The organism is Variovorax boronicumulans NBRC 103145, assembly GCF_001591345.1.
Lineage (GTDB): Bacteria > Pseudomonadota > Gammaproteobacteria > Burkholderiales > Burkholderiaceae_C > Variovorax > Variovorax boronicumulans.
The window spans coordinates 111166-167302 of the sequence record NZ_BCUS01000001.1; the positions used below are offsets into that span (position 1 = coordinate 111166).

The 56137-nt window shown below is 68.9% G+C and carries 53 protein-coding genes and 2 tRNA genes (2 of these 55 running past the window's edge); 31 read left to right on the plus strand and 24 right to left on the minus strand.

What is annotated here, in order from left to right; all coding sequences use genetic code 11:
- The 12 genes from VBO01S_RS00535 to VBO01S_RS00590 all read left to right on the plus strand — a co-directional run.
- Positions 1-788, plus strand: the 3' portion of a protein-coding gene (locus tag VBO01S_RS00535; protein ID WP_062468879.1) for an ABC transporter substrate-binding protein. Its footprint begins 790 nt before the window's first position; 788 of the gene's 1578 nt are visible here — the last part of the coding sequence; the start codon falls outside the window, past its left edge; its stop codon occupies positions 786-788.
- Positions 789-803: 15 nt separating this feature from the next.
- Positions 804-1739: an ABC transporter permease gene (locus VBO01S_RS00540; RefSeq protein WP_056574393.1), complete on the plus strand. Its 936-nt coding sequence runs from the start codon at positions 804-806 to the stop codon at positions 1737-1739.
- Between the two features lie 25 nt (positions 1740-1764).
- Positions 1765-2679: an ABC transporter permease gene (locus tag VBO01S_RS00545; protein WP_062468882.1), complete on the plus strand. Its 915-nt coding sequence runs from the start codon at positions 1765-1767 to the stop codon at positions 2677-2679.
- 13 nt (positions 2680-2692) lie between these two features.
- Positions 2693-3727, plus strand: a complete 1035-nt coding sequence (locus VBO01S_RS00550) for an ABC transporter ATP-binding protein (RefSeq protein WP_062469042.1) — start codon at positions 2693-2695, stop codon at positions 3725-3727.
- Positions 3724-4725: an ABC transporter ATP-binding protein gene (locus VBO01S_RS00555; RefSeq protein ID WP_062468885.1), complete on the plus strand. Its 1002-nt coding sequence runs from the start codon at positions 3724-3726 to the stop codon at positions 4723-4725. The genes VBO01S_RS00550 and VBO01S_RS00555 overlap by 4 nt, the downstream gene beginning before the upstream one ends.
- Before the next feature lie 13 nt (positions 4726-4738).
- Positions 4739-6196 carry an N-acyl-D-amino-acid deacylase family protein gene (locus VBO01S_RS00560; RefSeq protein WP_062468888.1) on the plus strand — a complete coding sequence of 486 codons (1458 nt, stop codon included), beginning with the start codon at positions 4739-4741 and terminating at the stop codon, positions 6194-6196.
- A gap of 234 nt (positions 6197-6430) precedes the next feature.
- A complete protein-coding gene (locus tag VBO01S_RS00565) occupies positions 6431-6967 on the plus strand; it encodes a MarR family winged helix-turn-helix transcriptional regulator (protein WP_062468891.1) in 537 nt (178 codons plus the stop codon).
- 6 nt (positions 6968-6973) lie between these two features.
- The gene (locus VBO01S_RS00570) at positions 6974-8572 is read left to right on the plus strand and encodes an ABC transporter substrate-binding protein (protein ID WP_082817904.1); all 1599 of its coding nucleotides are present in this window, start codon (positions 6974-6976) and stop codon (positions 8570-8572) included.
- Positions 8573-8714: 142 nt separating this feature from the next.
- Positions 8715-9656, plus strand: coding sequence for an ABC transporter permease (locus VBO01S_RS00575; RefSeq protein WP_062468895.1), 942 nt, complete (start codon positions 8715-8717; stop codon positions 9654-9656).
- A gap of 21 nt (positions 9657-9677) precedes the next feature.
- Positions 9678-10628 carry an ABC transporter permease gene (locus VBO01S_RS00580; protein ID WP_062468899.1) on the plus strand — a complete coding sequence of 317 codons (951 nt, stop codon included), beginning with the start codon at positions 9678-9680 and terminating at the stop codon, positions 10626-10628.
- A gap of 2 nt (positions 10629-10630) precedes the next feature.
- On the plus strand, positions 10631-12262 hold the full coding sequence (locus VBO01S_RS00585; RefSeq protein ID WP_062468902.1) for a dipeptide ABC transporter ATP-binding protein: 1632 nt from the start codon (positions 10631-10633) through the stop codon (positions 12260-12262).
- A 63-nt stretch (positions 12263-12325) separates the two neighbouring features.
- The gene (locus VBO01S_RS00590) at positions 12326-13711 is read left to right on the plus strand and encodes an amidase (protein WP_062468904.1); all 1386 of its coding nucleotides are present in this window, start codon (positions 12326-12328) and stop codon (positions 13709-13711) included.
- A gap of 19 nt (positions 13712-13730) precedes the next feature.
- On the opposite strand, the gene VBO01S_RS00595 is transcribed toward VBO01S_RS00590, so the two are convergent.
- The 5 genes from VBO01S_RS00595 to VBO01S_RS00615 form a co-directional block, all read right to left on the minus strand.
- A complete protein-coding gene (locus VBO01S_RS00595) occupies positions 13731-13949 on the minus strand; it encodes a hypothetical protein (protein WP_062468907.1) in 219 nt (72 codons plus the stop codon).
- A gap of 131 nt (positions 13950-14080) precedes the next feature.
- Entirely contained in the window at positions 14081-14986 is a 906-nt protein-coding gene (locus VBO01S_RS00600; protein WP_062468910.1) for a ZIP family metal transporter, read from the minus strand.
- Between the two features lie 112 nt (positions 14987-15098).
- The gene (locus VBO01S_RS00605) at positions 15099-15998 is read right to left on the minus strand and encodes a dienelactone hydrolase family protein (RefSeq protein ID WP_062468912.1); all 900 of its coding nucleotides are present in this window, start codon (positions 15996-15998) and stop codon (positions 15099-15101) included.
- 127 nt (positions 15999-16125) lie between these two features.
- Positions 16126-16866 (minus strand): aspartate/glutamate racemase family protein, encoded by a 741-nt coding sequence (locus tag VBO01S_RS00610; protein WP_062468915.1) that lies wholly within the window; start codon positions 16864-16866, stop codon positions 16126-16128.
- Between the two features lie 20 nt (positions 16867-16886).
- The gene (locus VBO01S_RS00615; protein WP_062468917.1) at positions 16887-17777 is read right to left on the minus strand and encodes a transporter substrate-binding domain-containing protein; all 891 of its coding nucleotides are present in this window, start codon (positions 17775-17777) and stop codon (positions 16887-16889) included.
- 201 nt (positions 17778-17978) lie between these two features.
- On the opposite strand from VBO01S_RS00615, the gene VBO01S_RS00620 reads away from it, so the two are divergent.
- Positions 17979-19205, plus strand: a complete 1227-nt coding sequence (locus VBO01S_RS00620; RefSeq protein ID WP_062468919.1) for a D-amino acid dehydrogenase — start codon at positions 17979-17981, stop codon at positions 19203-19205.
- Here VBO01S_RS00620 and VBO01S_RS00625 read toward each other — a convergent pair.
- The 6 genes from VBO01S_RS00625 to polA form a co-directional block, all read right to left on the minus strand.
- A complete protein-coding gene (locus VBO01S_RS00625; protein ID WP_062468922.1) occupies positions 19138-20712 on the minus strand; it encodes a PepSY domain-containing protein in 1575 nt (524 codons plus the stop codon). The genes VBO01S_RS00620 and VBO01S_RS00625 overlap by 68 nt on opposite strands.
- 17 nt (positions 20713-20729) lie before the next feature.
- Positions 20730-22895, minus strand: coding sequence for a TonB-dependent receptor (locus VBO01S_RS00630; protein WP_062468925.1), 2166 nt, complete (start codon positions 22893-22895; stop codon positions 20730-20732).
- A 117-nt stretch (positions 22896-23012) separates the two neighbouring features.
- Positions 23013-23372: a hypothetical protein gene (locus VBO01S_RS00635; RefSeq protein WP_062468927.1), complete on the minus strand. Its 360-nt coding sequence runs from the start codon at positions 23370-23372 to the stop codon at positions 23013-23015.
- 41 nt (positions 23373-23413) lie between these two features.
- Positions 23414-24316, minus strand: a complete 903-nt coding sequence (locus tag VBO01S_RS00640; protein ID WP_062468929.1) for a LysR family transcriptional regulator — start codon at positions 24314-24316, stop codon at positions 23414-23416.
- 22 nt (positions 24317-24338) lie between these two features.
- Positions 24339-25625: a M20/M25/M40 family metallo-hydrolase gene (locus VBO01S_RS00645; protein WP_062468932.1), complete on the minus strand. Its 1287-nt coding sequence runs from the start codon at positions 25623-25625 to the stop codon at positions 24339-24341.
- Positions 25626-25678: 53 nt separating this feature from the next.
- Positions 25679-28495 (minus strand): DNA polymerase I, encoded by a 2817-nt coding sequence (polA, locus tag VBO01S_RS00650; protein WP_062468936.1) that lies wholly within the window; start codon positions 28493-28495, stop codon positions 25679-25681.
- A gap of 97 nt (positions 28496-28592) precedes the next feature.
- On the opposite strand from polA, the gene VBO01S_RS00655 reads away from it, so the two are divergent.
- The 3 genes from VBO01S_RS00655 to VBO01S_RS00665 all read left to right on the plus strand — a co-directional run bounded on the left by VBO01S_RS00655 (position 28593) and on the right by VBO01S_RS00665 (position 31092).
- Positions 28593-28967 carry a hypothetical protein gene (locus VBO01S_RS00655; protein WP_062468938.1) on the plus strand — a complete coding sequence of 125 codons (375 nt, stop codon included), beginning with the start codon at positions 28593-28595 and terminating at the stop codon, positions 28965-28967.
- Positions 28968-29040: 73 nt separating this feature from the next.
- Entirely contained in the window at positions 29041-30090 is a 1050-nt protein-coding gene (locus VBO01S_RS00660) for a homoserine kinase (RefSeq protein WP_062468941.1), read from the plus strand.
- 171 nt (positions 30091-30261) lie between these two features.
- On the plus strand, positions 30262-31092 hold the full coding sequence (locus VBO01S_RS00665; protein ID WP_062468943.1) for a BPSS1780 family membrane protein: 831 nt from the start codon (positions 30262-30264) through the stop codon (positions 31090-31092).
- Between the two features lie 46 nt (positions 31093-31138).
- On the opposite strand, the gene VBO01S_RS00670 is transcribed toward VBO01S_RS00665, so the two are convergent.
- Positions 31139-33592, minus strand: coding sequence for a UvrD-helicase domain-containing protein (locus VBO01S_RS00670; RefSeq protein WP_062468945.1), 2454 nt, complete (start codon positions 33590-33592; stop codon positions 31139-31141).
- Positions 33593-33792: 200 nt separating this feature from the next.
- Here VBO01S_RS00670 and VBO01S_RS00675 point away from each other — a divergent pair, with 200 nt between their 5' ends.
- Positions 33793-34446, plus strand: coding sequence for an OmpW/AlkL family protein (locus tag VBO01S_RS00675; protein WP_062468946.1), 654 nt, complete (start codon positions 33793-33795; stop codon positions 34444-34446).
- A gap of 220 nt (positions 34447-34666) precedes the next feature.
- Positions 34667-35644: a GMP reductase gene (locus VBO01S_RS00680; protein ID WP_062468948.1), complete on the plus strand. Its 978-nt coding sequence runs from the start codon at positions 34667-34669 to the stop codon at positions 35642-35644.
- Positions 35645-35681: 37 nt separating this feature from the next.
- Here the strand turns inward: VBO01S_RS00680 and VBO01S_RS00685 are convergent, their stop codons facing one another.
- Positions 35682-36548, minus strand: coding sequence for an alpha/beta hydrolase (locus VBO01S_RS00685; RefSeq protein WP_062468950.1), 867 nt, complete (start codon positions 36546-36548; stop codon positions 35682-35684).
- 91 nt (positions 36549-36639) lie between these two features.
- Between VBO01S_RS00685 and VBO01S_RS00690 the strand changes: the two genes are divergently transcribed.
- Positions 36640-36715, plus strand: a tRNA-Ala gene (locus VBO01S_RS00690).
- A 75-nt stretch (positions 36716-36790) separates the two neighbouring features.
- On the opposite strand, the gene VBO01S_RS00695 is transcribed toward VBO01S_RS00690, so the two are convergent.
- A complete protein-coding gene (locus VBO01S_RS00695; RefSeq protein ID WP_062468952.1) occupies positions 36791-37498 on the minus strand; it encodes an SDR family NAD(P)-dependent oxidoreductase in 708 nt (235 codons plus the stop codon).
- Positions 37499-37648: 150 nt separating this feature from the next.
- Between VBO01S_RS00695 and VBO01S_RS00700 the strand changes: the two genes are divergently transcribed.
- Both VBO01S_RS00700 and VBO01S_RS00705 read left to right on the plus strand, forming a co-directional pair.
- Positions 37649-37724, plus strand: a tRNA-Lys gene (locus VBO01S_RS00700).
- Between the two features lie 124 nt (positions 37725-37848).
- Positions 37849-38133 (plus strand): hypothetical protein, encoded by a 285-nt coding sequence (locus tag VBO01S_RS00705; RefSeq protein ID WP_062468955.1) that lies wholly within the window; start codon positions 37849-37851, stop codon positions 38131-38133.
- 5 nt (positions 38134-38138) lie between these two features.
- On the opposite strand, the gene VBO01S_RS00710 is transcribed toward VBO01S_RS00705, so the two are convergent.
- Positions 38139-39140, minus strand: a complete 1002-nt coding sequence (locus tag VBO01S_RS00710; RefSeq protein ID WP_062468959.1) for an alpha/beta hydrolase — start codon at positions 39138-39140, stop codon at positions 38139-38141.
- An 89-nt stretch (positions 39141-39229) separates the two neighbouring features.
- Between VBO01S_RS00710 and VBO01S_RS00715 the strand changes: the two genes are divergently transcribed.
- Complete coding sequence (locus VBO01S_RS00715; protein WP_062468961.1) at positions 39230-40282, plus strand: DUF2272 domain-containing protein; 1053 nt, start codon at positions 39230-39232, stop codon at positions 40280-40282.
- A gap of 37 nt (positions 40283-40319) precedes the next feature.
- Here the strand turns inward: VBO01S_RS00715 and VBO01S_RS00720 are convergent, their stop codons facing one another.
- The 4 genes from VBO01S_RS00720 to VBO01S_RS00735 all read right to left on the minus strand — a co-directional run bounded on the left by VBO01S_RS00720 (position 40320) and on the right by VBO01S_RS00735 (position 42687).
- Positions 40320-40574 (minus strand): DUF3297 family protein, encoded by a 255-nt coding sequence (locus VBO01S_RS00720; protein WP_062468964.1) that lies wholly within the window; start codon positions 40572-40574, stop codon positions 40320-40322.
- Between the two features lie 65 nt (positions 40575-40639).
- Positions 40640-41104 (minus strand): ribonuclease HI family protein, encoded by a 465-nt coding sequence (locus tag VBO01S_RS00725; protein WP_062468967.1) that lies wholly within the window; start codon positions 41102-41104, stop codon positions 40640-40642.
- A gap of 37 nt (positions 41105-41141) precedes the next feature.
- Entirely contained in the window at positions 41142-41612 is a 471-nt protein-coding gene (locus tag VBO01S_RS00730; RefSeq protein WP_062468970.1) for a DUF4124 domain-containing protein, read from the minus strand.
- A 106-nt stretch (positions 41613-41718) separates the two neighbouring features.
- Positions 41719-42687 (minus strand): LysR family transcriptional regulator, encoded by a 969-nt coding sequence (locus VBO01S_RS00735; protein ID WP_082817908.1) that lies wholly within the window; start codon positions 42685-42687, stop codon positions 41719-41721.
- A gap of 108 nt (positions 42688-42795) precedes the next feature.
- On the opposite strand from VBO01S_RS00735, the gene VBO01S_RS00740 reads away from it, so the two are divergent.
- From VBO01S_RS00740 to VBO01S_RS00765, 6 genes are all read left to right on the plus strand, one after another.
- Positions 42796-43872, plus strand: coding sequence for an aromatic ring-hydroxylating dioxygenase subunit alpha (locus tag VBO01S_RS00740; protein WP_062468976.1), 1077 nt, complete (start codon positions 42796-42798; stop codon positions 43870-43872).
- A gap of 3 nt (positions 43873-43875) precedes the next feature.
- Positions 43876-44826: a PDR/VanB family oxidoreductase gene (locus VBO01S_RS00745; RefSeq protein WP_062468979.1), complete on the plus strand. Its 951-nt coding sequence runs from the start codon at positions 43876-43878 to the stop codon at positions 44824-44826.
- A 47-nt stretch (positions 44827-44873) separates the two neighbouring features.
- Positions 44874-45842 carry a Bug family tripartite tricarboxylate transporter substrate binding protein gene (locus VBO01S_RS00750; RefSeq protein ID WP_062468982.1) on the plus strand — a complete coding sequence of 323 codons (969 nt, stop codon included), beginning with the start codon at positions 44874-44876 and terminating at the stop codon, positions 45840-45842.
- A gap of 180 nt (positions 45843-46022) precedes the next feature.
- Complete coding sequence (locus VBO01S_RS00755; RefSeq protein WP_062468984.1) at positions 46023-46973, plus strand: hypothetical protein; 951 nt, start codon at positions 46023-46025, stop codon at positions 46971-46973.
- Between the two features lie 73 nt (positions 46974-47046).
- Entirely contained in the window at positions 47047-47541 is a 495-nt protein-coding gene (locus VBO01S_RS00760) for a GFA family protein (protein ID WP_062468987.1), read from the plus strand.
- The gene (locus VBO01S_RS00765; RefSeq protein WP_157627229.1) at positions 47538-48572 is read left to right on the plus strand and encodes an NAD(P)/FAD-dependent oxidoreductase; all 1035 of its coding nucleotides are present in this window, start codon (positions 47538-47540) and stop codon (positions 48570-48572) included. The genes VBO01S_RS00760 and VBO01S_RS00765 overlap by 4 nt, the downstream gene beginning before the upstream one ends.
- Before the next feature lie 10 nt (positions 48573-48582).
- Here VBO01S_RS00765 and VBO01S_RS00770 read toward each other — a convergent pair whose 3' ends face one another.
- Positions 48583-49002, minus strand: a complete 420-nt coding sequence (locus VBO01S_RS00770; protein ID WP_062468993.1) for a hypothetical protein — start codon at positions 49000-49002, stop codon at positions 48583-48585.
- A 52-nt stretch (positions 49003-49054) separates the two neighbouring features.
- Positions 49055-49948, minus strand: a complete 894-nt coding sequence (locus VBO01S_RS00775; protein ID WP_062468995.1) for a DMT family transporter — start codon at positions 49946-49948, stop codon at positions 49055-49057.
- Positions 49949-50162: 214 nt separating this feature from the next.
- Between VBO01S_RS00775 and VBO01S_RS00780 the strand changes: the two genes are divergently transcribed.
- The 3 genes from VBO01S_RS00780 (at position 50163) to VBO01S_RS00790 (ending at position 54136) form a co-directional block, all read left to right on the plus strand.
- Complete coding sequence (locus tag VBO01S_RS00780) at positions 50163-50849, plus strand: response regulator transcription factor (protein ID WP_062468996.1); 687 nt, start codon at positions 50163-50165, stop codon at positions 50847-50849.
- A 40-nt stretch (positions 50850-50889) separates the two neighbouring features.
- Positions 50890-52671, plus strand: a complete 1782-nt coding sequence (locus tag VBO01S_RS00785; protein WP_062468998.1) for a hybrid sensor histidine kinase/response regulator — start codon at positions 50890-50892, stop codon at positions 52669-52671.
- A 109-nt stretch (positions 52672-52780) separates the two neighbouring features.
- On the plus strand, positions 52781-54136 hold the full coding sequence (locus VBO01S_RS00790) for a DUF8696 domain-containing protein (RefSeq protein WP_157627230.1): 1356 nt from the start codon (positions 52781-52783) through the stop codon (positions 54134-54136).
- An 81-nt stretch (positions 54137-54217) separates the two neighbouring features.
- Here the strand turns inward: VBO01S_RS00790 and VBO01S_RS00795 are convergent, their stop codons facing one another.
- The 3 genes in view from VBO01S_RS00795 to VBO01S_RS00805 are tightly spaced (at most 41 nt apart) and all read right to left on the minus strand, a layout consistent with a single transcriptional unit that may run on beyond the window.
- Positions 54218-55378: an ABC transporter substrate-binding protein gene (locus tag VBO01S_RS00795; protein ID WP_062469003.1), complete on the minus strand. Its 1161-nt coding sequence runs from the start codon at positions 55376-55378 to the stop codon at positions 54218-54220.
- Positions 55379-55419: 41 nt separating this feature from the next.
- Positions 55420-55998, minus strand: coding sequence for a dihydrofolate reductase family protein (locus VBO01S_RS00800; RefSeq protein WP_062469006.1), 579 nt, complete (start codon positions 55996-55998; stop codon positions 55420-55422).
- 31 nt (positions 55999-56029) lie between these two features.
- On the minus strand, positions 56030-56137 hold the 3' end of the coding sequence (locus tag VBO01S_RS00805) for a tetratricopeptide repeat protein (RefSeq protein WP_062469009.1). 267 nt of this gene lie beyond the right edge of the window; 108 of the gene's 375 nt are visible here — the last part of the coding sequence; the start codon falls outside the window, past its right edge; the stop codon is at positions 56030-56032.

The window sequence follows — 56137 nt, forward strand, 5'->3', positions numbered from 1 at the left end:
CGCTGCGCACCGACAGCAACATCAAGATCGGCTCCGGAGGCGCCTATCAGGGCTTCCTGGTGATGAACCAGCTGCACCCGCCCTTCGACAACCCGAAGGTGCGCCAGGCGCTGCTGCAGGCCGTGAACCAGGAACGCTTCGTCGCGGCCATGGGCTTCCCGCTGGACATGCGCATGGCCTACTGCGCCACCTGGTTCATCTGCGGCAGCCCCAACGACACCTCGGCCGGCGCGGAGCCCTTCCGCAAGGCCGACGTCGCCAAGGCGAAGAAGATGCTCGCCGACGCCGGCTACAAGGGCGAGAAGGTGGTGCTGATGGTGCCCAGCGACGTGCCCTACCTCAACGCCGAGGCGCTGATGGCCGCGCAGACCATGAAGAGCATCGGCCTGAACGTCGATGCACAGACCATGGACTGGGCCTCCATCGGTGCGCGCCGCGCCAAGCGCGATGCGTCCGATGCCGGCGGCTGGAACATGTACGTCACGGTGGCCGGCGAGTTCGACGTGAACTCGCCCATCAGCAACGCCTACCTGGGCGCGGCCTGCGGCAACACGCTGCCCGGCTGGCCCTGCGACAAGAAACTCGACGAGCTGCGCACCGCCTGGCTGAAGGAAACCGTGCCGGCCAAGCGCAAGGAACTGCTCGACGCCTTCCAGTCGCGTGCCTACGAAGCCGTGCCGTACATCAACGCGGGCCAGTACTCGGCCGCGTTCGCGGCGCGCGCCAGCATCAAGGGGCTGGACAAGATGTGGGCCGGCCTGCCCACCGTCTGGATGCTCGACAAGTAAGCCACGCGCACCGCCATGGGCTACATCGTTCGACGCTTTCTTTCCACGCTGCCGGTGATGGCGGTGGTGGCCGTGGTGGTGTTCCTGCTGATCCACCTCTCGCCGGGCGATCCGGCCGCGCTCATCGCGGGCGACCTCGCCACCACCGAGGACATCGACAAGCTGCGCGCCGCGCTCGGCCTGAACCTGCCGCTGTGGCAGCAGTTCGGGCTGTGGATCGGCAAGATCTTCACCGGCGACCTGGGCACCTCGATCTTCACGCAGGTGCCGGTGACGCAGCTGCTCGGCCAGCGGCTGGAGCCGACGGTGTCGATCGCGGCGCTGACCATGCTCATCACGCTGGTGACGGCCGTGCCGCTGGGCACGCTCGCGGCCTACTGCGCGGGCACCTGGATCGACCGCCTCGTGATGCTGTTCGCGGTACTGGCCTTCTCGGTGCCGGTGTTCCTCGTGGGCTACCTGCTGGTCTACACCTTCGCGGTGCAGCTGCCGTGGTTTCCGGTGCAGGGCTACGTGAACTTCTCCGAAGGCCCCGGCGCCTGGCTGCGCGCGCTGGTGCTGCCCTGCGTGAACCTGGCGCTGGTGTACATCGCGCTGGTGACGCGCATGACGCGCGCCACCGTGCTCGAGGTGCTGCACGAGGACTACATCCGCACCGCGCGCGCCAAGGGCCTGGGCGTGCTGCCGGTGCTGGGCCATGCGCTGCGCAACGCGGCCATTCCCATCGCCACCACCATCGGCGCAGGCATTGCGCTCTTGATCGGCGGCGTGGTGGTCACCGAGACGGTGTTCGCCATTCCAGGCGTGGGCCGGCTCGTGATCGATTCGGTGCAGCGCCACGACTACCCGGTGATCCAGAGCGTGCTGCTGCTGTCGGCGGGCGTGTACGTGCTGATCAACCTCCTGATCGACCTGAGCTACCGCCTGTTCGATCCGCGCATCCAGTACTAGAACAAAGAACGAGCCTCACGACGCCATGTCCACTGCCCTGCCCTTGCGCGAGGTCGATGCGCCGGTTCCCGCCGCCGTTGCCGACGCCGCCGAAGACCCTCCTTTCGTACCGCCGCGCTGGCGCTGGGTGCGCAAGCACCCGACGCTGATCGTCGGCGCGCTGCTGCTCATCGCGGTGGCCGCGCTGTCCATCGCCGCGCCCTGGATCGCCACCCACGACCCGCAGGACATCGACCCGCTGGCGCGCATGCAGCCGGCCTCGGCCGAGCACTGGTTCGGCACCGACGCGCTGGGCCGCGACGTGTTCAGCCGCGCCGTGTGGGGCGGTCGCGTGTCGATGATCGTCGGCGCCTCGGTGGCCGTGCTCGCCACCTTCTTCGGCATCGCGCTGGGCCTGGTGTCGGGCTTCGTGCGCTGGGCCGACGGCCCGATCATGCGGGTGATGGACGGCCTCATGGCCATCCCCGGCATCCTGCTGGCCATTGCGCTCATGGCCGTGACGCGCGCCAGCCTCACCACCGTGATCATCGCCATCACCGTGCCCGAGATTCCGCGCGTGGTGCGGCTGGTGCGCTCGCTGGCGCTCACGCTGCGCGAGCAGCTGTTCGTGGAGGCCGCGCATGCGGTCGGCACGCGGCTGCCGGTGATCCTCGTGCGGCACGTGCTGCCGAACATCGTGGCGCCGCTGGTGGTGCAGGCCACCTTCGTGGCCGCCGCCGCCGTGCTCACCGAGGCCGCGCTGTCCTTCCTCGGCGTGGGCGTGCCTTCGCAGACGCCGAGCTGGGGCAACATGATGGCCGAGGGCCGCAACTTCGTGACCGTGGCGTTCCACATCATCCTGTACCCGGGCCTGCTGCTGGCAGCCACGGTGCTGGCCATCAACCTGCTCGGCGACGGCCTGCGCGATGCGCTCGACCCGCGCCTGGCGCGGCAGCTGTGAAGAGGAACGCGCCATGACCACTCCCATGTCCCAGGCCACCCTCGCCCCCGGCGAGCCATTGCTCGAGGTCGACAACCTGCGCACCTACTTCAGCACGCTCGCGGGCACGGTGCGCTCGGTCGACGGCGTGTCGTACACCGTGCGCGCGGGCCGCACGCTCGGCGTGGTCGGCGAATCGGGCTGCGGCAAGAGCGTGACGGCGCTGTCGATCTTGCGGCTGGTGCCCACGCCGCCCGGCCGCCACATGGGCGCGGTGCGCCTGCGCGGCACCGACCTGATGCAGCTCAGCGAACGCGAGATGCGCCAGATCCGCGGCAACCGCATCTCGATGATCTTCCAGGAGCCGATGACCTCGCTGAACCCGGTGCTCACCGTGGGCCGGCAGATCGCCGAGACGGTGCAGCTGCACCAGAAGGCCAGCCGCGCCGAGGCGCTGCAGCGCGCAGTCGAGATGCTGCGGCTGGTGCAGATCCCCGAGCCCGAGCGGCGCGTGAACGAGTACCCGCACCAGCTCTCGGGCGGCATGCGCCAGCGCGTGATGATCGCGCTGGCCCTGGCCTGCAACCCCGAGGTGCTGATCGCCGACGAGCCCACCACCGCGCTCGACGTGACCATCCAGGCGCAGATCCTCGACCTCATCAAGCGGCTGCAGAAGGAGCTGGGCATGGGCGTGGTGATGATCACGCACGACCTGGGCGTGGTGGCCGAGAGCTGCGACCGCGTGGTCGTCATGTACGCCGGCAAGAAGGTGGAAGAGGCCGACGTGGTCGACCTCTTCGACCGCCCGCTGCACCCCTACACCCGCGCGCTGATGGCCTCGATGCCCGCCATGAGCACGTCGAGCGCGCGGCTGCACGAGATTCCGGGCATGGTGCCCGCCGCGCACGAGCTCGGGCGCGGCTGCGCCTTTGCCGCGCGCTGCGCGCAGGCACGCGAACGCTGCCGCCGCGAGACGCCGCCGCTGTCCACGCAGGGCGACGGGCACGTGGTCGCCTGCTTCGCGGTGCAGGAACAATGGACCGACGAGGCTGCCGAGGTGAGCGCATGACGACAACGACGACCCCATCCACCAAGGCGCCGCTGCTGCAGGTGCGCGAGCTGCGCAAGCACTACACCTCGCCGCGGCGCTGGCTGCGCCCGGCCAAGCCGGCCATTCAGGCGGTCGACGGCGTGTCGTTCACCGTGGGGCACGGCGAGACGCTGTCGCTGGTCGGCGAGTCGGGCTGCGGCAAGACCACCACGGCCAAGTCGGTGATGCGGCTGGTCGAGCCCACCTCGGGCTCGGTGCGCCTGAACGGCGAAGAGCTGCTGACCCTGCCCGCGAACGCGATGCGCCAGCGCCGGCGCGACCTGCAGATCATCTTCCAGGACCCCTACGCCTCGCTGAACCCGCGCCTCACGGCCGGCGACATCGTGGCCGAGCCGCTGCGCAACTTCGGCGACGTGTCGGTGGCCGAGCGGCGCGAGCGCGTGCAGTGGCTGTTCTCGCGCGTGGGCCTGCGGCCCGAGGCGGCGAAGAAGTTTCCGCACGAGTTCTCGGGCGGCCAGCGCCAGCGCCTGGGCATTGCGCGCGCGCTGGCGCTCAACCCCAAGCTCATCGTCTGCGACGAGCCGGTGTCGGCACTCGACGTGTCGGTGCAGGCGCAGGTGGTCAACCTGCTGATGGACCTGCAGGCCGAGTTCGGCATCGCCTACCTGTTCGTGGCGCACGACCTGGCCGTGGTGCGCCACATCAGCCACCGCGTGGCCGTGATGTACCTCGGCCACATCGTGGAGATCGCCGACCGCGACACCTTGTTCTCGGCGCCGCGCCATCCGTACACCGAGATCCTGCTGTCGGCCGTGCCGGTGCCCAACCCGCGCACGCCCGCACGCCGCCTGCTGCTGCAGGGCGATCCGCCGAGCCCGGCCAACCCGCCCTCGGGCTGCCGCTTTCACACGCGCTGCCCGATGGCGCAGGCCGTGTGCAAGGAGAAGACGCCCGAACTGACGGAGCGCCCTTCGTCTTCCCAGGGCGGCCATTGGGTCGCCTGCCACTTCCGTTGAAAGCATTGCCCTCATGACCGACAAGACACCCCACTACGACCTCTTGATCCACGGCGGCACCGTGATCGACGGCACCAAGGCCCCGCGCTTCGACGCCGACGTGGGCATCGTCAATGGCCGCATCGCCGCCATCGGCAAGCTCGCGGGCCACACGGCCGACCAGACGCTCGACGCCACCGGCCGCATCGTCGCGCCGGGCTTCATCGACTCGCACACGCACGACGACCAGGCCGTGCTGTCGCATGCGCAGATGCCCTTCAAGGTGTCGCAGGGCGTGACCACGGTGGTGGCGGGCAACTGCGGCATCAGCGCTGCGCCGCTGCGCGCCGACATGGACCTGCCGATGCCGTTGAGCCTGCTCGAGACGCCGCCGGAAGACCGCTTCACGACGTTTGCGGCCTACCTCGACGCACTGCGCGCCACGCCCTCGTCGGTCAACGTGGCGGCGATGGTCGGCCACTCCACCCTGCGCGCCGTGACCATGTCCGACCTCGACCGCCCCGCCACCGCGCAGGAGATCGCCGCCATGCAGGCGCTGGTCGAGGAAGCGATGCAGGCCGGCGCCATCGGCCTGTCGACCGGCACCTTCTACCCGCCGGCCGTGAAGGCGACCACCGAAGAGATCATCGAGGTCGGCCGCCCGCTCACGGCGCGCAAGGCGCTGTACGTGACGCACATGCGCGACGAGAGCGACCGCGTGATGGAGTCGCTGGAAGAAACCTTCCACATCGGCCGCGCGCTCGATATCCCCGTGGTGGTGTCGCACCACAAGGTGCAGAACACGCAGAACTTCGGCAAGACCAAGGTCACGCTGCCCTTCATCCAGGAAGCGATGAAGCACCAGTGCATCGGGCTCGATTGCTACCCGTACACGGCCGGCTCCACCATGATCCGCACCGACCGCGGGATGATGGACGGCCGCGTGCTCATCGCTTCGAGCGTGCCGCACCCCGAATGCGCGGGCCGCGACCTGAAGGACATCGCGGCCGAATGGGGCGTGTCGGGCGAAGAGGCCGCGCTGCGCCTGTCGCCCGGCAGCGCCATCTATTTCATGATGGACGAGGACGACGTGCAGCGCGTGCTCGCCTTCGACGAAACCATGATCGGCTCCGACGGCATTCCGCTGGGCGACAAGCCGCACCCGCGCCTGTGGGGCACCTTCCCGCGCGTGCTCGGCCACTACAGCCGCGACGTGGGCCTGTTCCCGCTGGAGACGGCCGTGTGGAAGATGACCGGGCTCACGGCGCGCAACTTCGGCCTGCACGAACGCGGCGCGCTCAAGGTCGGGCACCACGCCGACGTGGTGGTCTTCAATGCCGCCACGGTGCGCGACACCGCGAACTACGAAACGCCGACCGAACCTGCCGAAGGCATCGACGCGGTGATCGTGAACGGCGCCGTCACCTGGCGTCACGGCGTGCACAGCGGGGCGCGCAACGGGCAGGTGATCGTGCGCCAGGACGCGGCCTGACAGCGCGCACCTCGGCGGCGCCTGCACGGCGCCCGCCTTCGCATCCTGGTGCATGCGCAGCACCGGATCGGTGAACACGCCGGGCCTCAGGGGCCCGGTTTTTCTTTCTCTCTTGCGTTTTCCCCCTCTGGCAGTGCGCCCCTAGGGGATTTCCCTCGACAGCTGGCCCGGAGCTTGCGTAGTTTGTCCACATAGTTGAACATTTCAACTATTGAAGACTTCTACCAACCCGCCATGCACGCCCCGCTTCGCCTGAAAGACGACTACCTCAACGTACTGATCGACCTGGCGTCGCAGCGTACGCGCGACCGCGGCTCGCGCATCTACGAGATCGAGCTCGGCCTGTCGATCCGCGACGTGCGGCTGCTGCGCATGATCGGCGCCGCGCCCGGCATCACCATGGGCCAGCTGGTGCAGACCTGCGCCATCGAGAAGACGCTGGTCTCCAAGCTGGTGAGTTCGCTGGTGCAGCGCGAACTGGTCGAGCGCCAGATCGGCGCCGAGGACGCACGGCAGATCCGCCTGTGCCTGAGCCCCGCCGGCATCGACATGGTGCTGCGCGCCGAGCCCATCGGGCACGAGATGGAAGCGCGCTTTCTCGACTGCCTGAGCGTCGCCGACATCGAGAACCTGCGCCGCATCATGCACAAGCTCATCGACGCCGAAGAAGGTTCGCGCGACATCTTCGAATTCCTGCTGGTGCAGCTGCGCGAAAGCAAGGAATCGCCCCCTTCCTCCCCCGGTTCTTCCGCTCCCTCCCGAAAGAAGTAAGGCTCCATGGCAATCCACCTTTCACCGCGCCGCGTCGCGGCGGCTTCCCTGTCGGCGCTCGCCTTGTGCTTCGCCGCCACCGCGTCCGCCCAGACCGTGCTTCGCACCGTGCCCTCGTCGGACCTGAAGATCGTCGACCCGATCTGGACCACCGCCAACATCACGCGCAACCACGGCCTGATGATCTACGACACCCTCTTCGCGATGGACGAGAAGGGCGTCATCAAGCCGCAGATGGTCGACAAGTACAGCGCGAGCGCCGACAACAAGGTGTGGAGCTTCACGCTGCGCCCGGGCCTGAAGTTCCACGACGGCGCGCCGGTCACCTCGCAGGACGTGATCGCCTCGCTGGCGCGCTGGGCCAAGCGCGACACGCTGGGCCAGAAGATGTACGAGGCCATGGACAGCATCGCCGCCGACGGCCCCAACGGCTTTCGCATGACGTTCAAGCAGCCCTTCGGCGTGGTGCTCGACGCGCTCGGCAAGCCCAACCCGCTGGTGCCTTTCATCATGCCCAAGCGCGTGGCCGACACGCCCGCCGACAAGCAGATCGACGAGCTGGTGGGCTCGGGCCCCTTCACGCTCGCCAAGGAAGACTTCCGCCCGGGCGACCGCGTCATCTACCGCAAGAACACCGCCTACGTGCCGCGCAAGGAACCCGCTTCGGGCCTGGCCGGCGGCAAGGTGGTGCACGTCGACCGCGTCGAATGGGTGATGTTGCGCGACCCGCAGACGCAGGCCAATGCGCTGCTCAACGGCGAGGTCGACATGCTCGAGACCGTGCCCTCGTCCGGCTACACCGGCATGCGCACCAACGACAAGATCGAACTGGTCGACGTGATGCCGGCGGGCCCCTTCACGGTGCTCTACAACCACAAGGTGCCGCCCTTCAACAACCCCAAGGCGTTGAAGGCCGCGATGCTGGCCATCAACCAGGAGGCGATGCTGCGCGCGCAGGTCACCTTCCGCGATTTCTACAAGCCCTGCGCCTCCATCTACCTGTGCGGCTCGCTCTATGCGAGCGACAAGACGGGCTTCTACACCGGCAAGCCGCAGTTCGAAGAGGCGCGCAAGCTGCTCAAGGAATCGGGCTACGACGGCAAGCCCGTGGTGATCCTGCTGCCGGGCGACGCGCCCGCGCTGAACAAGCTGCCCGCGGTGTACGGCCAGCTGCTCAAGCAGGTGGGCTTCAACGTCGACGTGCAGACCACCGACTGGGCCACGCTCGTGACCCGGCGCGCCAAGAAAGACCTGCCCGAGAACGGCGGCTGGAACGCCTTCATCACCTTCTGGGGCGGCGTGGACGCGAGCAGCCCCATCGGCTACAGCCCGCTGACCGGCAACGGCGACCAGGGCTACTTCGGCTGGCCCGTGGTGCCCGAGCTCGAGGCGCTGAAGACCAAGTTCATCGCCACCGCCGACCTCGCGCAGCGCAAGGAGATCGCCACGCAGATCCAGCAGGTCGTGCTCGAACACGGCGTGCTCGCCCCGCTCGGCGAAGGCAAGGCGCCCACGGCCGTGCGCCGCGGCACCATCACCGGCCTGCTGCCGTCGCCGGCGGTGCTGTACTGGAACGTGCGCAAGACGTCCGCGCCATCGCCATGACCGCGACATAGGCCGGCCCGCGCGCCCGCCCCTCTCCCCTTTCTGATCGCCACCCCTGACCGGCTGCGCCTTGCGCGGCAGCCGGGCGGGACTTCCTTTGCCCGCGCCACACGCCCGGCCCCTCGTCAAGGACCTGATTCACATGCTCCACTTCCTGTTGCGCCGCGGACTGGCCACCGCGCCCGTGCTCCTGATCGTGGCCGTCATCGTCTTCCTGCTGCTGCGCATGACGCCCGGCGACCCCGCGGCGGCCATCGCCGGCGACGCGGCCAGCGCACAGGACATCGCGCGCATCCGCGCCCAGCTGGGCCTGGATGCATCGATCGTGACGCAGTTCGTGCACTGGCTCGGCCAGGTGCTGCGCGGCGACCTCGGCTACTCGTTTTTCTACCGGATGCGCGTGACCGACCTGATCGGCCAGCGCCTGGAGCCCACGCTCTCGGTGGCGGCGGTGACGGTGGTGCTCACGGTGCTGATCGCCGTGCCGCTGGGCGTGCTCGCGGCCTCGCGGCGCGGCGGCCGGCTCGACCGCTTCATCATGGGCGCCTCGGTGCTCGGCTTCTCGGTGCCGGTGTTTGTGGCCGGCTACGTGATGATCTGGCTGTTCTCGATGCAGCTCGGCTGGCTGCCCTCACAGGGCTACCAGCGCATCGGCGACGGCGTGGGCCCGTGGCTGCGCCACCTGGCGCTGCCCTGCGTCACGCTGGCCGTGATGTACGCGGCACTCATCGCGCGGGTCACGCGCGCGGCGGTGTCGGAGGCGCTCACCGAAGACTACGTGCGCACCGCGCGCGCCAAGGGCATCGCCGAGTGGCGCATGCTGCTGCGCCACGCGCTGGCCAACGCGGCCGTGCCGATCGCCACCGTCATCGGCCTGAGCGTGGCGGGCCTGATCGGCGGCGTGGTGGTCACCGAGACCATCTACGCGATCCCCGGCCTGGGCCAGCTCACGGTGGACGCCGTGCTCTCGCGCGACTACCCGCTGATCCAGGCGATCACCCTCTTCTTCTCGCTCGTGTACGTGGTGGTCAACCTGCTGGTGGACCTGAGCTACCTGCTGCTCGATCCGCGCATCCGGTACTGACCTTCCTTCGAAAGCCCCGCCATGACTTCGATCTCCCTGCGCGACGACGCGCCTGCCTCTGCCGCGGTTCCTCCCGCCGCACCCCGGGCCCCGGCCCGCTCGCTGCTGCGCCGCCTGCTCGCCAACGGCGGCGTGCGCATCGGCGGCGTCCTGCTGGCCACGATGCTGCTGCTGGCAGTGGCCGCGCCCTGGCTCGGCACCATCGACCCGAACGCGATGGACCCCGCGAACTCGCACCTGCCGCCCGGCGCGCGCGCCGAGTTCACCACGCTGGCGGGCGACAGCTTCGATCGCTTCTTTCCGCTGGGCACCGACAGCATGGGGCGCGACCTGTGGAGCCGCACGGCCTACGGGGCGCGCATCTCGCTGTCGGTGGGCGTGGCGGTGGCGCTGGGCTCGGTCGCGTTCGGCCTCGTGGTGGGCATGGTGGCGGGCTACTTCCGGCGCCTAGACGGCGTGATCATGCGGGTGATGGACGGGATGATGGCCATCCCCGGCATCCTGTTCGCGATCGTGCTGGTGGCCGTGTGGCGGCCCAGCCTGCTCACGGTGATCCTGGCCATCGTGGTGCCCGAGACGCCGCGCGTGGCGCGGCTGGTGCGCTCGGTGGTGCTGTCGGTGCGCGAAGAGCCGTACGTGGAAGCGGCCGTCGCGCTCGACACGCCGACCTGGAAGCTGATGTTGCGCCACATCCTGCCCAACACGGTGGCGCCGCTGATCGTGCAGGGCACCTTCATCTGCGCGGCGGCGATGCTGGTGGAGGCCGTGATGTCCTTCCTGGGCATCGGCCTGCCGTCCGAGGTGCCGACCTGGGGGAACATCATGTCCGAAGGCCGCACGCACTTCACCTCGCACCCCTCGACCGTGCTGCTGCCCGGCCTCTTCCTGGCGCTCACGGTGCTGGCCGTGAACATGCTCGGCGACGGCCTGCGCGAGGCGCTCGATCCCAAGTTCAAGGCACGCGGAGGCTGAGCATGACATCCCCCACTTCCACAACATCTGCCGCGCCCTGCCTCGTGGTGCGCGACCTTGCCATCGACCTGCCCGCCGGCGCTGACCGCGCGCACGCGGTGCACGGCATCTCGTTCGACGTGATGCCCGGCCAGGTCGTGTGCCTGCTGGGCGAATCGGGCTCCGGCAAGTCGGTCATCGCGCAGGCCGCGATGGGCCTGCTGCCCGCGTCGCTGCGGCCCTCGGCCGGGCGCATCGAGGTGCAGGGCGAGGACGTGCTCGCGGCCAGCCCGGCGCGGCTGCGCGCCCTGCGCGGCGCGCGCATGGCGATGGTGTTCCAGGAGCCGATGACCGCGCTCAACCCGGTGATGCGCTGCGGCGCGCAGGTCGACGAGGTCCTGGCCGAGCACACGACGCTGGGCGCCGCCGCGCGCCGCGCGCGCGTGCTGGCCATCTTCGAGCGCGTGCGGCTGCCCGAGCCGCAGCGCATCTACGACGCCTACCCGCACCAGCTCTCGGGCGGGCAGCGCCAGCGCATCGTGATCGCCATCGCGCTGATCCTGCGCCCGGCCCTGCTGATCTGCGATGAGCCCACCACCGCGCTCGACGTGACCACGCAGGCCGAGATCCTCGCGCTCATCCGCGAGATGCAGCAGGAGAACGGCACGGCCGTGCTGTTCATCACGCACGATTTCGGCGTGGTGGCGGACATCGCCGACCAGGTGGTGGTGCTGCAGCTGGGCCGGCAGGTCGAGAGCGGCCCGAAGGACGAAGTGCTGCGCCGCCCGAAGGAGGCCTACACGCGCATGCTGCTCGACGCGGTGCCGCGGCTGGCGCCCGTGCTGCGCGCGCCCATCGACGCCCGGGCGCCGCTGCTCGATGCGCGCGGCGTGGGCAAGGTCTACCGCACGGGCAGTTGGCCCGGCAAGCGCCGCACGGTGCATGCGGCGGCCGACGTGTCGCTGAAGCTGCATGCAGGCGAGACGGTCGGCATCGTGGGCGAATCGGGCTCGGGCAAGTCGACCGTGGCGCGCTGCATCGCGCGGCTGATCGAGCCGACCGACGGCGACATCCGCGTGCCGGGCATCGAGGGCTCGCGTGGCGCGCAGCGCTCGGCGTTCCGGCGCATGGTGCAGGTCGTGTTCCAGGACCCGAACCGCTCGCTCAACCCGCGCCGCACGGTGGGCCAGTCGATCGTCGAGGGGCCGGTGAATTTCGGCGTGCCGCATGCCAAGGCCTGGCAGCGCGCCGAAGAGCTGATGGCGCTGGTGCGGCTGCAGCCCGAGGTGCTGCACCGCTACCCGAGCGAGTTCTCGGGCGGCCAGCGCCAGCGGCTGTGCATTGCACGCGCGCTGGCCTGCGAGCCGCGCGTGCTGATCGCCGACGAAGCCGTGTCGGCGCTCGACGTGTCGGTGCAGGACCAGATATTGAAGCTGCTCGCGGAGATCCAGCAGCGGCTGTCGATCGGCATCCTGTTCATCACCCACGACCTGCGCGTGGCCAGCCAGATCTGCGACCGCCTGATCGTGATGCACAAGGGCCGCATCGTCGAGCAAGGCAGCGCACACGACGTGCTGCTGTCGCCGCGCGAGGCCTACACGCGCACGCTGCTGGCCGCGGCGCCGGGCCAGGGCTATGCGTTCGGAGGCGGCTGAGCGCCGTCCTCTTCCTCTCTTTCAACCCACCTTCATCCCACCACCCACAGAAGAAACGAAGACATGACCACACCCCTGTACGAACTCAGTGCCCTCCAGTTGCTCGAACGCTACCGTGACCGCGCCTTGTCGCCGGTCGAAGTGACGCAGGCCGTTCTTGCGCGCATCGAGCGCTGGGAGCCGCACATCCACGCCACCTACGGGCTGGACGCCGAAGCCGCGCTCGCATCGGCGCGCGCCTCCGAGGCGCGCTGGGCCCAGGGCAAGCCGCAGGGCGATCTCGACGGCGTGCCGGTCACGCTGAAGGAGAACATCGCCACGCGCGGCACGCCCACGCCGATCGGCAGCGCCGCCACCGTGCTGGCGCCCGCCGCGGCCGACGCCCCCGCCGCCGCGCACCTGCGCGAAGCCGGCGCGGTGATCGTGACCAAGACGACGATGCCCGACTTCGGCTTTCTCGGCGCCGCGCCGTCGAGCTTCCACGCGCTCACGCGCAACCCATGGGACCTGGGCCGCAACACCGGCGGCTCGAGCTCGGGCGCCGGCGCCGCGGCTGCCGCGGGCTACGGCCCGCTGCACCTGGGCACCGACATCGGCGGCTCGGTGCGCATCCCAGCCAGCTTCTGCGGCGTGTTCGGCCTCAAGCCCAGCCACGGCCGCATCCCGGTCGACCCGCCCGCCGCGGCGCGCGTGATCGGACCCATGACGCGCACCGTGGCCGACGCCGCGCTCTTGATGCAGGTGGTGACGCGCCCCGACGCGCGCGACTACATGAGCCTGCCGCCGAACGACTTCGCATGGCAGCGCCTCGAGCGCAACGTGAAGGGCCTGCGCATCGGCCTGTGGACCGAGACCATGGGCGGCTGGCCCATCGATGCGGAAGTCAAAGAGGCGGTGCTGGCCGCGGCGCGCCTGTTCGAGCAGGCCGGCGCCATCGTCGAGCCGCTGGCCGACTGGACCACGCTGGACATGCGCATGGGCATGGCCCACTTCTTCACGATGCGCTGCCGCGTCGACCTGGCCGCGATGGCGCCGGAGCGCGCGAAGCTCGCGGCCGGCTACATCCACCAGGCGGCGGAGTTCGCGGCCTCGCTCACGCCCGAAGACACCTTCCGCGCCTTCACGCGCATGCAGGCCTTGCGCGCGGCCACCGTGGCGGCCACGCAGCCCTTCGACTACGTGCTGTCGCCGGTGTCGCCGGTGCTGCCCTTCGCGGCGGAGGCCATCAACAGCGGCTCGGAAAACCTGCTGAAGGACTCGCACTTCACGTCGGTGTTCAACCAGTCGGAACAACCGGCCGCCTCGATCAACTGCGGCCATGCAAAAAATGGCCTGCCGATCGGCCTGCAGATCGCGGGGCGTCGCTTCGACGACCTGGGCGTGCTGCAGATGGCGCGCTTCTACGAATCGGTGCGTCCGGCACAGGCGCGCTGGCCCGAGCCGGCCTGACCGGGCTGGGTCAGGCGAATCAGTCCGGCGCGTTCATCACGCGGTCGAACTCTTCGTCGGCCGGCACGTTGTCGGCATCGAGCTCGCTGGCATCGGTGAGGTCGATGCCCGTTTCGTCCGACAGGTCGTCGGACGCATCGGCTTCGAGTTCGTCGAAGTCGTCGGCAGGCGTGCTGTCGTCATCGTCGTCTTCGGACGACGAGGCGGAGCGCGCGGTGGCATCGGCTTGGGGCGTCATGATCGAATTCCTCGGCAGATGAGTAAACGGCCCTCTATGGTGCGCCTGTTTTGCCCCTTGCGGTGGATCGACGGGCTGACGTCGGTGTCGGAAAGTTTCCCGTCCCCCGAGGCCACCCACACGCGTCGTCGTCAGTCTTTGTGGACGTGGCCGTGCTCGCCGTGTCCTTCATCGTGGCCGTGTTCGTGGCCATGCTCGCCGTGCGCCAAGCGGCTCACGAGCGTGACCAGCAGGATGCCGGCCGCGAGCCACGCGATCTGCGCCGCGGTCTGGCGCGCGGGCAGGCGCTTTTGCAGCTGCGGAATCAGGTCGGCCAGCGCCACGTAGACGAAGCTGCTGCCCGCCAGCACCAGGAAGTACGGCAGCCAGCCATGCAGCTGGTCGACCAGCCACCAGCCCGCGATGCCGCCGAGCATGGTCATGGTGCCCGCGAGCGACACCTTCACCAGCGCCGCGCGCGAATTGGCCGAGCTCTGGCGCAGCACCACGAGGTCGCCGATGTGGTGCGGCACCTCGTGCGCGAGCACGGCCAGCGCGGCCACGAGGCCCAGGCGGATGTCGGCCACGAAGGCCGAGGCGATCAGGATGCCGTCGCCGAAGCAGTGCACGCTGTCGCCGGTGAGCACGGCCCAGCCGCCGCCGCCCGTGGGGGGCGCGTGGTGGTGATGGGCGTGCGAATGGCCGTGGTGATCGTGGTCGTGGTGATCGTGGGCGCCCTCTTTCGCCGGTGCGGCATCGCCATGGTGATGCTCATGCCCGTGGTGCCACAGCTCGGCCTTGTCGAGCAGAAAGAAGAACACCAGCCCGAACAGCAGCACCGCGAACAGCAGCGCGGGCTCGATGCGGCTTTCGAAGGCCTCGGGCAGCAGGTGCATGAAGGCGGTGGCCAGCAGCGCGCCGGCCGCCAGGCTCAGCAGGTGCTGCGGGTTCACGCCGCCGCCGCCGCTGCGCACGCCCACGCGCAGCAGCAGGGCCGCGAGCCAGACGCTTCCGATGCCGGCGACCAGGGTCGCCACGAGGATTACTATCAAATTCATAGCTGCTTGCGCAAGAGGGACGGCCGTTATGACCTTGTTCCGTTCATAAAAAGAGAAAGGCCGTCACTTCGGACGGCCTTCGGCGGCGGGTGGCTACGGGCGCCGTCTTCGGTCAGGCGACACCATTGGCTTTGAACCAGGCCGTGGCACGCTGCCAGCCGTCTTCCGCGGCGCTCTTGAGGTAGCTGGGGCGGTAGTCGGCGTGGAACGCGTGGCCTGCTTCGGGGTACACGACGAAGCTCGATGCCTTGGCCGCCGGAGTCCCACCGGCCAGAGCAGCTTTCATCTTATCAACCGTGTCAAGGGGGATGCCCTGGTCTTTTCCGCCGTACAGGCCGAGCACCGGCGCCTGCAGGCTGGCGGCGATGTCGACGGGGTGCTTGGGCTGCAATTCACTGGCCTGACCCACCAGCCGGCCGTACCACGCCACGCCGGCCTTGACCTTGCCGGTGGCCGCATACAGCCACACGATGCGCCCGCCCCAGCAGAAGCCGGTGATGCCGGCCTTGCTCGTGTCGCCGCCGTTGGCCTTGGCCCAGGCCAGGGCGCCGTCGAGGTCGGCCATGACCTGCGCGTCGGGCACCTTGGTGACGATGTCGGCCTGCAGCTTGGGAATGTCGGTGTAGCCGCGCGGATCGCCCTGGCGCGCGTACAGCTCGGGCGCGATGGCCAGGTAGCCCAGCTCGGCGAAGCGGCGGCAGGTGTCGGCGATGTACTCGTGCACGCCGAAGATTTCCTGGATCACCAGCACCACGGGCAGCCCGGTCTTGCCAGCCGGCGCCGCGGCATAGGCAGGCACCCCGAAGCCGTTGACGGTGTACTTGATGGGGCCGGCCTTCAGGCCGTCGGCCGGGGTGGTGATGGCCGTCTGCGCGGCCACCGGCAGCACGGCGGCGGCGTAGCCGACACCGAGGGCGGCCTTGAGCGCGGTGCGGCGCGTGGCCCCCTGCTCGGTGCTGTCGCCGGGGCGCAGCGAATCGAATTCGGAACGGTTGTCGTCGAAGGAGGTCATGCAAGGGCTCCGGTTGAATCGTCTGACAAGGGGGTGTGGCGTAGAAAAACGCACGCCGCAATGTAGGCGAAATCGGGCCGGGCCGTATGACCGGACCGTAAAGCAGCCGGGCCGCTTCGGGCTGCGGCTACGCGCCGTAGGCCCGCCGTGCCAGCGCCTCGGCCAGCACCTGCGCCGGGTCGACGAGGCGCAGCCCCGCCACCGCGGCCGAGCCCTGCAGGCCCAGCGGCACCTCGGTGCAGCCCATGATGATCGTGACCGGGCCGTGCCGTTCGGCCAGCCGCAGCGCGACCTCGGAGAAGCAGCGTTCGGCCAGCGGCAGGTTGCCGGCCTTCACGCCGTCGAAGATGCCGCGCATGATGGTCTGGCGCTCGTCGGCCAACGGCACATGGCAGCCCAGGCCGGCCTCGGCCAGCGCCTGCTCGTACAACCGCACGCGGTAGGTGCCTTCGGTGGCCATCAGCGCCACCTCGGTCGCGCCTTGCGCGGCCAGTTGCTGCGCGGTCTCGCGCGCCATGTGCAGCAGCTCGACCTGCGGAAAGCGCTCCTGCAGGTTGGCGTGCCACGCATGCGCGGTGTTGCAGGCGATGGCCACGGCGCGGCTGCCCAGCGCGGCCAGCCGGCCCAGCGCCTGCAGCATCGGTTCGAGCGGCTGGTGCGCGCCCTGCGCGTCGGAGGCCAGCGCGCCGGTGCGGTCGGGCACCGGCACCTGCGCCAGCCAGTGCTCGGGAAAGGACTGGTCGCGCACCGGCTCGCCACGCGCACGCATCTGCTGCGCGCAGGCCTGCACGAAGAGCCGGACGAAGTCGGCGCCCGCCGCGGGGCCCATGCCCCCGAGGATGCCGACGACCTGTGTGGCTGCGACCATGTCTTTTCTCTTGCCTTCGATCAGGTGGCCGGCTTGTCGCTGAAGGCCTTCAGGTTTTCTTTGAGCTGGTCGCTCATCGGCAGGTTCAGCGGCACGTTCTTCGGCGGGATCGGCTGCATGAACCACTTGGTGTAGAGCTTCTCGAACTCGCCGCTCTTCATCATGGCGGTGAAGGTGTCGTCCACCAGCTTCTTGAAGGCCGGGTCGTCCTTGGGCAGCATGCAGGCGTAGGGCTCGACCTGCAGCGACTCGCCCACCACTTCGTAGTCGGCCGGGTTCTTCGAGTTGGCGATGAGGCCGAACAGCAGGATGTCGTCCATGGCGAAGGCCACGGCGCGGTCGCTCTCGACCAGCAGGAACGCGTCGGCGTGGTCCTTGCCGAGCACGATGTTCATGTCGAGGTTCTTCTCGGTGTTGTACTTGCGCATGACCAGCGCGTTGGTGGTGCCGGTGGTGCTGGCCACGGTCTTCTTCGCCAGGTCGGCGTAGTCCTTGATCTTCGAAGACTTCTTCGTCAAGAGGCGCGTGCCCGTGTAGAAGTGGTTCACCGCAAAGGCCACGTCCTTGCCGCGCGCGGTGTTGTTGGTGGTGGAGCCGCACTCCAGGTCGATGGTGCCGTTGGTGATCAGCGGGATGCGGTTCTGCGAGGTGACCGCCATCAGCGAGACCTGCAGGTTGGGCTTGTTCAACTTCTTCTTCACCGCCTCGACCACGGCGTTGGAGAGTTCCACCGAGAACCCGATCGGCTTGTTGGGGCCGTCCAGGTAGCTGAAGGGCACCGACGACTCGCGGTAGGCGAGCGAGATCTTGCCGGACTCGGCGATCTTGGCGAGCGTGTCGGCAGCCTGCGCGGCCGGTGCAGTGAAGAGGACCGCGGCAGCCAGGGACGCCATCAAAACGGAGAGTTTCATTCGAGCCTTCATCGGTTGGATTGAACAGACAGCCAGTGTAAGAAGGAGTGACACATCGGGACAATTCCAATTAACCCCGGGGTCATGCCCAAAGGTTATGGGCTGGGTTCTTTTGGCATTTCCGGGCCAAGCGAGGGGCCTCTACAGTCGCACGCTGTCTCTTCTGTTCCCTTTCTTCTTCACTTCCGGAAAGTTGCCTCCATGCATGTGTGCGTGCTCGGCGCCGGCATCGTGGGCCTGGCGACCGCCTGGCAACTCGAGCGCCAGGGCCACCAGGTCACGGTGATCGACCGCGCGGCGCCCGGCGCGGGCGCCAGCGGCGGCAACGGCGCGCAGCTGAGCTACTCATACGTGCAGCCGCTGGCCGATCCGTCGATCTGGACGCAGCTGCCCAAGCTGCTGTTCTCCCCCACCTCGCCGCTGAAGCTGCGCCCGCAGCTCGATCCGCTGCAGTGGCGCTGGGGCCTGGCCTTCCTGGCCGCGTGCAACGCCGCGACCTCGCGCGACACCACCGCGCAGTTGCTCGCGCTGGCGGCCGCGAGCCGCACCGGCTTCGAGGCCATGCAGGCCGACATTGCGCCCGACTGCGATTTCTCCGCCACCGGCAAGCTGGTGCTCTATGCCAGCGCCGCCTCGCTGGCCGGTGCGCGCGCGCAGGTCGAACTGCAGCGCACGCTGGGCAGCGAGCAGCGCATCGTGACGCCCGACGAGTGCGTGGCCATCGAGCCCGCGCTCGCGGACTACCGCGGCCAGATGGCGGGTGCGGTCCACACGCCGAGCGAGTGCGCGGCCGACTGCCTCAAGGTGTGCGCCGAGCTGATGCGTGCACTGAGCGCGCGCGGCGTGCGCTTCATGCTCGGTGCCGACGTGCACGGCTTTGCGCGCAGCGAGGGCCGTGTCGCCGCCGTGCAGACCAGTGAAGGCGACATCGAAGCCAATGCCTTCGTGATGGCGCTGGGCTCGGCCTCGCACAAGCTCGGTCGCGCGCTCGGCGCCTACCTGCCGGTGTACCCGCTCAAGGGCTACAGCATCACGGTCGACGTCGACCCCGCGCCCGGCGCGGCGCCGCGCGTGAACGTGACCGACAGCGCGCGCAAGGTCGTCTTCGCGCGCATCGGCTCGCGCCTGCGCGTGGCCGGCATGGCCGAGCTCGTGGGGCACGACGCGAGCATTCCGGCCACGCGCATCGAGACGCTGGCCGACGCCACGCGCGCCGTGTTCCCACGCGCCAGCCGCCTGGCCGAACTGCACCCCTGGACCGGCATGCGCCCGGCCACGCCGAAGGGCCTGCCGATCATCGGGCGGCTGCCGCACGCGCCGTCGAACATGCTGTTCAACACCGGCCACGGCGCGCTGGGTTTCACGCTGGCCTTCGGCTCGGCGCAGCGGATCGCGCAGGCGCTGGACGCGGCCCCGTCGCGCTTCTGAGCTTGCGGCCCAGGCGCCGCCAGCCGATCACCACGCCGGTCAGGCTCAGCAGCGCGCCGCCCGCGCTGAGCGCGACCAGCAGCACGTCCCACAGCGGGCGGTGTTCGAGCAGCGGCAGCCAGTCCCAGCTGTGCAACATCGCGAACAGCCAGCGACTCAGGCGCCGCGTGCTGTCGCTGCGGCCGAGCACGGCGCCGGCCTGCGGATCGACGTGGACCCAGGTGGCGTGCGCGTCGGCGAACACCACGCGCCAGACGGGCAGCGGCTTCTCGCTGCCGCCGGTCATGGTGTGCGCGTCGCGCGTGTAGTAGTGGCTGTCGTAGGCGGTGAGCACGTCGATGCGCGCGACCGGGTCGGGCAGCAGTTGCGCGACGGCGCTGCGCAGCGCCTCGGGGTCGATCTGTTGCGGCTGCGCGCTGGCCGCGTCGCGCACCAGCGGCCGGCCGCCGGCGGTGCTGGCCAGCACCAGCGTCTGCCCCGCCGCGCGCACCCAGCGCAGTTCGCGGATGTCGCCGCGCGTGGAAGCCAGCAGTGCAGCGGGCGCCGCATCGCCAGCGTCCACCACGAGCGGCCCGCCCTGCATCGCCGCCATGCGCAATGCCGGCGCGCCGCTGTCGAACACGCGCCAAGGGTTCATCGACATCAGCCCGCTGAAGATCCACGTCAGCGTGACGAGCGCGAACAGCAGCCCGCTGATGTGATGCCAACGCATCATGAAGCCCTGGTATGGCGAGTGCGAGCCACTCTTGTAGGTGCGCCGGAAGCGCCATCGCATCACGCCCACCACGGTGCCGGTGAGCGTGACGGCGATGCCGACGATCGACAACCAGTTGACGATGTCGGCCCAGTAGCGGTCCAGGCGCGTGCCGCGCAGCGGGTAGAGCCAGTGGATCCATGCGCCGGCGTAGTTCCACAGCCGCTCGGCGCGCGGTGCATCGCGCACCACCTCGCCGGTGCGGCCCGAGATGTACAGCCGCGTGGCCTGCGCATCGGCCAGGTCGACCACATGCAGCGGGCGGTGCGCGTCGAGCCCGCGCGAATGGGTGAAGGCGTCTTCGTCAATGGTGCCCCGGTACCTGAGCACCACGGCCTCGCCCCCATAGGCCTGTGCGCTCACGAGTGCGCGGGCGCGGTCGACCTGGCGCAGCACGGCGCCGGTCTGCGCATCGACGACGAGCACGCCGCGCCCGGGCGGCGATCGGCGCGCGCCGGGTTCGGCCGCTTGCGCCGGCACCGCGAGGTACACCGCCTGCCCGCCGCTGGCGACCGCGAGCCGCAGGTCCTGCAACGGCCCCGCGATACCGGCCGCATCGAGCGCCTGTCGCGGTCCCAGCAAGGGCGTCGACGCATCAAGCGGCGGCAGGTGCTGCAAACGCTCGGCCTCGGTGAGCTTGGGGTAGCCCACATACATCATCACCACGCCCGAGACGAACCACATCGCGAAGAAGGCGCAGACGACCACGCCGAGCCAGCGGTGGACCAGGAACAACCAGCGTTTGGCATGCATGGCGGCGCTCCTTCAGTTCAGAAGCTCACGCGCACCGACACATCGGCCGTGCGCGGCGCGCCGAGGTAGGCAAAACCGGCGCCGACGTTGGCCGCGTACACGCGGTCGGTCGCGTTGCGCACGCGCCCCACCAGCGTGACGTTGCGGTTCACCTGCCAGCTCAGCCCGAGGTCGAGCAGCGTGTAGCCGGGCCAGTGCATCGTGTTGGCCGCATCGGCATACACCTTGCCCACATGCCGCACGCCCGCCGTGGCCTGCAGGCGCGGCGTGATGGCGTACGACACCCAGAGGTTCGCGACCACCGCCGGCGTGTTGGTCGGCGTGCGGCCCGCGAGCGACACGCCGCCCTGGCGGAACTGGTCGTAGCGCGCATCGACGTACGTGAGGTTGCCCTGCAGCGACCACTGCGGCGTGGGCTGCAGTCCGAGCGCCAGCTCCACGCCCTTGGACGACTGCTCGCCGACCAGCACCGTGAGCGCGCTGTTGGCCGGGTCCTGCGTCGCGATGTTGGTGCGGCGGATGCTGTAGGCCGCGAGCGTGGCCGTGCCCTTGCCCTGCCAGAAGTCGAGCTTGGTGCCGACCTCGACCTGCCGGCCGGTGGTGAGCTCGCTGTTGTTGCGCACGTCGGCGAACGAGGCGGTCGAGAGCACGCCCGAGGGCGGGTCGGCCGCGGTGGCGTACTGCGCGTACAGATTGGCGCCGGGCGCGAAGTCCCACACCAGGCCGATGCGGCCGGTGGTGGGCTTGTAGCCGCGATGGAAGGTGGCCGGGTTCGCCGCGTCCACGGTGCGGCGGTTGACCAGGTCGAGGTCGATGCGCTCGTGGCGCAGCGCCGTCACGAGGTGCAATGACGGCTGCAGCGCGGTGCGGTTCTCCAGGTACAGCGCGGTGGTCCGCACCTTGTTGTCGCGGTCGGGCCGGAAGCCCGGTGTCATGCCCGGCACGTCGAAGAAGCGCTCGGTGGCGAAGACATACGGGTTCACCGTGCTCACGGTGCCGGGCAGGCTGTTGGGGAAACGCGTCTGCCGGTTCACACTGAAGTCCAGCCCGAAGGACCAGTCGCTCTTCAGCCCACCGATCTGCCCCTTGTAGAGGCCTTCGACGCGGTTGCCCCACACGTCCTGGTCGTGCCGCTGCAGCAAGGCGCCCGAGCGGATGACGGCCGTGTTGCGCGCGTTGTAGCGATAGTTCTCGACGTTGCGGTAGTCGCGCAGCGCGTCGTAGGCATAGAAGGTGTTCTTGAACTGCAGCGCGTCGCTGGCCTGCCATTCGGTGACCGAGCGCAGCCACTGCACGCGCTGCGCGTAGAGGCCGTCGGCGCTGTTGTAGTTCTTGAAGCGTGTGCCGCGGTCGATGCGCATCTCGCCGCCCGCCGGGTTCAGCACCGGCGTGCCCCAGTAGGGCCGCGTGACGTCTTCGTCCTGGTATTCGTAGGCCAGCGTGTGCTTCAGGCCGCCGCCGAAGTCCGACAGCAGCGAGGCCGCGAGCTGCGTCGATTGGCTCTTGGTGCCGTCGGTCCTGCCGTGGGCGTCGCGGTGGTTCACGTCGATGCGCGCGTAGTGGCTGCTCGCGCCGCCGTCGCCGGCGATGCGGCGGTTCAGGCCGAAGGAGGCCTCTTTCAGGTTCTGCGTGCCGAGGCGCAGTTGCGCTTCGGCAAAGTCGCTGCGCTCGGGCGCCTTGGTGATGTAGTTGATCGAGCCGCCCAGCGCACCCGAGCCGAACAGGAAGCTCGACGGGCCACCGATGGCCTCGACGCGGTCGTAGATCCAGCTGTCGACCGGGCGTGCCGCGATCGAGTACTGCAGGTTGATGCCGTTGAACAGCTGCGCGATCGAGCCGCTGCCGAAGCCCCGGTAGCTCACGCCGACGTTGCCGGGCGCGTCGTGCGCGGTCACGCCGGGCACGGCGCGCAGCGCCTCCTGCGTGTTCTGCGCGCCGCGCGCATCGAGCACCGCGCGGTTCACCACCGTGACGGAAGCGGGCGTCTCGCGCGGCGTGAGGCCCAGGCGGCTCGCGGTGTCGGCGGGCGTGTCGAGGTCGAGCCGGCCGTTGGGGCGCGGGGCGTCGTCGGCCACTTCGATCAAAGGCAGTGAAGACACGGTGGTCTGGGCTTGGACAGGCGAACTGACGGCGCCGAACAAGGCAAGCAGCCCCAAGGCGGGGGCACGGGAAAGGGTGGGCATGGCATCTCTCTTGCGACGGCGCTGGCGAAACCAATGAAGCACAGCGCCGGCCGCACAACGACCGGGAACACACCGCGCGGCCCGTTCAGGCGGCGTCAGGTGCAGGAACGACGAAGCTCAGGAGAGATGCGTGGGCGGCCCGCGCGCCGGCAGCGGCGAGGCCGTGGCTGCCGCGAGGCGGGCAGCGGGAATCGATTGCAGCGCGCGGCCCAGCGGCAGCGGCGTGGGCAGCGTCACCTGCACGGCGGCAGGCGGCGGGCCGGAGACCATGCACAGCGGGCAGTCCATGGCCGCCATGCCGACTTCGGTGGCGCCGTCGTCGCCCTGCACGATGAGCTTGACGGTGCCCGCGGCGGAGCACACGAGTTCGATCGCCTGCGGGTTCACGAGCGGCGACGCGCCCGCGACCAGCAGCGACGCCATGAACCACGCCAGCACCAGGCGGTGCATTGCGCAGAAGGTTCGAAGGGCGTGCATGGGCGCGGATTATGGCGCGAGGCGAATGCCCCGCACCTTTCTCAGGCGGTCTGCTCGATGGCCTCGCGCATGCAGCGCGTGATGCCGCGCACGGCCACCGAGTCGGGCCGGCCCGCGAAGCGCAGCGCGCGCACCGGCACCGGAATGTGCGGCTCCAGCGTCAGCACGTCGACCTTGGCACGGTCGGCCGAGCGCGCCGTGCAGCCGTCGACCAGCGCCACGCCCAGCCCGTGGTGTGCCATGGCCAGCGCCGCATGGTAGGTCTGCACCGTGACCACGGCCTGCTGGAAACCCACGCCCGCCTGCCGGCAGGCCTGGCTCAGGCTGGTGCCGACCGGGTCGCGGCCGTCCAGGCCGATCACCGGGCGGTCGATAAGGTCGTGCAGCGCCACCGAGCCGTTGCGCACCAGCGCGCGCGGCAGCATGCCCTTGGGCGCGACGCACACCATGCGGCTGTCGGCCAGCGTCTCCTGCGTGAGCGAGGGATGCACCGCGGGGCTGAAGGCGAAGCCCACGTCGGCCTCTTGCAAGAGCAGCGCCGACATGATCTGCGGCGAGTGCAGCGACTCGACCGTGATCGCGTAGCCCGGGTGCATCTCGCGGAAGGCCTTGAGCGCGCGCGGCAGGATTTCGTAGCTCAGCGCGAGCACGCTGAGGATGCGCAGCTCGCCCGTGTCGTTGCCCGCGCGCAGGTTCGCCGCCAGCCGCTGCACCTCGTCGAGCTGCGCAAACAGCCGCTCGATGTGCGGGTACAGCGTGAGCGCCTCGGTGGTCGGCGTGAGCCGCCCCTTGGCGCGCTGGAACAGCGGAAAGCCCAGCTGCAGCTCGGCATGCTGCAGCGTGCGGCTCACGGCCGGCTGCGTGATGTTGATGAGCCGCGCGGCCGCGCTCACGCTGCCCGCGAGCATGATCGCGTTGAAGACCTCGATGTGGCGCAGCCGCATGGCCGACAGCGGTCGGTGGCGGTCAGCGGACGGTGGTCTTGCCCGTCGCGATGTCCATCACCATGCGCACGCCCAGATAGAGACGCGGCTCGATAGAGTCGATCAGCACGTACTCGGCGTCGGCCGTGTGCGCGCCGAAGCCTTGCAGGCCGAAGCGTTCGATGACCGGCGCCTTGGTCTTGAGCGAGGCGAACGCCGCGTCGGTGCCACCGCCGGCGGCCTTGTCGTCGGCGCCCAGCGGGCGGCCCAGCTCGTCCTTGTAGATGGCCTGCGCGTGCTTGGCCAGCGCGCGCGACGCGTCGGTGGCCTCGAGCGGCGGACGGCGGCGTTCGAACTTGAGCTCGACCTTGGCCTCGGGCACTAGCTGCTTCTTCACGCGCTCGTTCACCTGCTGCTCGATGCGGTCGTAGTCGGCCACCTTGAGCACGCGCACGTCGGCGCCCGCGGTGGCGCTGGCCGGAATCACGTTGCGGTTGGTGCCTGACTTGGAGATGGTCCAGTTCATCTTCAGGCCCGTGGACGGGTCGGACAGGTCGCGCATCTGCAAGATCTGATGCGACAGCTCGTACAGCGCGTTCACGCCCAGCTCGGGCGCCGAGCCGGCGTGCGAGGCCTTGCCCGCCACGTTCAGCGTGACCGAGGCAATGCCCGCGGTGGCCAGCGAGAGCTTGTCGTCCTTGATCGATGCACCCTCGAACGACAGCACCGCGTCGTGCTCGCCGCCCAGCTTGGTGAGCAGCGCGCGCGAACCGGGCGAGCTGATTTCCTCGTCGCCGTTGATCAGCACGGTGAGCGTGCCGTAGTCCTTGAACTTCAGCGCCTGCAGCATCGACACCAGGTGCGTGATGACGGCCACGCCCTGCTTGTCGTCGGCAATGCCCAGGCCGTAGGCCTTGTCGCCGTCGACGCGGAACGGCTGCTTGTTGAGCATGCCCACGGTGTAGACCGTGTCCATGTGCGCGATGAGCATGATCTTCTTGGTGCCCGTGCCCTTGAAGGTGGCGCGCACCACGCGGCCGATTTTTTCGGGCGTGTCTTCCATGCGGTAGGCGTCGGCGCTCGGGTCGATGAGCTCGACCTCGCCGCCCAGTGCCTTGAACTTGGCGGCGATGAGATCGGAGATTTTCTCGAGGCCTTCGATGTCGCGGCTGCCCGACTCGATGGAGACCAGCTCCTTCAGCGTCTCGAGCAGGGCGGGCTTTTCCTTGGCGGCCAGCGCGGCGATGCGGGCATCAGGGGCTGCGGAAGCGCTGCCGAGGAAGGCCGCGCAGACGGCGGCGAGCAGGAAGGTGCGGGGCTGGAGTTTCATAGGCGTGTTTCTTCTTTCTGTCGTTTGTCTCTTGGGGATCGTGCGAAGGAGGATCAGTGGGCCTTGTCCCAGTTGGGACCGACGCCGATCTCGGCGAGCAGCGGCACCTTGAGCGCCGCCACGCCGGCCATCAGGCGCGGGATTTCGGTGCGCACCCATTCGACCTCGGCCTCGGGCACTTCGAACACCAGTTCGTCGTGCACCTGCATGATCATCTTGGTGGCGCGCTTTTCTTCGTCAAGCACGTTCTGTACCTTGACCATGCTGAGCTTGATGAGGTCGGCCGCCGTGCCCTGCATCGGCGCGTTGATGGCCTGGCGCTCGGCCGCCTTCTTGCGGGGGCCGTTGCCGCCGTTGATCTCGCTCAGGTAGAGGCGCCGGCCGAACACGGTCTCGACATAGCCCTTGTCGCGCGCGAACTCCACGATCTGGTCCATGTAGGTCTTCACGCCCGGGTAGCGCGCAAAGTAGCGATCGATGTACGAGGCCGCGGCCTTGGTCTCGATGCCCAGGTTCTTCGCCAGGCCGAAGCTGCTCATGCCGTAGATGAGGCCGAAGTTGATGACCTTGGCGTAGCGGCGCTGCTCGCTGGACACCTGGTCGGGCGTGGTGCCGAACACCTCGGCGGCCGTGGCGCGATGCACGTCGACGCCGTCGGTGAAGGCGCGCAGCAGCGACTCGTCGCCGCTGATGTGGGCCATGATGCGCAGTTCGATCTGCGAGTAGTCGGCGCTGGCGATCACGCTGCCCGCGGGCGCCACGAAGGCCTCGCGCACTCGCCGGCCTTCGGGCGTGCGGATCGGGATGTTCTGCAGGTTGGGGTCGTTGCTGCTCAGGCGGCCCGTGACGGCCACGGCCTGCGCGTAGTGCGTGTGCACGCGGCCGGTGCGCGGGTTGGCGAGCTGGCCGAGCTTGTCGGTGTAGGTGCCCTTGAGCTTCGAGAGGCCGCGGTGCTCGAGGATCTTGGCGGGCAGCGGATAGTCTTCGGCCAGCTTCTCGAGCACTTCTTCGTCGGTGCTGGGCGCGCCGCTCGGCGTCTTCTTGACCACGGGCAGGCCCAGCTTGGTGAAGAAGATTTCGCCGATCTGCTTGGGCGACCCGAGGTTGAAGGGCTGGCCCGCGATGTCGTAGGCCTCCTGCTCCAGCGCCATGATGCGCGTGCCCAGGTCGTGGCTCTGCGCGGCGAGCGTGGGCGCGTCGATCAGCACGCCGTTGCGCTCGATGCGGTACAGCGCCTCGCTCGAATCCATTTCGAGCTGGTAGATGTAGGCCAGCTTCTCTTCCTTCTGCAGCAGGGGCCACAGCGCGTGGTGCACGTCGAGCGTCTGGTCGCTGTCTTCGCACGAGTACTCGGCGGCCTTGGCGATGTCGACCTGGCTGAACGGAATCTGGTGCGCGCCCTTGCCGCACAGGTCTTCGTACGAGATGCCGCTGCGCCCCAGATGGCGCTCGGCCAGGGACGACAGGCCGTGCGGCTTGTTCACTTCGAGCACGTAGCTTTGCAGCATGGTGTCGTGCGCGTAGCCCTGCACCTCGATGCCGTGGTTGGCGAACACGTGGCGGTCGTACTTGATGTGCTGGCCGAGCTTCTTCTTGTCGGCGTTCTCGAGCCAGGGCTTGAGCCTGGCAAGCACCTCGTCGATCGGCAGCTGCGCGGGCGCGTCGGGGTAGTTGTGCGTGAGCGGAATGTAGGCCGCTTCGCCCGGCGTGACGCTGAAGCTGATGCCCACGATCTGCGCGACCATTTCGTCGAGTGAGGTGGTCTCGGTGTCGATGGCCGTGAGTTCGGCGGCCTCGAGCTTGGCGAGCCAGGCGTCGAACTGCGCCCACTCCATGATCGTGTCGTACTTCAGGTTGCTCGCGGGCGCGGCGGCCTCTTGCGCTTCCAGCTCCGAAGGCTCGTCGAACAGGCCGCCCTGGTCGCGGTCGGCCTTGGAAGCGGCCTTCTTCTTCGCGTTCTCTTCGATCAGCTCAGGCGGCACCTCTTGGGCTTCGAGCGACTTGACGAGGCTCTTGAAACCGAACTTCTCGTAGAAGGGCTTCAGCTCGGCCGTCTGCGGCGCGCCGACGGGCAGGCCTTCGAGCGAGGGCAGGCCTTCGACATGGCCGTTCAGGTCGCAATCGGTGCGGATGGTGACGAGGCGTTTGCTCAGCGGCAGCTTGTCGAGCGCCTGGCGCAGGTTTTCGCCGGCGGCGCCCTTCACTTCGGCGGCGCGTTCGACCAGCGCATCGAGCGAGCCGTATTCGAGCAGCCATTTGGCCGCTGTCTTGGGGCCGACCTTCGGCACGCCGGGCACGTTGTCGACCGTGTCGCCGATGAGCGTCTGGTAGTCGACCATGAGGCTGGGCGGCACGCCGAACTCGGCCGTCACGCCGGCGATGTCGCGCTTCTTGCCGTTCATCGTGTCGATGATGGTGATGTGCTCGTCGACCAGCTGGCTCAGGTCCTTGTCGCCGCTGGACACGATCACTTCGACGCCCTGCGCGGCCGCCACCTTGGCGAGCGTGCCGATCACGTCGTCGGCCTCGACGTCGGGCACGGTGAGCACCGGCCAGCCGAGCAGCCTGACCACTTCGTGGATGGGGTCGATCTGGCTGCGCAGGTCGTCGGGCATCGGCGAGCGGTTGGCCTTGTACTCGGGGTACCAGTCGTCGCGGAAGGTCTTGCCGGGGGCGTCGAAGATGCAGGCCGCGTAGTCGGCGCGCACCTCGCGGCGCAGCGCGGTCATCATGTTGATCATGCCCCGGATCGCCCCGGTGGCCGGGCTCTTGGGGTCGCCGGGCACGGCGCGCAGATCGGGCATCGCGTGGAAGGCCCGGTAAAGGTAGCTCGAGCCATCGACGAGCAGCAGCGTTTTCTTGTCGGTCATCGGGGCATTTTGCCGTGCCCGGACCGGCGTCCGGAACGACACCAGGGTCGGCTGGCGGCCGACACGCCGCCAGCGGGTGCACGCCTACAATCCGTGCATGCCTAGCTCCCCACTCCTGGTCGCCCGCCGCATCCTGCTGGCGCTGGCTTTCGCCACCCCCGTTGCCGCCCTCGCGCAGGCGCCGGCCGCGCCCGCCGCCAAGCCGGCCCCGGCGGAACCGCTACAAAATCAGGAGCAGGCCGACGGCCGGCGCAACCAGAAGGTCGAGCACATCCACACGGAAGACAGCGGCGCCTCGGTCGACGAGGTGCGCTACGGCGGCCGCACACAGAGCATCAACGTCAAGCCCAAGTCGAACATGCCCGGTTACGAAGTGCTGCCCAACGACGGCGGCAGCGCCCGCCCCGGCACGACCGGCGACGCGAACAGCGGCGGCAACGGCCCGCGTGTCTGGAACGTGCTGAAGTTCTGACCGTGACGCTGTCGTTTTCCTTCCCGCCCTCCCTCTTTTCTCCCGCAGCCGCCGTCCGGCGCTGAGCATCGCCATGGCAGTTTTTACCGAAGTCCAGTTCGGCGAGGCAGACGCGCTCGTCCAGCGCCTTGGCATGGGCGCCCTGCGCGAGCTGCGCGGCATCGAGGGCGGCATCGAGAACACCAACTACTTCGCCACCACCGAATCGGGCGAATTCGTGCTGACGCTGTTCGAGCGCCTGAGCGCCGAGCAGCTGCCGTACTACCTTTGCCTGATGAAGCACCTGGCCGGTGCCGGCCTGCCGGTGCCCGCGCCCGTGGCCGACCCGGCCGTGGCGCCGCCGACCGGCCATGCGCTGTCGATCCCCGCGCAGGCGCCCTGCGAGCTGCTGCACCGCGTGGCCGGCAAGCCCGCGGCGCTGGTGCAGAAGCTGTCGGGCCGCAGCGAGCTGGCCCCCACGGCCGCCCACTGCGCCGAACTGGGCGCGATGCTGGCCCGCATGCACCTGGCCGGGCGCGACTACCCGCGCATCCAGCCCAACCTGCGCGGCCTGCCCTGGTGGAACGAAACCGCCCCGGTGGTGCTGCCCCACATGGACGAGGCGCAAGCTGCGCTGCTGCGCGCCGAGCTGGCCTACCAGAACCATGTCGCCGAATCGTCGGCCTACGCGGCGCTGCCGCGCGGCCCGGTGCATGCCGACATGTTCCGCGACAACGTGATGTTCGCGACCGGCGGCGAGCCCGACGCGCCGCCGCGCCTCACGGGCGTGTTCGACTTCTACTTCGCCGGCACCGACACCTGGCTGTTCGACCTGGCCGTGTGCCTGAACGACTGGGCCATCGACCTGGCCAGCGGCCGGCACGACGCCGCCCGCGCCGACGCCCTGCTCGCCGCGTATGAAAGCGTGCGCAGGCTGAACGCCTCTGAGCGCGCCCTGCTGCCCGCGATGCTGCGGGCCGCCGCGCTGCGCTTCTGGATCTCGCGCCTGTGGGACTTCCACCTGCCGCGCGAGGCCAGCATGCTCAAGCCCCACGACCCGACGCACTTCGAGCGCGTGCTGCGCGAGCGCGCCACCCACCCGCACGCCATCGCCCACGTCCTCGAGCCGGCGCTGGCAGCCTAAAGAAGGTGTGACCGAACCCGCCATGCCCGCTCATCCCGCCCAGACACACCCACTCTGCGTTGCAAATGCTCGCCATAGCCCAAGCTATGGCTGCGCTTTGCGCCTTGATTGGGCGCGTCTGGGCGGCCTGCTCGGCCACGCCGGATTCATTCACACCTTCTGCCCCCCCACATGAAACTCCACCTCGTGCCGGCGCGCACCGGCTTCGACTGGGTCCGCCTCGGACTCAAGACCTTCTGGCGCCAGCCGTTGGCCTTCATCTCGCTGTTCTTCCTGCTGATGGCGATGATCTCGACGGTGTCGATGCTGCCGCTGCTCGGCAGCGTGCTCGCACCGATCCTGCTGCCCTTCATGACCCTCGGCCTGATGGTCGCGACCTCGGTGGCAGCAACCGACAACGCCGACGGCCTGGGCAACGCGGGCGACCTGGGCCGCCCCACGGGCTCGGCCATGTTCATCGCGGTGTTCGACGCCATGCGTACCGAATGGCGCTCGCTGGTGGTGCTGGGCGTGATCTCGGCCGTGTACTTCGTGCTGGCCGTCACGCTGACGGCACTGGTCGACGGCGGCCAGCTCATGCGCGCCTACCTGTTCGACGAGGCGGTGACGCCCGAGGTCATGAAGAGCAGCGAGTTCCTCACGGCGCGCACGCTGCTGATGTGCCTGAACCTGCCGCTGTCGCTGGCCATGTGGCATGCGCCGGCGCTGGTGCACTGGCACCGCGTGGAGCCGGTGAAGAGCGTCTTCTTCAGCATCGTCGCGCTGTTCCGCAACTTCGGCGCCTACGCGCTGTTCGGCCTGGCGTGGTTCGGCGTGTTCATGCTCGCGGGCATCGCCATCGGCCTGCTCGCCACCGTGCTGATCGGCGTCGGCGCCATGGGCTCCGACGGCGCAGCCCTGGCGATCGGCAACATCCTGATGATCGGCACCGCGCTGGTGCTGGCGGCCATGTCGCTGGCCTCGACCTGGTTCACGTTCCGGGACAGCTTCGACGCGAACTGAGGTCGGCATCGCCCGCTGCCCTTTCGGGCAAGCGGGACCGCCGGACTCAGACCGGCGTGAGCTTCGCCACCGACAGCGCCAGCCACTTCACCCCGTGGCGCGCGAACTTCACCTGCGCCCGCGCGTCGTCGCCGGTGCCTTCGAGCGCGGTCACCGTGCCCTCGCCGAACTTGTTGTGGAACACCTGCATGCCTGAACGCAGGCCGTGCGACGGCGCGGTCTTCTGCGGCGGCACGGGCGGGCTGGCGAAGGTGTCCTTGCCGGCGCTGCTGCCGCCACCACCGTAGCGGTTGCCGCCGCCTCCTCCACCACCGTAGCCACCGGCACCGCCGCGCGTGCTGCCGTAGCCGCCGCCATAGCCGAAGGCCGACGGCGCAAAGCCCTGGTTCTTCGGCGTGAGCCACTTGAGTGCGCCTTCCGGCAACTCGTCGAAGAAGCGGCTCTTGACGTTGTAGCGCGTCTGGCCGTGCAGCATGCGCGTCTGCGAATGGCTCAGGTACAGGCGCTTGCGTGCGCGCGTGATTGCCACATACATCAGGCGGCGTTCTTCCTCGAGGCTCTCGAAATCGCTCATCGAGTTCTCGTGCGGGAACAGGCCCTCTTCCATGCCGGTGATGAACACGCAGTCGAACTCCAGGCCCTTGGCGGCGTGCACGGTCATGAGCTGCACCGCGTCCTGCCCGGCCTGCGCCTGGTTGTCGCCCGACTCGAGCGCCGCGTGCGTCAGGAAGGCCGCGAGCGGGCTCAGCGTTTCGCCGGTTTCGGCATCGGGTGCCAGCGGCTCGTCGAGCACCGGCCGGTTGGGGTCGAGCCCCTGACTGGCGGGCGACTGGCGCAGCTCGTCGACCGGCAGCGCCACGGCGTCGCGGCCGAAGCCTTCCTGCGTGACGAAGCTTTCGGCCGCGTTCACGAGTTCGTCCAAGTTCTCCAGCCGGTCGGCGCCTTCGCGGTCGGCCTTGTAGTGTTCGACGAGGCCGCTGTGGTCGAGCACCAGCTCGATGATCTCGCGCAGGCTCACGCCCTGGGTCTGCTCGCGCAGCACGTCGATCTTGGCGACGAAAGCCGTGAGGTTCGAGCCGGCCTTGCCGCCGACCGCGCTCACCGCGTCGTGCAGCGAACGCCCGGCGGCGCGCGCCGCGTCCTGCAGGCTTTCGAGCGTTCGTGCGCCGATGCCGCGCGGCGGGAAGTTGACGACACGCAGGAAGCTGGTGTCGTCGTCCTTGTTCTCGAGCAGGCGCAGGTAGGCCAGCGCATGCTTGATTTCGGCGCGCTCGAAGAAGCGCAGGCCGCCGTACACGCGGTACGGCACCGAGGCGTTGAACAGCGCCGTTTCAATCACCCGGCTCTGCGCATTGCTGCGGTAGAGCACGGCCATTTCCTTGCGGTCGAAGCCGTCGCGCGCCAGCTGGCGCATTTCCTCGACCATCCACTGCGCTTCGGCGAGGTCGGTGGGCGATTCGTACACGCGCACGGGCTCGCCTGGCCCCTGGTCGGTGCGCAGGTTCTTGCCCAGGCGCTTCTTGTTGTGGCTGATGAGCTCGTTGGCCGAATCGAGGATGTTGCTGTAGCTGCGGTAGTTCTGCTCCAGGACGATCTGGCGGCGCACGTCGAACTCGCGCACGAAGTCGGTCATGTTGCCCACGCGCGCGCCGCGGAAGGCGTAGATGCTCTGGTCGTCGTCGCCCACGGCGATCACGCTGTTGTGCTCGCCCGGCGTGAAATGGCCGCCGATCGCCGTGTGGCCCGCGAGCATCTTCAGCCATGCGTACTGCAGGCGGTTGGTGTCCTGGAACTCGTCGACCAGGATGTGGCGGAAGCGCCGCTGGTAGTGCTCGCGCACCGGCTCGTTGTCGCGCAGCAGCTCGTAGCTGCGCAGCATCAGTTCGCCGAAGTCGACCACGCCTTCGCGCTGGCACTGCTCTTCGTACAGCTGGTAGAGCTCGACCTTCTTGCGGTCGTCGTCGCTGCGGGCCTCGATGTCGCCGGGGCGCAGGCCGTCTTCCTTGGCGCCGGCGATGAACCACTGCGTCTGCTTGGCCGGAAAGCGCTCGTCGTCGACGTTGAACTGCTTCATCAGGCGCTTGATGGCCGAGAGCTGGTCCTGCGTGTCGAGGATCTGGAAGGTCGAGGGCAGGTTGGCCAGCTTCCAGTGCGCGCGCAACAGGCGGTTGCACAGGCCGTGGAAGGTGCCGATCCACATGCCGCGCACGTTCACCGGCAGCATCGCGGTCAGCCGCGTCATCATTTCCTTGGCGGCCTTGTTGGTGAAGGTGACGGCCAGGATGCCGCCAGCGGACACCTGCCCCGTCTGCAGCAGCCAGGCGATGCGGGTGGTGAGCACCCGCGTCTTGCCGGAGCCGGCACCGGCAAGGATGAGCGCGTTGCCCGCGGGCAGCGTGACGGCAGCAAGCTGCTCGGCGTTGAGGTTGTTCAGCAACGGCGAGGCAGGGCCGCCCGTATCGGCTGCGGGCGCGCCGGAAAACAGGTCGTGAGGGAGCATGGGTGCCATTGTAGAAAGCTGCCCCGCCCAGGGCCCCGCCGGGCGCGCTTGCCCCTGCGGGCATGACCTGGATCAAGGCAGTGCCCGCCGGCGTGCGCGGGCCCGCCGCGCTTGCGACAGATCAAGCGAGGCGGCCATGCCCGGCGGGAGACTGCCCTCCAGTTGCCGGCCCTGCGCGCCGGCCGTCACTGGAGAAACCCATGCCCAAGAAACTCGCCCCCGCCTGCATCGCCGCCCTGCTCGGCGCCATGGCCGCCCTGCCGGCCGCAGCGCAGGAAGCACAAGGCAACTGGCTGGTGCGCGCCCGCGCCGTGTACCTGAAGCCGGCGAACCACTCGGCGCCGGTGGCCGACCTGTCGATTCCGGCCGATGCCATCACGGTCAACAGCAAGACCATTCCCGAGCTCGACGTCACCTACTTCTTCACGCCGAACATCGCCGCCGAACTGGTGCTGACGGTGCCGCAGAAACAGACGGTCACCGTGCAGCAGAGCGCGCTGGGCGGGCCGGTGGACATCGGCACCTTCAAGCACCTGCCGCCCTCGCTGATGCTGCAGTACCACTTCATGCCCACCGCGAAGATCCGGCCCTACATCGGCGCGGGCCTGAACTACACGCGACTGAGCAGCGTCAACCTGCAGGTGCCGACAGTGGGCCGCCTTCAGCTGCAGAACGAAAGCTTCGGCCTCGCGCTGGGCGCCGGCGTCGACATCGAGGTGGCGAAGAACACCTACCTCAACCTCGACGTGAAGAAGCTGCGCATCCGCAGCGCAGTGAACATGAATGGCGTGCAGCTGTCGACCGTGAAGGTCGACCCGTGGCTGTTCGGCGTGGGCATCGGCTACCGGTTCTGACAAAGAACCGCACTGCGGTCGTCGGGTATACGCAGCAACCCATAGGGTCAATACGCCCCGGCAACTTGCGCATCATCGCCATGGCCGTAAAATCAATCACCGGGCCCAAGTTTCTTGCGTCCGGTTTTTTTTGGCCGTCATTTTCATGACGCGACCACGAGAACCGGCCGGACCAAGCGCTCATTCGTTCCACTCAACGATTCCTTTCAGGAGCCTGGTCATGCAAATCTTCGATTACGACAACATCCTTCTGCTGCCGCGCAAATGCCGCGTGGAAAGCCGCTCGGAATGCGACGCCAGCGTCACGCTGGGCGAACGCACCTTCCGCCTGCCGGTGGTGCCTGCCAACATGAAAACGGTGGTCGACGAGTCGATCTGCCTGTGGCTTGCGCAGAACGGTTATTTCTACGTGATGCACCGCTTCGACCTGGACAACGTCCAGTTCGTGAAAGACATGCAGGGCAAGGGCGTGTTCGCCTCGATCTCGCTGGGCGTGAAGAAGCCCGACTACGACACCGTCGACCAGATGGTGGCCCAAGGCCTTGTGCCCGAATACATCACGATCGACATCGCGCACGGCCATGCCGACAGCGTGAAGAACATGATCGGCTACCTCAAGGCCAAGCTGCCGAAGTCGTTCGTGATCGCCGGCAACGTCGGCACGCCCGAAGCCGTGATCGACCTGGAGAACTGGGGCGCCGACGCGACCAAGGTCGGCATCGGCCCGGGCAAGGTCTGCATCACCAAGCTCAAGACCGGCTTCGGCACGGGCGGCTGGCAGCTGTCGGCGCTCAAGTGGTGCGCGCGCGTGGCCACCAAGCCCATCATTGCCGACGGCGGCATCCGCGACCATGGCGACATCGCCAAGAGCATCCGCTTCGGCGCGTCGATGGTCATGATCGGCTCGCTGTTCGCGGGCCACGAAGAGTCGCCGGGCAAGACGGTCGACGTCGACGGCACGCTCTTCAAGGAGTACTACGGCTCGGCCAGCGACTTCAACAAGGGCGAGTACAAGCACGTCGAAGGCAAGCGCATCCTCGAGCCCATCAAGGGCAAGCTGGCCGACACGCTGGTCGAGATGGAGCAGGACGTGCAGAGCTCGATCAGCTACGCGGGCGGCCGCACGCTGATGGACATCCGCAAGGTCAACTACGTCACGCTGGGCGGCGACAACGCCGGCGAACACCTGCTGATGTGAGCGCGACGGGCGGCCCTCTGCCCGCCCGTCTTTTCTTTCAGGCCTCGAGCAGTTGCACCGCATAGCGGTGCAGCGCGTGCGCCGGATCGGCCAGCGCATCGACCACGCCGAAGTGGTCGAGCCCCGGCAGCACCTCGCACACCGGCACGGTGTGACGGCCCCAGGCCTCGCGGATCATCGCGTTGTGGCGGATGAACTCCGCACTCTCGTTGCCCCCCACCGCCGCATAGAGCTGGCCGCGCGCCGGCGCGGGCCACAGCGCCGGGCTCGCGCGCCGCGCGTCGGCATCGGTGAGCTTCAGCGTGTGCTCGAGGAAGGGCGTGCGCTGCAACGGCCGCAGGTCGAACAGGCCCGAGACCGACAGCGCATTGCGCACCAGTTGCGCGGGCAGATCGGGCGCCACCGCCTTCCAGTCGCAGGCCAGCAACGCCGCCGCCATGTGGCCGCCTGCCGAATGCCCCGCGACGGTGATACGCGAAGGGTCCCCGCCATGCGCCGCCACGTGGCGCCACGTCCATTCGAGCGCCCGCACCATCTGCAAGAGGATGCCCGGCACCGTCACCGGCTGGTCGACCGGACCCGGGCACAGCGCGTAGTTGGGCTGCACCACGCAGATGCCGCGGTCGTGGAAGGCGGGGCTGATGAACGAGTGGTCCTTCTTGTCCATGGCGCGCCAGTAGCCGCCGTGGATGAAGACCAGCACCGGCGCATCGGGCACGGGCGCCGGAAAGACGTCGAGCGTTTCGTTCGGGCCGGTGCCGTAGGGCACGTCGATGCGGCACGGCAGCGTGTCGCGCGCCGCGGCGGAATCGCGCCCCCAGCGCGCGAAGTACGCGGGGTGGTCCTTCACCCGCGCCAGGTTGTTGTACATGCCTTCCAGCCAGGCGGGGTCGTGCGCTTCCATGCGGTGCTTGCTCCTTGTTTTTCCGGGGCGCATCTTGGCACGGCCGCGTGCATGGAAATGCGCGGCTGGATAAAATGTGGGCTGTGTTGGGGGGGGGGTAGCTCAGCTGGGAGAGCGCCGCGTTCGCAATGCGGAGGTCGGGAGTTCGATCCTCCTCCTCTCCACCAACCGACCCAGCAAAAAGGCCTTGGCAATCACCAAGGCCTTTTTCATTTGCAGCTGTGCGCTGCCGCCGGGAAATGTCAGGCGTCGAGCGTCAGGTGCTGGCCGTGCAATGCCGCGGCGCCCGGCGATGCCAGGAAGCCGATGGTCTGCGCCGCGACCGAGGTCGACACCCACTCGGCCGGGTTCGCGCCGGGCATCGCCTGGCGGTTGGCTGGCGTGTCCAGCACGCTGGGCGCCACGCTGTTGATGTTCACGCCGTGCGGCGCGGCCTCGGCCGCCATCGATTCCACCAACCGCTGCAGCGCGCTCTTCGATGCGATGTACGCCGCCATCGCCGGCAGGCCGCGCGCCGCCACCTTGGCCGTCACCGCGATGATGCGGCCCGCGCGGCGCTCGATCATCGAGGGCAGCACGGCCTGCGTCACGGCCACGAACGACCAGGCGTTGAGATTCATCATCCGGTCCCAGCTCGCACGCGTGAGTGCGTGCGTCGCCTCGCCCATCTCGAAGCCGCCGGCGATGTGCACCAGCGCGTCGACGCGGCCGAAGGCCTGCAGCACCTGGCCGGTGAGCGCGGCCATGTCGGGCGCCAAGGTCACGTCGCCGGCAAGCAGCAGGTGCTGTGAGTTGTCCAGGCCCGGGAAGACTTCGGCCAGGCGACCGGCGTGGTGGTCGACCAGCGCGAGCCGCGCACCCTGGTCAAGAAAGTGCTGGGCCACGGCCCGGCCCAGCGCGCCCGCGGCGCCGGTGATCAGTACATGGGGCGTGTTGCTTGCATCGCTCATCGAAAACTCCTCGGATAGGGGGTGGGGCGGGGCCCCGACGGTCGCGCATCCTAACGCTCTCGTACAAATGTGCAGAAATTTTTTGAAGTCCCAAAAAGATTGGTATATACTCGTGGTCTTGCCAGAAAACACTAACGGTTTTCAAAGCAAGGGCTCTTAGCTCAGTTGGTAGAGCAGCGGACTCTTAATCCGTAGGTCGAGTGTTCGAGTCACTCAGGGCCCACCAACCAACATCGCGGCAACGCTGGAAAGCCTGCTACCCACAAGGTAGCAGGCTTTTTTCATGGTGCGTTCACTTGTACGTTTGATCGCGCCGACGCGAACCTTCGCAAGCCCCTCCCCGACATCCCGTGAAGAAATCCAAACCCGCGCCATCGCCGAAATCCTTCGACCTCAAGCAGCACTGGCATTGGGGCCGCGGCATGCGCCAGTTGCGCATTGCCGACTTCCTGAAAGACGGCCGCCTGCTGGTTCCCGGCGACCTCACGGGCGAAGGTCCTGCCACCGACGACGGCACCGGTGCGCTGCGCACCGTGGGCGGCGTGCAGGTCGGCAGCGCCGACTATGAAACCGGCCTGATGTGGGTCGGCCGCAAGCTGCGCGAAGGCGACCTGCCGAGCAAGCCCCAGGGCTGACCTAGCTACGGCGCCGTGACGCGCCGCAAGAACTGCAGCGAGCGCTCCAGCGCCAGCCGCCCCGGCGCATCGTCGAGGTTGAACTGGTACTCGTGCGGCAACGCCGGCGTTTGATCGGCGGGGAAGAACAGGCTGTCGACCTGCACGCCCTTCGCGGTCAACGTCTCGGCCATCGACCGCGACTGCCCTTCGAGCGGATCACCATTGCCTGCAGTGATGAACGACGGCGGAAAGGCCCCGGTCACATAGCGGCGCACCGACGCAGTCTCGAAGGCCGGTGCGTTCTGGAAATCCTTGCTGCCGCTGTACGACCAGAACACGGTGCGCAGGAAACCGCCGAAGGCACCGTCGAGCCGGGCCTGTGCCGCGTCGTAGGCACCGCAATGCAACAGCATGCCGCGCAGCTGCTCGCGCGCAATCACGGGCGTGAGGCCCACGGCCTTCGCGTACCCCGGGACGGCCACCGCGTTCGCGACCTGCGCGACGATGTGCGCGCCCGCCGAGTCGCCGGCCAGCACGAGCCGCGCAGGGTCCACGCCCAGCCGCGCCGCCTCGCGCACGAGATACCCCAGCGCCGTGTTCACCTGCCGCACCGGCACCGGATAGCCCTGCCTGGGCGCGATCGAATAGCCCACTGCCACGACAGTGAAGCCCTGCCCCGCCAGCACGCGCGCGTAGTTCGCCACGTCGCGCCGGTGGCCCGAGACCCAGGCACCGCCGTGCACCCACACGATGGTGGGCAAGGGCTGCGCGCCCGCCGAGGCCGGGCGGAACACGTCGAGGTAGGCATCCGGGTCGGCCTCGTCGTAGTGCTGATCGAGCACCGCCGCGATACCGGGCGGCACGTGCTTCTGCAGCGACTGCGACGCGGCGTCCGAGCCCTTGCCGAAGGCGTAGCGGATCATCAGCACCGAAGGCCACGGGCTCCACTGGAACGCGGCATAGCCCACGACGACGAGGCCGGCGATGACGCCGAGGATCCGCAGCAGGATGGTCTTGAGCTTCACGGTGGAGCGCCTGCGCCGGACGGCCCGGCGCTTCAGGGAGCGCCCTGCATTCTGCTTGCCACCGGCATCGCCCGCTATGCTCGCCTCACATGTCGCCACCGCCCGTCATCGCGCCCTCCTCCGCGCTCACACAACCGCTGCGCCACGCAGCGCGCACGCTGTGCGCAGCCCTGGTGTTCGCGGCGGCGCCCACCCTCGCATCGGCAGCGTCCGGCTGCCTTGCCACGGCCTCCTACATTCCGCCACCGCCGCGCGCCCTCGCGATGGCGGCGTTGGCGCGCCAGGAGCACGTTGCCTTCGGCAGCCAGACCATGGACGCCGAAGGCCGGCTCACCGAGTCTGGCTATTCGGAAGCAGAAGACACGCGCTATCCGATCGACGCGCTGCCCGCATGGCAACGCGTGCTGCGCTACTGGCGCGCGGTCGATCCAGCGAGCGAGCGGTTGCCCTCGCTCGTTCGCTTCGGCGCCCCGCACGCGGCCGACCGCACGCGGCTGACCGACGCGCTGAACCAGGCGAGCGCCGCGCGCCTGCAAGGCCTGGGTGTCGGCCCCGGCCTGGGGCTGGACGCGTCGGACCAGCGCGCCATCGAGGTGGCCCTGCAGCGCGTCGCGGTGATCGACACGCCCTGGTCCGCCGCGTTCATCAGCTGGGTCGCACGCGAGGTCGGGCTCGGTGCCGACGAGTTCGTCTTCTCCGAGGCCCACGTCGACTACGCCGGCGCCGCCTGGCAGGCCGGCATCGACGAGGCAGCGGGCCGCGCAACACCGCAAGCCCTGCGCGCCTGCGACCTGATGCGCACGCCGCCGCGCCCGGGCGACCTCGTCTGCCATGCACGCGGCCCGCGCGGTGCCGCGCTCGACGGCTTCGCCAAGATCGGCGAGTGGCTCGCCGGGCGCCCCACGGGCGGCGCGCCGTTGCCAATGCACTGCGATGTGGTGGTGGGTGTGGACGGGGCGGGCTTCGATGCCGTGGGTGGCAACGTGCTGCAGTCGGTCACCTTGCGGCGCCTGGCCTTTGCGCCCGGCACGCGGCTGCTGGACCCGAGCTACCTGCCCGAAGGCTGCACGGCGGGCGGCAGCGCATGCATCGATCGCCACATGAGCCGGCAGCCGTGGTCGCTGCTGCTGCAGTGGCGCTGAAAGAAAAACAGAAACGGTAGGGCGTGCGCCCGGGCCGTCAGTCGCGGTAGTACACCTCGACAGCGCCCTTGAGCTTGATCAGCAGCGGGTAGCCCTTGCGGTCCAGCGTGCGGCCGGCGGGCACCTTGATCCAGCCTTCGCTGATGCAGTATTCCTCGACGTCCAGGCGGTCCTTGCCGTTGAAGCGGATGCCGATCGGGTGCTCGAACACAGCGGGAATGTGGTGCGGACTGCGCGGATCGGTCGAGAGATGGTCGGGCAGCGTGGGCTTGGAGGTGGCTTCTTCGGTCATGGGGAAACGGGTGTCTGAATCGACCCGAATGATAGAACCTGCCGCATGCCCCTTCGCGGGCGCCGCTAGCGCCGCTTCTTCCAGGCCTTGGGCGGCGGCTTCGGCCCGAAGCCCAGCGCGGCCCGCGCGAGCGCGTCGGCCTCGCCGTTGCGGTGGCGCGGAATCCATTGCACGCGCGCCTCGTCGAAGCCCTGCAACAGCGCGCGCGCCTCGTCGAACAGCGGCGCCATGCGCACGATCGGCCGCACGTCGGCAGCGCCGCTCAGCTGTTCGACCAGCGTGCTGTTGTCGCTGAAGGCCTGCACGGTGGTGGCGCCGCGCGCCTGCAGCTCGCGCAGCGCGAGCGTGAGCGCCCGCAGCTCGGCCTCGTTGTTGCAGCCCGTGGTGTGCGTGGCCTGCGAGAAGGTGTGGCGGGTGCCGTCGGGCTGCGTGATGACGACGCCGACACCCATGCGCCCGGGGTTCGGCATGGCGCTGCCGTCGCAGTGGACGACCCACGGAGGAAGGCGCTCGGGCGCGGCAACGGTCATGAAGAAGCAGGAAGCAGAGGAAAGAGGACGAACGCGCTCAGCAGTTGTTGCGCTTGATGCCCGCGAGATTGCACGGCCGCTGGCCGGGCGGTGGCCCGGGGTCGCGCGGCGGACGCGGCGGCCGGGGGTGATACCCGGGGCGCGGCGGGCCGTAGTACGGATCGCCGCCCCAGATGTAGGTCGGCCCCGGGGCGGCCGCGGGCGCCTCGCCCACCGGATAGCGCGGAATGATGGCCGGCCCCGAGGGGGCGGGCTGCGGCGGTGGGGCGGACGGCGCCGCGTAGTCCGAACGACGCGGCGTGTCTTCCTCGCTGGAGGCACGCGGCGGCGCAGGCGGCGGCTCGTCGATGCGCAGCTGCCGCGACTGCCTGGTGCCCGGCGGGCAGGCGCCGTCGGTGTAGACGATGCGGCCGTCGGCGTCGGTGCAACGCACCACCTCCGCCTGCGCGGCCGGAGCGGCCACGACAAGCCAGAGCAGCGAAACGAAAAGAATGGTGGGCGAGCGCATGGAGACGCCCTTTGTAACAGTGCGCGGCCGCTCGAACAAGCGTGCACGAAGAAACGGGTGGGGGCTGAGGTTCGCAGCAGAGGAAAAGTCGACGCCGGCCAGCACGTCAACGCGACTTGGCTCGCGCACTTTTCCTGGCCGCAGGACCGGCCTGCGTGGTGATGCGCGGGTAGTGCTCGAAGGTATGTTTCATCACATCGCGCAGCCAGACCACGGCCGGGTCGTGGTGAAAGCGCGGATGCCAGTGCTGGTTGAGCTGAAACTGGGGCACGGGCACCGGCGGCTCGAACATGCGCACCGTGCCCATGCGGGCGAAGACCTCCGCCAGTTCGCGCGGCACGGTCGCGAGCAGATCGGCGTGCCGGTCCATCAGGAGCGGAACCATCAGGAAGTGGGGCGTCATCACGGCCACGGTGCGGCGGATGCCCTGGTCTTCCAGCACCTTGTCGTAGCTCTCCGCCGAGTGGCCGGTGAGCGAGACCACGATGTGCCGCATCGCCTCGAAGCGCTCGCGCGTGAGGGTGGCGCCGATGTCCTTGTTCCGCGCGCTGGCGATGGTCACGAAGGAGTGCAGGAACAGGCGCTGATGAAACAGCCCCTCGGGCGCCGCACGGATGGACCCCACCGCCAGGTCGGCCTCGCCTGACGCAAGCAGCCCTTCGACCTGCTCGAGCGGCACCTGCAGCGTGCGCAGCGAACAACCGGGCGCCTCCTTCTTGAAGCGCTCGAGCAGCGGCGGCAGGAACACCAGTTCGCCCATGTCGGTCATGCACAGGGTGAAGGTGCGTCGCGCCAGTGCGGGCTCGAACCGGGCGCCCGCCAGGATCTGCTGGCGCACGGTGGTCATCACCTCCACCACCGCAGCGCGCATGCCCTCGGCCTTGCGCGTGGGCTCCATGCGGCTGCCGACCTTGACGAACAAGGGGTCGTCGAAAAAAGCACGCAGCCGGTTGAGCGCATGGCTCATCGCGCTCTGCGTCAGCCCGAGGCCCTGCGCGGCCTTCGTGACACTGGCCTCGCGAAACATCGCGTCGAAGACCGCCAGCAAATTCAGGTCGAGGTTTTCAGCATGCATGCCGCGCATTCTAGGAATGACTGAAATGACATTGATACATGAGAACCCTCGTCCTACGCTCTGCCCATGCCGTGACCCGAACGCGGCGAACAACAAAGGAGACGCCCCATGTTCATCAAAAACACCTGGTACGTGGCTGCCTGGGACAACGAGCTCACGCCGCAGGGCCTGTTCGCCCGCACCATCATCGGCGTGCCCGTTCTCATGTACCGCAAGGACGACGGCGAGATCGTCGCCATGGAAGACCGCTGCTGCCACCGCGGCGCGCCCCTGTCGGTGGGACGGCGAGAAGGCAACTGCGTGCGCTGCATGTACCACGGCCTGAAGTTCGACGCCTCGGGCCAGTGCATCGAGGCGCCGGCCCAGAAACGCATTCCCATCCAGGCCAGGGTGCGCACCTTCCCGGTGGTGCAACGCCACCGCTGGGTCTGGATCTGGATGGGCGCCCCCGACAAGGCCGACCCGGCGCTGATCCCCGACACGCCATGGCTGGACGACCCGCACTGGCGCAGCCTGGACGGCTACATCCACTACGACGTCAACTACCTGCTGATCTGCGACAACCTGCTGGACTTCTCTCACCTGCCCTTCGTGCACCCGACCACGCTGGGAGGCAGTGCGGACTACGCCGCCGCCCAGCCCAAGGTCGAACGCATCGACAACGGCGTGCGCATCACCCGGTGGGCCCTCGACACCGAGCCGCCGCCTTTCGCCCAGGCGGTCAAGGACTGGGGCAGCAGGGTCGATCGATGGAACATCTACAACTTCACCATCCCGGCCATCCTGCTGATGGACTCCGGCATGGCGCCCACCGGCCAGGGCGCTGCCGAAGGCAACCGCGAAGGTGCGATCGAGTTTCGTGGCTGCCAGGCCATCACGCCCGAGACGGAAAACTCCACCCACTACTTCTTCGCGCATCCCCACAACTTCGCCATCGACCAGCCCGAAGTCACGCACTCGATCCACCAGGCCGTGGTGGATGCCTTCGACGAAGACCGCGACATCATCACCGCGCAGCAAAAGAGCCTGGCGCTGGCGCCCGACTTCAAGATGATGGCCTTCGGCATCGACGCCGCGCTGAACCAGTTCCGCTGGATGGTCTCGCGCCGGCTGGAAGAAGAAGCGCTCGAAGAAGCCGGGGCCCGCCCTGCCTCCACAGCAGCGCCCGAACCCGTCAAGGCCTGAGCCATGAAGCTCCTCGTCACCCGCCTCACGCAAGAGGCGCAGGATGTGCTCGGCTTGGAATTGCGTGCGCAGGACGGCGCTGCGCTGCCGCCCTTCACCGCGGGCGCCCATGTGGACCTGCTGCTGCCCGGCGACATCCGCCGCCAGTACTCGCTGGCCAACTCGCCGCTGGAGCGCCACCGCTACGTGCTCGGTGTGGGCCTGGCGCCAGCCTCGCGCGGCGGCTCGGCCTTCGTTCACCAGCGCCTTGCCGTGGGCGATGTGCTCGAGGTGGGCGCGCCGCGCGCCCTGTTCGGCATCGACCCGGCCGCCACAGAGCATGTGTTCGTGGCCGGGGGCATCGGCATCACGCCCATCCTGAGCATGATCCTCTGGTGCGAGGCCCACGCCAGGCCCTGGAAGCTGCTGTACTGCGTGCGCACGCGGGCCCGTGCCGCCTATGCGTGGACGCTGGCGCGCCACCATGACCGCGTGCAGCTGCACGTGGACCAGGAAGCGGCGGGCACGCCACCCGACCTGGCGGGCTGGCTGGCCGGTACGGCCCCAGGCGCCCACCTCTACTGCTGCGGCCCCGAAGGGCTGATGAACGCGGTCGGCGCGGCCGCAGGCGTTGTCGGCATCGACAAGGCGGCCACCCATTTCGAACGCTTCGCACCGCCGGAACAAGCCACGCCCGCAGCGCCGGCCGGCACCTTCACCGTGGTGCTGCATCGCAGCGGCCAGAGGATCGAGGTCGCACCGCGGCAGAGCCTGCTCGATGCACTGGAAGGCGCCAACGTCAGCGTTCCCTTCTCGTGCCGCGAAGGCATGTGCCGCAGTTGCGAGGTGCCGCTGCTCGAGGGCGAGGCGGATCACCGCGACTTCGTGCTCAGCGACGAGGAGCGCGACAGCCACACCTGCATCCTGCCCTGCGTGTCTCGCGCGCGCAGCGCCGTGCTCGTCCTCGATCTCTGACGTCCCCCCACAACACCAACAACCCAACCCCACCACTGGAGACAACCATGTTCAAGAAAATGACTGCCGCATGCGCAGCGATCACGCTGGCGCTGCCCATCGCCGCGCAGGAGAGCTACCCCTCGCGGCCGATCCGCCTCGTCGTGCCCTACGCCGCCGGCGGCGCGACCGACTTCGTGGCACGCACCCTGGGCGATCGCCTGTCGAAATCGATGGGGCAGCCGGTGGTGGTCGACAACAAGGCGGGTGCGGCGGGTGCCATCGGCGCCGGCGAAGTCGGCCGCGCCAGGCCCGACGGCTACACGCTGCTGATGACCATCACCGATTCGCAGATCAACAACACGGCGCTGTTCAAGACCCTGGCCTACGACCCGCAGAAGGACTTCGTCGGCGTCACGCAGGTGGTGCGCAGCCCGGCGCTGATTTCCACGCACCCCGGCACCGGCATCAGGAGCATCGAAGACCTGAAGGCCAAGGTGGCCAAGGGCGTGAAACTGAGCTACGGGTCCTGGGGCGTCGGCGGGCTGGGCCACCTGGCCGGCGAGAGCCTCAACCGCGGCCTGAATGCAGGCATGGTGCATGTGCCGCAGCGCGGCGAAGGGCCGGTGGTGACCGACCTGCTGTCGGGCACCATCGACGTCGGACTGTCGTCGGTGCCCAGCGCGATGCAGCATGTGCCAACGGGCAAGGTCGTGCCGCTGGCCGTGCTGGGACGACAACGCTCCACCTCGCTCCCGCAGGTTCCGACCATGAACGAGCTGGGCTTCAAGGACCCGCTCTACGACACCAACGTCTGGATCGGGCTGCTGGCACCGGCGAAGACGCCACAGCCCATCGTCGACAAACTGGCCCGTGAAGTGCGCGCCATCGTCGGCTCGCCCGATGTCAGCCAGCTGTTCGTGGGCCGGGGCTTCGAGGTGATGAACAGCACGCCCGAGCAGTTCGCGGTGTCATACAAGGAGGAGTTCAACGTGATCACCAGGCGGATGCGCGACCTGGGCGTCGAGGCGCAATGAGGCAAGCGACCACCCGGACCGTCATGCAAGGACGACCGATGCATCTGCCGGGCGCCAACCGCCAGTGACCGTGTGGCCGGCCGCATCAGGCGTTCCCTAGGCGACAGGCGCGACGCGGAGACTTTGCCATCATCGCGAACTCGACTGGCGCCCGCCGCCGGCTACACGGAGCCCTCCCCCATGACCTCGCCTTTCACCACCACCGCCCTGGGCCTGTGCGGCCCGCTGCGCCAGCCGCGCCAGATGCTGGCCGACCAGACCTACGACGACCACAAGTCGATCCACGACGACGCGACGGCGGAAACGCTGGGCCTGCGCGCCGGGCCGATCGAAGGGCCGACGCACTTCAGCCAGTTCGACCCCTTGCTGTTCCATGTGTTCGGACAGGCCTGGTTCGAAACCGGCTGCATCAGCGCTCACTACCAGAACATGGTGGTCGAGGGCGAGTCGGTGCGCGCCTTTGTCGACCTGCCCGCGCCTGGCGCCACCTTCGTGCGCCTGCGCGCCGAGAAGGCCGACGGCACGCCGGTGCTGACCGGCACCGCATCGGTGGGCGATGCCTCGCAGCACCCGCACGAGCTGCCCCAGCGCATCGCGAAGCTGCGCCCGGCCCAAGGCCTGGTCATCAACCGCGACCTGCGCGTGGGCCAGCGCGGCGCCGTCGTCGAGAAGATCCGCATGGGCTTCGACCAGCACATGGGCGACCACTACCCCTTCACGCTCGCCGACAAGCTCAAGGTCATCACCGAGCCCTGCGACTGGTACACGGCCGAAGGCGGCCAACGCTCGCCGTGGGGCCGGGCCATCATCCCGACCGAGATGATCAGCGTGCTGCTCGGCTCCACCAGCGCCGAAGCGCAACTGAATGGCCGCAAGCCGGCCGTGGGCCTGTTCGCCGGGCAGGAGATTCGCCTCATCAAGGGCCCGCTCTTCGTCGACCAGGACTACGAACTGGAGCGCGAGATCATCGCGCTGAGCGAGAGCGCGCGCACCGAATCCGTGTGGGTGCGCACCAAGGTCTACGAGATGCCGTCGCGCACGCTCGTGGCCGAGATGATCCTCAATGGCGCGACGATGAAGGCGTCGTACCCCCACTACGAAGCCGAGGCCAAGGAGCTGGGGCTGGCCTGAGCGGCGGTTGGCGCAGCTGCGTCGAGCGCCGTCGGTCGAGGGGGCAGAATCCCCTCTTTTTTCCGGGTGCCGTATGCCAGCTGTACTTGAAGGGGGTTGCCTCTGCGGCAAGGTCCGATTCAGCACGACCCAGCCGCCGCTGCGCACGTTCGCGTGCCATTGCACGTTCTGCCAGCGCATGACCGGCACGTCCTTCTACGCCGAGTCGCTTTTTCCGATGGACGCCGTGCAGTTCAACGAAGGCGAACTGCGGCAGTACGCGCACCGATCGGACGGCAGCCACAAGCAGGTCTTCGTTCATTTCTGCCCCTCGTGCGGCACGACGATGGGCCTGACCTTCGAGCGCTGGCCCGATGTGCGCGCCATCTCGCGCGGTTGCTATGACGACCCCAACGCGGTCGAACTCACGAGCCACATCTGGACCCGCTCCGCCCAAAGCGGCGTGGCCTTGCCGGCCGACGTGGATTGCTTTGCCGGGGCGCGGGCCACGCTCGATGGCCAGCCGGAAGTGGCCTCGCGGCATGAAGCGGCTGTGCTGGCTCGGCCATCAGGCATCCCTGCTTCGTGAAGCGCAGAGCCCAGGTCATCGTGGTGGGCGGCGGCCTCATGGGGGCGTCGGCTGCGTGGCATCTGACCAAGGCAGGTGCCACGGTCACGTTGGTTGAACGCGCGCCCGACGATCTCTTCTCTGCGACCGCTTCGTCTTTCGGATGGGTCGGTGCCAGCGCGAGCACGCCTTCCGGCAACCCGGCCGCCTTCGCCCAGAGATTGAAGGCGCTGGAAGAGTTCGCCCGTCTCGAGCGCGAACTCGGCCCGTTGCCGATCGCAGCGCGCGGCGCGCTTCTCTGGTGCTCTACGGAAGACGAAACGGCCGCCATGGTTGCCGAACATCGAGCCGCCGGCACACGCATGGAAGGGCTCGCCCGCCACCATGTCGCCGAGAAGGAACCGACGCTGGCAGACCCACCGCCGCTCGCCGCCTGGGCGCCCGACGACTTCGCATTGGAGCCGGCCGCATTCGCACGCCAGCTGCTGGCAGCAGCGCAAGCCGCCGGGGCCCGCATCCGCCAGGGCACGGTGGAAGCGATCGAAGCCACGGGCCATCGGGTCACCGGTGTCGTGATCGACGGGCACTCACTTTCTGCCGACATCGTGGTGCTCGCCAACGGCCATGGCGCGCGCACGCTGGCCTCGACGGTCGGCGTCGACCTGCCGATCCATGCGTCACCCGCGGTGCTGATTCGATTCGATGCGCAGGCGCACGGCATGCGTCACCTGGTTTGCGCACAGGACCTGGAGCTGCGCCCCACTCTGGGCGGTGGCCTTGTGTCTGCGGCCGACTGCCCGGACGACGGCGAGCACGGCCTGCCAGCCCTTGCCGCGCGAACCGGCGATGCCATTGCGCAGCTGCTCGGGATCGCGGTGGCGCCACCGCTGCTTTCCATCCACGCCGCGCAGCGCCCCATGACGAACGACGGCAGGCCGCTTTGCGGCCCTGTCGGCAAGATCGAAGGCTTGCATGCCGTGGTCGCGCACCCTGGCGTGATCCTGGCGCCGCTGCTAGGTCGACGTTGCGCCGAAGCGGTTCTGGGTTCTTGACGGCGGACGTTCAGCGCGGTCGCGACGCCACACGTTGCGCCTCTTCCCTGAGGTACGAAGAGGCCGCCGTGTTCGCCAGATCGTGCAGCGTCTGCAGCAATGAGACGCCGCCGATCTCCGTCGTGCCGGCGTTCAGGATGCGCCCGACCATCGTGATGCCGAGTTCGCTGGGCTGTCGCGCGAGGGAGCGAAGAAGCTCAGGCTGGTAGTTGGGCAAGCTCTCCAATCCGTGAACGATGGTCCACATGACCCCGTAGCCGTCTTCCTCCGGGTAGCGCTCGAAAACGCTCAGCATTTCGGGCATGGCTTGCTCCGGACTGCCCGCCCGCCAGAGTTCATCCAGAAGCGAATCCAGGTGGCGCCAGTTGCCGTCCTCCGGCGGTTCGAAGTTGGCGATGTCGTGAGCGATCTCGGAAGTGGTTCGGGGCATTGAAAGTCTTGTGCGCGTGGCTGCTTCCGGCCGACTCTAGCCGTTCAACAGCTCAAGCGGCCTTCCGCTTTTTCTGTACGGACCTCGGCGCCTCGCTGCGCGCCAGCCACAGTCCGCTCGCCACGATCAACGCTCCGCCGCCCAGCGTCCATGCATCGGGCGCGGCCTGCCAGAACACCCAGTCCATCAACAGAGCCCATGCGAGCGCGCTGTACTCGAAGGGCGCGATCGCCGCGGCCTGGCCGTGGCGGAAGGCCTCGGCGATGGCCAGCTGGCCCAGGAAGCCGCTGAGGGCCAGGCCTGCCAGCGCCCACGCGTGCCCGGCCTGCAGCGGCACCCATTGCGGCGCCGCGAACAGGCTGCCGCCGAGCGCCATGCCCGCCGTGGTCCAGAAGACCAGCGCGGCGCTCGGCTCGGTGCGGCTGATGAGCCGGCCCAGCATGTTCGACAGCGCATAGCAGACGGCCGCCACCAGGATCGCCAGCGCGCCCGTCGAGAGAAAAGCACCCTGCTCGGGCCGCAGCGCGACCACCACGCCGACGAAGCCCAGCCCGATGGCGATCCAGTGCCGCGGCAGAATCGACTCGCCCAGCAGCGGCACGGCGATGAGCACCATCAGCAGCGGCGCGATGAACGTGAGCGTGTAGGCCTCGGCCAGGCCCAGGGTCTTCAGGCCGTGCACGAAGAGCACCAGCATCGTCATGTTCAGCGCCGTGCGCAGCAGGTGCAGGCGCCAGCGCAGCCGGCGGTTGAAAACGCCGGCCGCCTCGCGCCGCCAGGCGATGTACACGCACACCAGCGGCAGCGCCGTGAGACCGCGCAGCGCCATCACCTGCACCGGCGGGTAGTGCCCGGCCAGGGTCTTGAGCAGCGCGTCCATGCAGGCGAAGAAGGCGCAGGCCAACAGCATCGCGGCGATACCGCGCAGGGTTCCGGTCGATTGCATAGGCGGGTTGTCTCCCGGCAGTGGCCGGGAGGAAGGAGGCTGGTTTCTGAACGCCTGCAACAGGCGCTGCGCAGGTCGGTCCCGACCGACTGTAGCCGGTCGGCCGGCAAGGCATATGCCTTTGTGCGTATGTCTTTTCCCTTCGCCAATGCGGCGTGCGTCATGACTTTGGTCATTTCAGGTTCGCAGTCGTCCGCACTACCATGCCCGGACCATGGCCACTGCCACACCACAGCCGTCGCATGCCGCGCCGTTGCGCAGCGAGGCCGGCATTGCCATTCCCGCGCGAGGCATCCTGGTGGTCGACGACCACGAGCTGGTGCGCCTGGGCCTGCGGGCGCTGCTGCTGGCGGAGACCGGCAGCGTGCCGGTGTACGAGGCACGCTCGCTGGCCGACGCCTTGCACCTGTACGAGCTTCATCTCGCGTCGCACTTCCTGGTGCTGCTCGACCTCGACCTGCCCGACGCCCAGGGGCTGGACACCCTCGTGCGCTTCAAGCGCGCCTTTCCCGCATCGCGCGTGGTCGTGCTCTCGGGCAAGGACAGCCATCCGCTGATGCAGGGCGCGATGGCGCTCGGCGCGCAGGCCTTCCTGCCCAAGACCGGGCACCTGGGCGAGGTGCTGCGCTACGTGCGCGACAACGACCTGGTCGGCCTGCCGGCCCGGCCCCTGGCGGACGCACCCGCCCCCGTGCACGCGAAGGCGGCCGTGGCCGAGTTGCAGCCGCAGCTCAATGCGCGCCAGGTCGAGATCCTCGACTGGCTGCTGGCCGGCAAGTCGAACAAGGAGATCGCCCAGCTGTCGCGCCTGACCGAGGGCACGGTCAAGAACCACGTGTCCACCCTGTTGCTGCTGTTCGGCATGCGCTCGCGGGCCCAGCTCATCAGCAGCCTGAGGTGACGCCCGCGCACGGTGCGGCCTTCGACATGGCGATGCCCGCATGCCTGCGATGACCGAGCTGCATCCGCCCGCGCTGGCGCAGCGCGTGCTGCGCGAGCAGGTGGCCACGGTGCATGCCAACGCGCCGGCCGCCTACCTCGCGGACTTCCTCACGGCGCAGACGCTGGGCATCGGCCTGTTCGTGGCCACGCGGCGCTGGCAGGTGCTGCTGTGGATGGCGCTGCACCTGGCACTGACCCTGCGACGCGCGTACCGGCGCTACCAGCGCAGCCCCGATGCGGCGGCCCACCCCGAGTACTGGGCCCGCTTCAATGCGCGCAACGTGCTCATGCGCTCCTGCGTCTGGGGCCTGGCGCCCTGGCTGTGCGTGCCGCCGGGGCGCAACCTCGGGCTGTGGGTCATGGTCATCGTCATGATGATGGGCGGCTGCGCCGGCGGTGCGCTGTCGCTGGCCGTTCTCAAGCGCAACATCCCCCGCTTCATCGTGCCCAGCATGGCGAGCCTGACCCTGGCGCTGGCCTGGCGCGGCGATACCGTGCACCTGTTCCTGGCCACCGGCTGCCTGCTGTACATGGGCGTCATGATCATCTTCGCGCTGCAGCACCATCGGCTGCTGACCGCCGCACTGACCATGCGTTTCGAGAAGGAGGCGCTGGCCGAGCAGCTGAGCCACCAGATTGCCGCGACCCAGCGCGCCAGCGAGGAGAAGACGCGCTTCCTTGCCGCGGCCAGCCACGACCTGCGCCAGCCCCTGCACGCCATCGCGCTGTTCGGCGCCGTCATCGAGAAGAAGCTCCAGGGCAGCGACGAATGGAACCACGCGGCGCGGCTGATGGATGCGGTCGGAACGCTCGGCGATTCGCTGGACACCCTGCTCGACATCTCGCGGCTGGACGCCGGCGAGGTGTCGCCACAGATCCGCCCTGTGGAACTCAACCCGCTGTTCCTTGCGCTCAACAATGTGTTCGCGGCCCAGGCGGCCGACCGCGACCTGCAATTGCGATTGCGCGCCACGCCGTGCTGGGTGCTGAGCGACCCGCAGCTGCTGCAGCGGCTGCTGTCCAACCTCGTGGACAACGCGCTCAAGTACACGGTGCGCGGCGGCGTGGTGGTGGCCGCCCGTGCACGCGGGCCGCTGGTGTGGATCGACGTCTGCGACACCGGCATCGGCATCCCGCACGAGCACCTGGGCCGCATCTTCGACGAGTTCTACCAGGTCGGGAATCCGGGGCGCGACCGCGCGCAGGGGCTGGGCATCGGCCTGTCCATCGTGCACCGGCTCTCGCGCCTGATGGCGCACCCGCTGCAGGTGCGCTCGCGCCTGGACCACGGCAGCCGCTTTCGCCTGGTGCTGCCGGCGGTGTCGGCTTCGGGCGTCGCGCCGCTCGCCGTGCGCCCGGACGCTGCCTTGCCGTTGCCGCAGCGCGTGCTGCTCATCGACGACGAAGCCGCGATCCGCCAGGCCGTCACCGGGCTGCTGCAGGCCCACGGCGTGCGCATCGACGCCGTGGCCAGCGAGGCCGAAGCCGAGGCCGTGCTCGCGCAGGCCGCGCACGCAAGCGCCCCTGTCGAGGTGCTGCTGTGCGACGTGCGGCTGGCCGACGGCGGCGACGGGCTGGCCGCCGCGCAGCGGCTGTGCGCGCGCTTCGGCCCCGGCCTGCAGGCGCTGTTGATCACCGGCGAAACCGCGCCGCAGCGGCAGCAGCAGATGCGCGAATCGGGGCTGCAGGTGCTGCTCAAGCCCGTGGCGGCCGACCGGCTGCTGCAGACCCTGGCATCGCTGACCGGGCACGATGCAACGCACGCCGGCATGCGCGCCTGAGCACTTTTTTTGCGGGGTGTCGATGACCTTCGACACTGGATTGCGGGTATTGCCGACCCTACCGTGGAGGCCTTCTCTCTCACTCCACTTGAAAAAAGGAAGGCCCCTCATGACTACCTCTCGTCCCGTTCTTCGTGCATGGCGCGCACCTGCCGCGCTGATGGTGATGAACCTCGTGCTCGCGGCTTGCGGTGGGGGCGGCGGCGGAGGCGGCGGTTTCCCCGGCTTCGCCGTCGCCCCTGCACCGGCCCCTGCAGCCCAGGACACACCGCCGCCCGCCCCCGCGCCGGAAGACACCACGCCCGCCATCACCACGCAGCCATCGGACACCACCGTGGGCCAGGGCGTGGCCGCCACGCTGAAGGTGCAGGCCGTGCACGCCACCGCCTACCAGTGGCAGCGCAGCGTCGATGGCGGCGCCAGCTGGAGCGACGTCGCAGGCGCCACCGGCGACAGCTTCACCACCGCCGCCGGCCAGCTGGCCGACAGCGGCCAGCAGCTGCGCGTGCAGGTGACCGGCGGCAACGGCAGCGTGACCAGCCATGCCGCCACGTTGACCGTGAAGCCCTGGGTCGCCACCGTGCTGGCGACCACCGGCGTGACCTACAACCGCCCCTACCAGCTCGTCCTGGACGCCAGCGGCGCGAACCTCTACGTGGCCATGGGCGGCAACGGCTCGGTCTACCGCATCGACACGGCCAGCGGCACCGGCGCCGAAGTCACGCCGGGGTCGACCATGAATACGCCGTATGGCCTGGCACTGGCAGCCGACGGCACCCTGTACGTGAGCGACCAGCACCGCATCAACAAGATCGCCCCCAACGCCACCACCTACAGCACCTGGGTCGGCGACACCAGCAGAGGCTATGCCGACAGCCCGGCCACGCCGATGTTCGACAACCCCGCCAGCATCGCGCTCGACGGTGCGGGCAACCTGTTCGTGGCGGACCTGGGAAACAAGCGCGTGCGCAAGGTCGCAGCCGATGGCACCACGAGCACGCTCGCGGGCGACGGCACGCAGGCCAACCTGGACGGGGTCGGCACCGCCGCCCAGTTTGCGCGCCCGCAGGGCCTGGCGATCAGCCGCGATGGCCGCACGCTGTACGACACGGACACCGACAGCCTGTGCCTGCGCAAGATCGACGTGGCCAGCGCCACGGTGAGCACGCCGCTGGGCGATTGCGCCAACGGCGGCGTGGTCGACGGAACCTCCGCCACGCCAGCCCGGCTCGGCTTCTCCTACGGCGTGACGGTGGATGCGCACGACAACGTGTTCCTGACACACGCCTGGGACGGCGTGGCGCGCGTGGTCACGCCTGCGGGCGAGATCAGCACGCTGCGCGACAGCACCGGCGCGGCGATGGCGTTCAATTTCCCGATCGGCGTGGCAGTGGCCAGCGACGGCAGCGTCTACGTGGGCGCCTCCAACGGCAACCAGATCTTCAAGCTCACGCTGGCGCCCTGAGTCTGAGTGGAACCGCCGGGTCTTCCGGCTCGCACCGCGCGATCCGAAGACCCGGCGAGCGACATGTCCCGGCCGCCGCCCCTACCGACACTCGTTCCAGTACCCATCCGGATTCGCCTCCAGCGGCGTGGCGACCCGCTTGAGCGACACGCGGCCCTGCGCGTCCTTCGCGACCACGAAGACGTGCCCGTCCTGCACCGGGAAACCGTTGCGCAGAAACTTGAAGCCGCTGCGCACCGACGAAAAGTCGGCCTCGTTGAGTGCGTTGCGCAAGGCTCCGCGATCGGCGACGGAGCCCTTGGTCTCCTTCAGCGCGCGGTCGATCAGGAGCGCCGCATCGAAACCTTGCGCCGCATACTGCGAGGGGATGCGCCCGTGCCTCTTTTCGAAGGCGGCAACGAAAGCCTTGCTCGTCGGGCTCGGCAGGTCGGGGCCCCAGACCGCGCCGGCCAGCACATGGAGCGCAGCATCCTTGAGCAGCGGCAGCGTCGTGCCATCAACCGTGCCCACGGTCAGCAAGGGCACCTTGCTCAGCAGGCCCGAGCGGTTCATCTGCTGGATGAAGTTCACGCCCATGTCGCCCGGCAGGAAGGCCACCACCGCATCGGGCGCCACGCGCTGGATCTGCGTCAGCGCCGCCGCGTAGTCGGTCTGGTCGGGCTTGACGTTGATTTCGCTCACCACCTCACCCGAGTAGTAGCGCTTGAAGCCGCGCAGCTGGTCCTTGCCCGACGCGTTGTCGGGCGCAATGAACAGCGTCTTCCAGTAACCCTTGTCGACCGCGTACCGTCCCACGATCCCGGCCTGGTACTCGTCCTGGTACGAGGCGAAGACGAACCTGGTGTTGCACTGCTTGCCGGCGATCGGCGCGGGGCCGGCATTCGAGCCGACGAACAGCATGCCCGCCCGGGCCATCGGCTTGGCCATGGCCATCATCACGTCGGAGAAGGTCACACCGGTGATGAAGCTGACCTTGTCCTTCTCGATCAGGTTCTGCACCAGCTGCGCCCCGCGCTCGGGGTTGTGCTGGTCGTCTTCCTTGAGGACCGCCACGGGAACACCGCCGAGCATGCCTTGGCGCTGCTCGACCGCCAGCATGAAGCCGTCGTACTGCTCCTGCCCGAGCGCGGCCCCGGGGCCGGAGAGCGTGCCGACGAAGCCGATGTTGACCTGCGCGGAAACGGCCAGTGCCGCGGCGCCCAATGTGCAGGCCACGAGGGCCGTGCGGATGCGGTGGATCAAGATGTTCCTTGTGATTTCGCTCGCGATGTTTCGCGGTTCGACTACTCGGCCTTCAAAGGGCCGACGACCTTGTAGGCACTGAGGAGGATGCCTGACGGCATTGCTTTCGTGGTGACGAGCTCGAAGGCGCGGGGTGGCGTGCCCTGCGCGAAGAAGCGCTTTCCTGCGCCCAGCAGCACCGGATAGACGACCAGCAGGACTTCGTCCACCAGGCCATGCTCCAGCAGCGTCGATGTCAGCGTGGAACTGCCCCAGAGGATCAGGTTCGGGCCAGCCTGCGACTTGATGCGGCGAACGCCCTCGACGACGTCCGGCCCCACGCTTTCGAACGGGCCCCACGAAAGGCTTTCGGGGCGGTGGGTCACGACATGCTTGGTCGCCGCATTCAAGCCGTCCGCCATCGCGCTGCTCGGTGCCTTGGGCCAGTAGTCCGACCACATGTCGTAGGTGCGACGCCCGAGCAGCAGGTCGAAGCGCTCGCCATGCGCGGCGAGCACTTCATCTCGACCGGCGGGGCTGCGGTAGGGCGTGGTCCAGTCCGCGTAGGGAAAGCCGTCTTCGCCCGAGGTCTGGATCACGCCATCCAGCGAGATGTGCTCCATGATTTTCAGCGTTCTCATGCGGGTCTCCTTGCTTGGGGTGGGAGGGGGCTCAATGGGCCTGCGCATCAAAGTATGCCGGCCACGACAGCGGCGAAGCCTGGAGCCCTTCGGCCCCACGGAATGCAGACATGGCTTTCGCGCGTGAGCCGAAGTTCAT

Coding starts and splice junctions, on each gene's coding strand:
- VBO01S_RS00790 (WP_157627230.1), top strand. CDS start 52,781: ATGACTACCTCTCGTCCCGTTCTTCGTGCATGGCGCGCACCTGCCGCG.
- VBO01S_RS00720 (WP_062468964.1), bottom strand. CDS start 40,574: ATGACCGAAGAAGCCACCTCCAAGCCCACGCTGCCCGACCATCTCTCG.
- VBO01S_RS00560 (WP_062468888.1), top strand. CDS start 4,739: ATGACCGACAAGACACCCCACTACGACCTCTTGATCCACGGCGGCACC.
- VBO01S_RS00800 (WP_062469006.1), bottom strand. CDS start 55,998: ATGAGAACGCTGAAAATCATGGAGCACATCTCGCTGGATGGCGTGATC.
- VBO01S_RS00680 (WP_062468948.1), top strand. CDS start 34,667: ATGCAAATCTTCGATTACGACAACATCCTTCTGCTGCCGCGCAAATGC.
- VBO01S_RS00620 (WP_062468919.1), top strand. CDS start 17,979: ATGCATGTGTGCGTGCTCGGCGCCGGCATCGTGGGCCTGGCGACCGCC.
- VBO01S_RS00545 (WP_062468882.1), top strand. CDS start 1,765: ATGTCCACTGCCCTGCCCTTGCGCGAGGTCGATGCGCCGGTTCCCGCC.
- VBO01S_RS00665 (WP_062468943.1), top strand. CDS start 30,262: ATGAAACTCCACCTCGTGCCGGCGCGCACCGGCTTCGACTGGGTCCGC.
- VBO01S_RS00735 (WP_082817908.1), bottom strand. CDS start 42,687: ATGCATGCTGAAAACCTCGACCTGAATTTGCTGGCGGTCTTCGACGCG.
- VBO01S_RS00610 (WP_062468915.1), bottom strand. CDS start 16,866: ATGGTCGCAGCCACACAGGTCGTCGGCATCCTCGGGGGCATGGGCCCC.
- VBO01S_RS00595 (WP_062468907.1), bottom strand. CDS start 13,949: ATGACGCCCCAAGCCGATGCCACCGCGCGCTCCGCCTCGTCGTCCGAA.
- VBO01S_RS00625 (WP_062468922.1), bottom strand. CDS start 20,712: ATGCATGCCAAACGCTGGTTGTTCCTGGTCCACCGCTGGCTCGGCGTG.
- VBO01S_RS00685 (WP_062468950.1), bottom strand. CDS start 36,548: ATGGAAGCGCACGACCCCGCCTGGCTGGAAGGCATGTACAACAACCTG.
- VBO01S_RS00760 (WP_062468987.1), top strand. CDS start 47,047: ATGCCAGCTGTACTTGAAGGGGGTTGCCTCTGCGGCAAGGTCCGATTC.
- VBO01S_RS00695 (WP_062468952.1), bottom strand. CDS start 37,498: ATGAGCGATGCAAGCAACACGCCCCATGTACTGATCACCGGCGCCGCG.
- VBO01S_RS00600 (WP_062468910.1), bottom strand. CDS start 14,986: ATGAATTTGATAGTAATCCTCGTGGCGACCCTGGTCGCCGGCATCGGA.
- VBO01S_RS00660 (WP_062468941.1), top strand. CDS start 29,041: ATGGCAGTTTTTACCGAAGTCCAGTTCGGCGAGGCAGACGCGCTCGTC.
- VBO01S_RS00750 (WP_062468982.1), top strand. CDS start 44,874: ATGTTCAAGAAAATGACTGCCGCATGCGCAGCGATCACGCTGGCGCTG.
- VBO01S_RS00715 (WP_062468961.1), top strand. CDS start 39,230: ATGTCGCCACCGCCCGTCATCGCGCCCTCCTCCGCGCTCACACAACCG.
- VBO01S_RS00580 (WP_062468899.1), top strand. CDS start 9,678: ATGACTTCGATCTCCCTGCGCGACGACGCGCCTGCCTCTGCCGCGGTT.
- VBO01S_RS00575 (WP_062468895.1), top strand. CDS start 8,715: ATGCTCCACTTCCTGTTGCGCCGCGGACTGGCCACCGCGCCCGTGCTC.
- VBO01S_RS00645 (WP_062468932.1), bottom strand. CDS start 25,625: ATGAAACTCCAGCCCCGCACCTTCCTGCTCGCCGCCGTCTGCGCGGCC.
- VBO01S_RS00780 (WP_062468996.1), top strand. CDS start 50,163: ATGGCCACTGCCACACCACAGCCGTCGCATGCCGCGCCGTTGCGCAGC.
- VBO01S_RS00755 (WP_062468984.1), top strand. CDS start 46,023: ATGACCTCGCCTTTCACCACCACCGCCCTGGGCCTGTGCGGCCCGCTG.
- VBO01S_RS00590 (WP_062468904.1), top strand. CDS start 12,326: ATGACCACACCCCTGTACGAACTCAGTGCCCTCCAGTTGCTCGAACGC.
- VBO01S_RS00675 (WP_062468946.1), top strand. CDS start 33,793: ATGCCCAAGAAACTCGCCCCCGCCTGCATCGCCGCCCTGCTCGGCGCC.
- VBO01S_RS00725 (WP_062468967.1), bottom strand. CDS start 41,104: ATGACCGTTGCCGCGCCCGAGCGCCTTCCTCCGTGGGTCGTCCACTGC.
- VBO01S_RS00640 (WP_062468929.1), bottom strand. CDS start 24,316: ATGCGGCTGCGCCACATCGAGGTCTTCAACGCGATCATGCTCGCGGGC.
- VBO01S_RS00670 (WP_062468945.1), bottom strand. CDS start 33,592: ATGCTCCCTCACGACCTGTTTTCCGGCGCGCCCGCAGCCGATACGGGC.
- VBO01S_RS00770 (WP_062468993.1), bottom strand. CDS start 49,002: ATGCCCCGAACCACTTCCGAGATCGCTCACGACATCGCCAACTTCGAA.
- VBO01S_RS00655 (WP_062468938.1), top strand. CDS start 28,593: ATGCCTAGCTCCCCACTCCTGGTCGCCCGCCGCATCCTGCTGGCGCTG.
- VBO01S_RS00615 (WP_062468917.1), bottom strand. CDS start 17,777: ATGAAACTCTCCGTTTTGATGGCGTCCCTGGCTGCCGCGGTCCTCTTC.
- polA (WP_062468936.1), bottom strand. CDS start 28,495: ATGACCGACAAGAAAACGCTGCTGCTCGTCGATGGCTCGAGCTACCTT.
- VBO01S_RS00585 (WP_062468902.1), top strand. CDS start 10,631: ATGACATCCCCCACTTCCACAACATCTGCCGCGCCCTGCCTCGTGGTG.
- VBO01S_RS00745 (WP_062468979.1), top strand. CDS start 43,876: ATGAAGCTCCTCGTCACCCGCCTCACGCAAGAGGCGCAGGATGTGCTC.
- VBO01S_RS00570 (WP_082817904.1), top strand. CDS start 6,974: ATGGCAATCCACCTTTCACCGCGCCGCGTCGCGGCGGCTTCCCTGTCG.
- VBO01S_RS00775 (WP_062468995.1), bottom strand. CDS start 49,948: ATGCAATCGACCGGAACCCTGCGCGGTATCGCCGCGATGCTGTTGGCC.
- VBO01S_RS00740 (WP_062468976.1), top strand. CDS start 42,796: ATGTTCATCAAAAACACCTGGTACGTGGCTGCCTGGGACAACGAGCTC.
- VBO01S_RS00550 (WP_062469042.1), top strand. CDS start 2,693: ATGACCACTCCCATGTCCCAGGCCACCCTCGCCCCCGGCGAGCCATTG.
- VBO01S_RS00605 (WP_062468912.1), bottom strand. CDS start 15,998: ATGACCTCCTTCGACGACAACCGTTCCGAATTCGATTCGCTGCGCCCC.
- VBO01S_RS00785 (WP_062468998.1), top strand. CDS start 50,890: ATGCCTGCGATGACCGAGCTGCATCCGCCCGCGCTGGCGCAGCGCGTG.
- VBO01S_RS00635 (WP_062468927.1), bottom strand. CDS start 23,372: ATGCACGCCCTTCGAACCTTCTGCGCAATGCACCGCCTGGTGCTGGCG.
- VBO01S_RS00540 (WP_056574393.1), top strand. CDS start 804: ATGGGCTACATCGTTCGACGCTTTCTTTCCACGCTGCCGGTGATGGCG.
- VBO01S_RS00730 (WP_062468970.1), bottom strand. CDS start 41,612: ATGCGCTCGCCCACCATTCTTTTCGTTTCGCTGCTCTGGCTTGTCGTG.
- VBO01S_RS00555 (WP_062468885.1), top strand. CDS start 3,724: ATGACGACAACGACGACCCCATCCACCAAGGCGCCGCTGCTGCAGGTG.
- VBO01S_RS00565 (WP_062468891.1), top strand. CDS start 6,431: ATGCACGCCCCGCTTCGCCTGAAAGACGACTACCTCAACGTACTGATC.
- VBO01S_RS00630 (WP_062468925.1), bottom strand. CDS start 22,895: ATGCCCACCCTTTCCCGTGCCCCCGCCTTGGGGCTGCTTGCCTTGTTC.